Below are 57,272 nucleotides of genomic sequence, written 5' to 3' on the forward strand. Positions count from 1 at the left end.
ATCGTACTTAAATGGACAGCACTAAGTTGTTGGGGGAGTTCCTGCGCGCGCGGAGAGAGGTCATGACTCCCGCGCAGGCGGGGCTCCTCGACGTGGGCCCGCGCCGGACCCCGGGGTTGCGGCGCGAGGAGGTGGCGATGCTGGCCCACGTCAGCACGGATTACTACATCCGCCTCGAACAGGGCAGGGAGCGCCACCCGTCCGAACGCGTGCTCGGAGCCCTTGCCCAGGTGTTCGGGCTGACTCCCGAGGCCACGGCCCACATGCACGCGCTGGCCCATCCCATGCTCCAGCCCCGGCGGTCGCCGGCCCGGCGGGTCAGCCCCGCGCTGCGCACGCTGATCGACGGCTGGCCCGTCACGCCCGCGCTGATCTGCGACGACCTCATGAACATCCTCGCCGCGAACTCCCTCGCCGACGCCCTGTACGGCGGGTTCGAGAACCGCGACAACCTGCTCCGCATGATCTTCCTGGATCCCGCGGCCCGCGAGTTCTATCCCGAGTGGGAGAAGTCGGCCCGTTCCAAGGTCGCCCACCTGCGCCTCGTCGCCGGGTCGCAGCTCGACGACCCCCGCCTGACCGAGCTCGTGGGGGAACTGTCCCTCAAGAGCCCCGACTTCCGGAGGCTGTGGGCCCGCCACGACGTCTCTCCCAAGGTGACCGAGGTCAAGCGCATGTGCCACCGGGAGGTCGGGGAGCTGGAGCTGACCTGCGAGGTCTTCTCGGTGAACGGCTCCGACGGCCTGCAGCTCATCACTTTGCTGGCCCGGCCGGGCAGCCCTTCGGAGCAGGCGCTGAAACTGCTGGGCAGCCTCGCCGCGCCCGTGCGCGGCTGAGGTCGCTCTTCAACGGCTGTCGAAGCCGCGCTGCGGCGCGTGCTCGGCCGTGACCGCCTCCTGTGGCTAGTCGGCGTTCCTGGCCCGGCTCGGCTGGACGCGCATGGGCTCCCCCGGCATCTTCGGGTAGTTGGGCGGGTACGGCATGTCGCCCCGGTCGTCCTTGGCGTAGAGCTCCAGCAGCGGCTCGATCGAGTACGCCACGTCGTCGATGGCCGCGTGCACGTCGCCCACCTCGGCGAACCGGGCCGGCACCGTGCGGATGTCGAAGTCACGCGGGTCGGCGTCGACCAGCTCGTCCCAGGTCAGCGGGGCCGAGACGGGGGCGTGCGGCTGGGCCCTGACGGAGTAGGCGCTGGCGATCGTACGATCCCGGGCGTTCTGGTTGAAGTCGATGAACACCCGCTCCCCGCGCTCCTCCTTCCACCACGCCGTGGTCACCAGCCCCGGGTCCCGGTCCTCGACGGCCCTGGCCAGGGCGATGCCGGCGTGGCGTACCTGGATGAAGTCCCAGTGCGGCTCGATGCGTACGGCGATGTGCACGCCACGGTTGCCCGACGTCTTCACGAACCCGGTCATCCCCAGCTCTCCCAGCACCTCCCTGGTGAGCAGCGCGGCCTTGCGGGCGGCGTCGAAGTCCAGGCCCGGCTGCGGGTCCAGGTCGACGCGCAGCTCGTCGGGGTGCTCGACGTCGGAGGCCCGCACCTGCCAGGGGTGGAAGTCGATGGTGCCGAGGTTCGCGCCGTAGGCGATGGCCGCCACCTCGGTGACCCGCAGCGACTGCGCCGTACGGCCGCTCGGGAACCGCACCGTCACCGACTGGAGCCAGTCGGGGTGCTTGGGCGGCATCCGCTTCTGATAGATCGCCTCGGTCTGTACGCCGTCGGGGTGGCGCTTGAGGTTGGTGGGCCGGTCCTTGAGCGCGCGCAGGGCGCCCTCGCCGACGCTCACGTAGTACTCGACCAGCTCCCGCTTGGTGGCGCCGATCTCAGGGAAGTAGACCTTGTCGGGGTTGGTGACCTTGACGGTCCGCTCCCCCACCTGCAGCTCGATGTACGGCGATGCCATGCCACCGAACCTATCTCCTGCTCATGCCCTCCGCTTCAGCCGCTCCCACCGCTTCGCTCCGTCACGGACGAGGTGGGCCCGTCCCGGAGCCGCCTCGGTGGCGGGACCGAGGGCTCGACGGGACGGGCCGCTAGATCATCCGCCGCCGTTCCGGGCGCTGGCGCGCCACCCGGCCGGCCGTGGCGATCCCCAGCGGCTCCAGCACGGGCGTGGGCTGTGCCGCCTGGCGGGATCTGCGGACGATCTCACCCCTGACAGGAGGCGATGACACCCCCTTGCCTACAAAGACGCGAATTCACCCCAGAACAGATGCTTCAGCCTGCGAAGATCTCTTTTTGCCTGATCTCGCATCGCCTCCGATCTCGTACGCTGGACGCATGGAGAAGGTGGTCAAGAGCGAGGCGGAGTGGCGGGTCGAGCTCTCGCCTGAGGAGTTCCACGTCCTCAGGGAGGCCGGGACCGAGCGCCCGTTCACGGGCGAATACGTCGACACCAAGACGGAGGGCGTCTACTCGTGCCGCGCCTGCGGGGCGGAGCTGTTCCGGTCGGACACGAAGTTCGAGTCGCACTGCGGGTGGCCGAGCTTCTTCGCGCCGGGCGACTCCGACGCGGTCCGGCTGATCGAGGATCACAGCCACGGAATGGTGCGTACGGAGGTGCGGTGCGCGCGGTGTGACTCGCATCTGGGGCACGTGTTCCACGGCGAGGGATATCCCACTCCGACCGACGACCGCTACTGCATCAACTCGATCTCCCTGAAGCTGCTCCCGTCGGAATAGCCAATCGTAGTGATGCTGTGGCATAGTGTCACGAACACGCTCGGCGCCCAGGCGACGTCGAGCACCCTCCCCGGTCAGGCGACATATGCCTGGCCGGTCAGCGTCCGGAGGGACGTGTCACATGGGCTGCGGCTTCGGCCACCGGCACCAGGACACGAGGACGATCGGCCGCGTCGGGCACACCGTTGTGCCCCGATCGTGTCCGACGCACACGATCGCAAGGCCGATCAGAGACGCTTGAACCCAAGGGGTGATTAACTGGCGACAGGGCGTACCGATCGCCTGCCTCGGGTAGGAGTTTTGCGTGCGCTTTGTCCATCTGCGCCATCGCTGGGTGACGATTGAGACCATCGGGCGGGTCATGACGCAACGGTGTGAGGTGTGCGCCAAGACCCGCGTCCGGGTCCGTTAGTCAGGGGCGGGGTGGGTGACGCGACAGGTGGTGTCGGACGGGCCGAGGATGTTGGCGAGCACGGGATTGCCGTTCTCGCCGAACTCCGCCTGTACGAACACGACCGGATGGGCCACTCCCCGCGCGCGCAGGTACGCCAGACCGCGCTCGCACAGTGTGATCGCCGAGGACGAGTTCCCCGCCGTCTCCGGTAAATCCGTATAAATGCGCAAATATCCGCCGACCGTGCGGATGTCCTTGAGGCGTTTCAGCGCCTTGTCGTCCGGTCCCCAGTGCGTACGGAAATACTCGGCCGCCTGCTGATCGGTGTGCCGCGACGGGCCGTTCGCCTTGTACCCCTCCGCCTCGCCCGGGTCGGGACCGCCCGCCAGCAGGTCCTGCGCGTCGGTGGTGCCCGGCACCAGCCCCTGCTCGACCCCGCTGGGGGAAACCGCCCTGGGAGAAACCGCCGCGGGAGAAACCGGAGCGGCCCGGGACGGCGGCTCGGACTTCGGCAGCTCACGCGTCTTGGCCTCCGCGCTCGCCCTCACGCCGGTGGTGCCGACGCCCTTTCCGGGCAGCGCCGCGGAGCCGTTCTCCGGCTCGGACCGAGCCGGCGGCGCCGGTCGCGCCTGCTGCGCCGAGGCGGCGGTCAGCGCCCCGCCGAAGGACCCGTTCGCGCCGAAGGTCCCGTTCGCGCCGAGCACCGCGGCCACGCCGCCGGCCAGCGCCACGGCCCCGACCGCCCCGGCGGCCCACCGCCGGCCCAGACCGCGCCGCCATGAGCGCGTCGCCGCATGACGGCCCGCCGCGCGCCGCCGGCTCCCCCGTTTTCCCGATCCACCCATCACCCCGCCCTCCCCGCCACCGTGGGACGCCGACACCGAGCGTCCCGGAGCGCCCTGGAACGTGCCACCGCAAGCCGCCCGTACGAACAGAGGATTTCCCTGATTGTGACAAAGCGGATAGATCAATTCCCCTGGATCGCCAACTTCGGCCTCGCTCTTTCTGCCGTTATCCGGACAGCCCCCGGGGCAGCAGGAGAGAGCAGGGACTGATGCCGGAGGCGTACGGGGGCGGGGAACGGGCTCGGGCGGTCATTCCGACGGCCCGCGAAGATGAGCAGGGGGTGGGCCCGTGGCTGAGGCGACCGGCAGGGTGGCGTTGGTGACGGGGGCCAGCAGCGGAATCGGTACGGCCACCGCCCGCCTTCTGGCCGCGCGAGGGATGCGCGTGGTGGTCAACTACCTCCGCAGCGCCGGGGCGGCCGAGGAGGTCGTGGCCGGCATCGAGGCCGCGGGCGGCCGGGCCATGGCCGCGCAGGCCGACGTACGCGAGGCGACGGCGGTCGAGCGCATGGTCCGGCAGGTCGAGGGGGCATGGGGCGGCATCGACGTGCTCGTGCACAACGCGCTCACCCCATATGTGATCAAGCCATTTCAGGACATGACGTGGGAGGAACTGGGCGGCAAGCTCCATGACGAGATGCGTGCGGCGTTCACGGTCACCAAGGCCGTCCTGCCCGCCATGACCGAACGGGGCTGGGGACGCATCATCTACCTCGGCACCGGCCTCAGCCGCCGGCCCCGGGCGGGCATGATCGCGCTGGGCACGGCCAAGGCGGCGCTGGCGCAGTTCGCCCGGTATCTCGCCCAGGAGCTGGGCCCGCGGGGCATCACGGTCAACGTCGTCGAGCCCGGTCCGGTCGCGGAGACCCGGATGGCGAACGTGCTCGACGAGGAGCTCGTACAGCGGCAGGTGGCCGCCACCCCGCTGGGCCGCCTGGCTCACCCGGACGACGTCGCCCAAGCGGTCGCCTTCTACGCCTGCGAGGACAACGCCTTCATGACCGGCACCACGGCCGCGGTCAACGGCGGGATGGCCATGTACTGACGCCCGCCCGTCGAGCCGGGCCGCATCCGGCACCCCGGCACCATGGCCCGGCGGCGCGTGGTGGTGGCCCGATCAAGGAAAACCGTTCCTGCACACGATCGATCTCGCCTACGTCGGGCGTGGCCCGCACGAGGAACTGGTCGCCTACATCGCCGACCAGCAGGGCTACCACGCCGACGAGGGCGTCCACGTCGCGCTGCGCGACGGCTGCTCCTGGGACGAGGAGCGGCTGCGCCGCGTCGCCACCATCGGGCTCGGCCGGGCGCTGCCGGCCCGGCCGGCCGACGGCGTGCCCCGGGTCGCGCTCAACGTCAACACTCACCGCCCGCTGTTCTGGTTCCTCTCCCGCGCCGGTCTGACCTCCCTGGCCGATCTGGCCGGTCGGCGGCTCGCGGTGCACGCCCCGCGCACCGCGCCCGGGTGCTTCGCCCGGATCGTGCTGCGCCGGGCCGGCCTCGACCCGGACCTCGACCTCCGCGCCGTCGTCCGCCGGCCCGGCGACTACGGCATGGACCTGCGCCGGCCGCACGAGGGCAGGATCGACGCCGCCCTGGTCGGCAGCACCATGGCGCCGGAGGCGCCGGCCGCCGAACACGGCCGGCGGGTGCTGGCCTGGGTCGGCGACCACTTCCAGATCCCCGCCGTGGGGGTGGCCGTCGACCCCACCCGCATCCCGCCGGACGATCCCGCGGTCCAGGCCGTCGTACGGGGCCCCGTCGGCGCCACCGCGATCACCGCGGTGGCCGCCGAACTCGGCGTCCCCGTCACCGTCACCGCGGCCGAGTTTTTACCGCACCCTGGAAGGGCCCGCTAGGGCAGGGCCGTGATCAGCTCGCGCACCGGCTTGCGGGCGCCCGTGTAGAACGGGATCTCCACGCGCGTGTGGCGGCGGGCCTGGGCGCCCCGCAGCGTACGCATGAGGTCGACGATCCGGTGCAGCTCGTCGGCCTCGAACGCCAGCATCCACTCGTAGTCGTTGAGCGAGAAGCACGCCACCGTGTTGGCCCGCACGTCGGGATAGTCGCGCGCCATCCTGCCGTGCTCGGCCAGCATGGCCCGGCGCTCGGAGTCCTCGAGCAGATACCACTCGTACGACCGCACGAACGGGTAGACGCTCACGTAGGCCCGCGGCTCCTCCTCCGCGAGGAAGGCCGGGATGTGCGACTTGTTGAACTCGGCCGGCCGGTGCAGCGCCATGGCCGACCAGACGGGCCTGCTGTGGCGGCCCAGCTCGGTGCGCCGGAACCTGGAGTAGACGTCCTGCAGGTCCTCGGGGGTGGGCGCGTGCCACCAGAACATGAAGTCGGCGTCGGCCCGCAGCCCGGCCACGTCGTAGACCCCCCTGGTCACGACGCCCTTGCCGGCGGCCTGGTCCAGCAGCTCCTCGACCTCACCGGCCAGGCCGTCGCGGTCGACGGGACACGGCTCGGTCACCTGGAAGACCGACCACATCGTGTAACGGATCACCTGGTTGAGATCGCGGGCCTTGGGCCGCGGGGCTGCCTCTGTCATGGCCTCTATTGTCCTCTCAGGGACAGGTGGTCCAGAATCCGGGCCGCGGCCGTACGCGCCGTGCCGATGCAGGCCGGAATGCCGACGCCGTCGTACGCGGCGCCGCAGACGGCCAGCCCGGGCTCCACGGCCACCGCCGCATGCACCCTGGCCACCCGGTCGAGGTGACCCACGTTGTACTGCGGCAGCGCGCCGCCCCAGCGCGTGACCCGGGTGTCCAGCGGCAGCCCGCTGGCGCCCATCACGTCGGCCATCTCGGCGGCGGCCAGCGACACCAGCTCGGTGTCGTCCCGCTGGAGCAGGTGCTCCTCGCCGACCCTGCCGATCGAGCAGCGCAGGATCACCATGTCCTTGGCCAGGTGTGGCCACTTGACCGAGCTGAACGTGACCGCCTTGACCGCCCGCCCCTCCACGGGCGGCACCAGGTAGCCGCTGGAGGAAGGCGGCTCGGGGAAGGCGCCGATCGGGTACGCGAGCGTGACGATGGCCATGCTGGCGTACTCGATCCTGGCCAGCTCGCTCGCCGCCTTGGGCACCTCGGCCTTGAGCAGCCGGGAGGCGGCGGGCCCTGGCGTGGCCACGATCACCGCGTCCGCCTCGACGATCTCGGGCCTCGGGACCGGGCCGGTGACGAGCTGCCAGCCATCGCCGGTCCTGCGCAGCTCGCGTACGGTGACGCCGGTCCTGATGTCCGCGCCCGACGCCTTGGCGACCGCCTCCGCGAGGCTGCCAGCGCCGTTCCTGAGGGTCGTGAAGACGGGCCCCGCGTCCTTCGGCGCCTCCTCGACGAGCTGCCTGGCCCCGGTCAGCAGCGAGCGCTCGGAGCGTGCCACCGCCGCCACGCGCGGCATCGTGGCTTCCAGCGACAACATGTCGGAACGGCCCGCGTAGACACCACCGAGCAGTGGCTCGACCAGCCGTTCGACGACCTCGGCGCCCATCCTGGCGCGGATGTAGGCGGCCACGGACACGTCGGTGCGGACGAGCGTCGCGGGCAGGATCTGGTCGAGCGGCACGCGCAGCAGGCCGCCGGGCGAGACGATGCCGGACTTGGCCAGCTCCGTCAGGTCGGCGGGCACGCCCATGACCTGGCCCTTCGGCATCGGCCGCAGCGTGCCCCTGCTGTAGATGGCCGAGCCGGCCGTGCCGGGGAAGACCAGCTCGTCGCCGAGCCCCACCGCACCGGCCAGCTCCTTGCCCTCGGGCCGCCTGGCCAGCATGGCCTCCGCGCCCGCGTCCACGCTCACCCCGGCGACCTCCGAGGCGTACAGCTTGCCGCCGATGCGCGAGGCGCCCTCCAGCACGGTCACCCTGACCCGCTTGCCCCCGCTCTGGCGGAGATACCACGCGGCGGCGAGACCGGAGATCCCTCCGCCGATGACGACCACGTGGGCCCGATTCCCTTCCACGCCTCCAGACGCTACCGCCTCGACGCCCTGCCTCCATAAACACGGTGACCTTAACGTGATTCATCCCGTCAAACCGGGGCTATCCGGCGCCCGTCTTATGGGCATGAGGAGAATCCGGTACGGAATCGCACTCGCGACCGCCTGCTCAGCCCTGCTCCTGGCCGGCTGCGGCGGCGGCAGCCGCTCAGATGTCCTCACCAGCGACGCGGGCAGCGGGGTGGCCGCACCGGCCGTGGCCTCCGCGGCGCCGGCTGAGGCACAGGAGCAGGGCATCAGCAAGCAGCCGAGACCCCAGCGCCAGGACAACGGCGGGCTGGTCTCGAACGTCAAGCTCACCCAGCAGGACCGCCAGGTCATCTACACCGGCAGCATGACCGTGCGGGCCAAGCAGGTCACCGCCGCCGTGCAGCAGGCCAAGCAGATGGTGACGTCGGCGGGCGGCTACCTGTCCAAGGAGGAGACCAGCTCGGCCAGCGACAGCGAGGACTCGGCCACGCTGGAGTTCAAGGTCCCGCCGGACAAGTACGCCGATTTGCTCGCCCGGCTCGGCAAGGACCTGGGCAAGCAGCTGTCCATGAACCAGGGCACCCAGGACGTCACCATGCGGGTGGCCGACGTCAACAGCCGGCTCAAGTCCGCGCAGGAGTCGCTGGACTCGCTGCGCACGCTGCTGAAGAAGGCCGACACGATCGGCCAGGTGCTGCAGGTGGAGCGGGAGATCTCCACGCGGGAGGCGGACCTGGAGTCGCTGCAGGCGCAGCAGAAGGAGCTGGCCACGCAGGTCGCCATGGCCACGCTGACGCTCCGGCTGGTCGGGCCGGTCACCGAGGTCCAGGATCCCGAGGACGAGCCCGCGGGCTTCCTGGGCGGGCTGAAGGCGGGCTGGAAGGCGCTGGTGTCGTTCGTGAAGGTCGCGCTGACGGTGCTCGGCGCGCTGCTGCCGTGGCTGATCGCGTCGCTGCCCCTGATCGCGCTGGTGATCTACCTGGCGCGGCGCAATCGCGTCAGGCGTCCCGCCGTCCCCACTCCCCCGCCGGGCCCCGGCCCCGAGGCGGCCTGACCGCCCAGAGGCCGGTACTGAGGCCGGTACTGAGGCCGGGTACGCCGTCCGGGCCGGCCCGGCGTGGGCCGACCCGGACGTCGATCATCAGACCAGGTCGAACCGGTCGAGGTTCATGACCTTGTCCCACGCCGCGACGAAGTCCGTCACGAACTTCTCCTTCGCGTCGTCGCTCGCGTAGACCTCCGCGAGGGCGCGCAGCTCGGAGTTGGACCCGAAGACGAGGTCGGCCCGGCTGCCGGTCCACTTGACCTCGCCGGTGACGTCGTCCCTGCCCTCGAACGTGTTGGCGTCCTCGGACGTCGGCGTCCACGTCGTGCCCAGGTCGAGCAGGTTGACGAAGAAGTCGTTGGTCAGCGCCCCGGGGGTCGCGGTGAGGACGCCGAGCTGCGACTGCTTGTAGTTGGCGCCCAGGACGCGCAGGCCGCCGACCAGGACCGTCATCTCGGGAGCGCTCAGGGTCAGCAGGTTGGCCCGGTCGATGAGCAGGTACTCGGCCGGCAGCCGGTTGCCCTTCCCGACATAGTTGCGGAACCCGTCGGCGACCGGCTCGAGCGCGGCGAACGACTCGACGTCGGTCTGGTCCTGCGCGGCGTCCACGCGGCCCGGCGTGAAGGGCACCTGGACGTCGAAGCCGGCGTCCTTGGCGGCCTTCTCCACGGCGGCGGCGCCGGCCAGCACGATCACGTCGGCCAGCGAGACCTGCTTGCCGCCGGTCTGGGCGCCGTTGAACGCCTTCTGGATCCCCTCAAGGGTGCCCAGCACGATCGCGAGCTGGTCGGGGTCGTTGACCTCCCACCCGCTCTGCGGCTGCAGCCGGATGCGCGCGCCGTTGGCGCCGCCGCGCTTGTCGCTGCCGCGGAAGGAGGAGGCCGACGCCCACGCGGTGGAGACGAGCTGCGACACCGACAGGCCCGAGGCCAGGACCTGGGCCTTGAGGGTGGCGATGTCGCCGGCGTCGATGAGCTCGTGCGTCACCGCGGGCAGCGGGTCCTGCCACAGCAGCGTCTCGGACGGGACCTCCGGGCCGAGGTAGCGCGCGACCGGGCCCATGTCGCGGTGGGTCAGCTTGAACCACGCGCGGGCGAAGGCGTCCGCGAACTCGGCGGGGTTCTCCAGGAAGCGCCGCGAGATCTGCTCGTAGACCGGGTCGAACCGGAGCGCGAGGTCCGTGGTCAGCATCGTCGGGGCGTGGCTCTTCGACGCGTCGTGGGCGTCGGGGACGGTGCCCGCGCCCGCGCCGTCCTTCGGCCGCCACTGGTTGGCGCCGGCGGGGCTCTGGAACAGCTCCCACTCGTAGCCGAACAGGATCTCGAAGAAGCTGTTGTCCCAGGTGGTCGGGGTGTTCGTCCAGATGCCCTCGAGACCGCTGGTGATCGTGTCGCCGCCCTTGCCGATGCCGAAGCTGTTCTTCCAGCCCAGGCCCTGCGCCTCGATCGGGGCGGCCTCGGGGTCGGCGCCGACGTTGTCGGCCGGGCCCGCGCCGTGGGTCTTGCCGAAGGTGTGACCGCCGGCGATCAGGGCGACCGTCTCCTCGTCGTTCATCGCCATCCGGCGGAACGTCTCACGGATGTCGCGGGCCGCGGCCAGCGGGTCGGGGTTGCCGTTCGGGCCCTCGGGGTTGACGTAGATGAGGCCCATCTGCACCGCGCCCAGCGGGCTCTCCAGCTCGCGGTCGCCGGTGTAGCGCTCGTCGCCGAGCCACGTGGTCTCGGGGCCCCAGTAGACGTCCTCGTCGGGCTCCCACACGTCCGCGCGGCCGCCGGCGAAGCCGAAGGTCTCGAAGCCCATCGACTCCAGGGCGACGTTGCCGGCGAGGATCATGAGGTCGGCCCACGAGAGCTTCTGGCCGTACTTCTTCTTGACCGGCCAGAGCAGGCGGCGGGCCTTGTCGAGGTTGCCGTTGTCGGGCCAGCTGTTGAGCGGGGCGAAGCGCTGCTGCCCGGCCCCGGCGCCGCCGCGGCCGTCACTGATCCGGTACGTGCCCGCGCTGTGCCAGGCCATCCGGATGATGAACGGGCCGTAGTGGCCGAAGTCGGCCGGCCACCAGTCCTGCGAGGTCGTCAGCACCTCGGCGATGTCACGCTTGACGGCCGGCAGGTCCAGGCTCTTGAACGCCTCGGCGTAGTCGAAGTCCTGGCCGAGAGGGTTGGTCTCGGCGGGGTTCTTGGCGAGGATCCTCAGGTTGAGCCGCTCCGGCCACCACTGGCGGTTTCCGCCGCCCTGAGTCGGATGCGGGGCACGCTGGTGCGCGACCGGACAGCCTGCGCCTTCCGCCTTCGCATCGGTGACGATTGCATCATGGTTCTCAGACATGGGAATCCTTCCGGACTAGATCACGGTGCTCAGGAACCGCTGGCGGTGGAACAGTCGGGGCACAGGCCCCAGTAGATGACCTCGGCCTCGTCGATCGTGAAGCCGTGGGCGTCGGACGCGGTCAGGCAGGGCACCTCGCCCACCGCGCAGTCGACGTCGGCGACGACACCGCACGAGCGGCACACGACGTGGTGGTGGTTGTCGCCGATGCGCCCCTCGAAGCGGGCCGGGCTGCCGGCCGGTTCGAGGCGACGGACGAGCCCCGCCGCGGTGAGCGCGTGCAGGGCTTCGTACACGGCTTGGAGGGAGACGTGGCCGACGCGGTCGCGCACCCCGGAGGCGATCGCCTCGACGTCGAGGTGGTCGCCCTCCCGGACGGTCTCGAGCAGCGCGACGCGGGCGGCCGTCACTCTCAGGCCTACACCGCGCAGCTCCTCGGCGGTGGTCTTCATAAACACGAACTATACAAGATAACGAACCATCCAAGTCTAGTGACGTGCCGGGAAACATTCCGTGGACATGCGAAAAAGCCCGCCCCGCGCGCTGCGGGACGGGCCTCGGGCCGGCGGCCGGGTCTCAGCCGGCGACGCTCGCCTCGTGGACCAGGTCGGTGAGGCGCTTGAGCTGGTCGGGGTCGGTCGAGGGCAGCACGCCGTGTCCCAGGTTGAACACGTGCCCCTCGGCGGCCCGGCCCTGGCGCAGCACCTCGCGCGCCTTGCGCTCGACGACCTCCCACGGCGCCAGGAGCACGGCCGGGTCGAGGTTGCCCTGCAACGCCCTGCCGGGGCCGACCCGGCGGGCCGCCTCGTCGAGCGGCACCCGCCAGTCCACGCCCACCACGTCGGCCCCGGCCTCGCCGAGCACGCCGAGCAGCTCGCCCGTGCCGACGCCGAAGTGGATGCGCGGCACGTCCGTCACGCCCTCGAAGATCCGCCGGGTGTACGGCAGGACGAACTCCCGGTAGTCGGCCGGCGCCACCGCCCCCACCCAGGAGTCGAAGAGCTGCACGGCCGAGGCCCCGGCCGCGACCTGGAGGCGCAGGTGCTCCAGGACGATCGTGGTCAGCCGCTCCATGAGCGCGTGCCACAGTCGCGGCTCGCCGTACATCATGGCCTTGGTGCGGTCGTGGTTCTTGGACGGGCCGCCCTCGACGAGGTAGGAGCCGAGCGTGAACGGCGCCCCGGCGAAGCCGATCAGCGGCGTGCCGCCCAGCTCGCCGGTGAGCGCGCGGATGGCCTCGGTGACGTACGGCACGTCGTCCGGCTCCAGCGGGCGCAGCGCCTCGACGCCCTTGGCGTCGCGGATCGGGTCGGCCACGACGGGGCCCACGCCCGGCTTGATGTCGAGATCGACGCCGATGGCCTTGAGCGGGACGACGATGTCGCTGAAGAAGACGGCCGCGTCCACGCCGTAGCGGCGCACGGGCTGCATGGTGATCTCGACGATCAGGTCGGGCGTCGCGCAGGCGGTGAGCATCGGCACGCCCCCGCGGACCTTGTGGTATTCCGGCAGCGCCCGACCGGCCTGGCGCATGTACCAGACCGGGGTGTGCGGGACGGGCTGGCGGCGGCAGGCACGCAGGAACGCTGAGTCGGCGAGGTTCACCCCACAAGGGTGCCATGGCGGGGCGGCGGTCCCGACACTGGTGCGAGGTGTCGGAAAAACATCGATCGAACACCCCAAGTCATGATCAGATAGCCAGATGAAGGTTTACCGGTCTGCTCGGCATCGGCGTCGCACGAGGGTCGAACACACCCCATGCCCGGCCAGAGTGCCGGTCTCGACTGGGCCAAATGTTCGCCAACCCCCCGCGCGGCATCGATTCAGAGACCACTTTCGGGACACGCCGAGCGCGTTGCGGGGAAATGTCAGCGGCTCGTGCCAACGTCGGAGCCACGACCCGAAGAAAGGCCCCGGTTCGATGACTCGTGCGACTACCGCGTTGTGGACTTCCCCAGAGCGCCGCAATGAGCGCTGCCTGTCCTGTGCCGGTGAGCGGCTGTTCGAGCAACCGCCGTGCCTCGACGGGCACGAGCCCGGCCACTGCCCGGAGTGGGCCTGCGTCGAGTGCGGTCACGCGATCGTCATCGGCACCGCCGAGTCCGTCCGACAGGTTCGCCAGCTGGTTACGGCAGCGGCTTGATCACGAAGGATGAGCACCCCTGTGGTCCCCTTCCGTCCGACTTCGACCTACGCTTCCGCTATGACACTCAGTGACCCGCCTCCTCCCCCCGCGGCGTTCACGCGCGCGGCGGAGAGCATGCGGTCGACCGAGGTCAGGCCGGAGATCGAGCTGGAGGACCTGCCCGCGCCGCAGCGGCTGGCCCCCTTCTCCTCGGCCATCGGCGCGTCGGTCTACCGCGACGACGACGAGCTCGCGGTGGGCAGGCTGATCCTGCTCTACGACCCCGACGGCCAGCGCGGGTGGGAGGGCCCGTTCCGGCTGGTGGCCTACGTCAGGGCCGACATGGAGCCGGAGATCACCTCCGACCCGCTGCTCGGGCCGGTCGTCTGGAGCTGGCTGACCGAGGCTCTGGAGGCCCACCAAGCCGACTACTCCGCCGCTGGCGGTACCGTGACAAGAGCTGTGTCAGAGGGGTTCGGCAACAAAGCCGAAGACCCGGTCACGACCGAGCTCGAGCTGCGGGCGTCCTGGTCACCGGCGCAGGAGGATCTCTCCGGCCACGTCGCCGCCTGGTGCGACCTCATGTGCCTGGCGGCGGGGATCCCGCCGCTCCCGCCCGACGTGGCCGCCCTTCCCCGCCGCCGTGATGATCCGGAGAGTGACCGTACGAAGTGAGGGCACCAGTCAAGACAGCACCAGCGTCATGAGGTCGGTGAACTCGTGACAGAAGAACGTACCGTCGTGCCGCTCCTGGAGCCGCGCGAGGGCATTCCACCGGTCATCGCGGACGCCGACGCGCTGACTGGAATCGTTTCGCGTTTCGCCGCGGGCAAGGGTCCCGTGGCGGTCGACGCCGAACGCGCCTCGGGCTATCGCTACGGCAACCGCGCCTACCTCGTACAGCTGCGCCGGGCCGGGGCCGGGACCGCGTTGATCGACCCGATCGCCTGCCCCGACCTGTCCGCGCTCGACGCGGCCGTGGCCGAGGCGGAGATCGTGCTGCACGCCGCCTCCCAGGACCTGCCGTGCCTGCTCGAGGTGGGGTTCAGGCCGCGGGAGATGTTCGACACCGAGCTGGCGGGGCGGCTGCTCGGCTACGAGCGGGTCGGGCTCGGCACGATGGTCGAGACCGTGCTCGGGCTCCGGCTGGAGAAGGGCCACTCGGCCGCCGACTGGTCCACCCGGCCGCTGCCGGAAGACTGGCTGCGCTACGCGGCCCTCGACGTGGAAGTGCTGGTCGAGCTCCGCGACGTGCTCCACCAGGAGCTGGCCGACAGCGGGAAGCTGGAGTGGGCGCGCGAGGAGTTCGCCGCCGTGCTCAACACGCCGCCGCCCGTGCCGCGCTCCGATCCGTGGCGGCGCACGTCGGGCATCCACAAGGTCCGCAACGTACGCGCGCTGGCGATCGTGCGGGAGTTGTGGACCATGCGCGACCGGATCGCCCGGGAGGCCGACCTGGCGCCGGGGCGGGTGTTGCCCGACGCGGCCATCGTGACGGCGGCGCTCGAGGGACCCCGCACCAAGAAGGCCTTGACCGAAATATCAGCATTCACCGGGCGCAGCGCACGCCGCCACATGAGCGACTGGCTCGCCGCCGTCACCCGTGCCCGCGGCCTGCCGGACAATCAGCTCCCGCAGCCCAGCACCCCGGGCGACGGACCGCCACCGCCCAACCGCTGGGCCGACCGCGACCCGGCCGCCGCCAAACGCCTCGCCGCCGCGCGAGCGGTGGTGGCGGCGCTGGCCGAGCAGCACCACATGCCGACCGAGAACCTGCTCCAGCCGGACGCGGTACGGCGGCTCACCTGGGAGCCGCCGGAGGAGGTCACCGAGGAGACGGTGACGGAGCGGCTGCGCGAGCTGGGGGCCCGGGAGTGGCAGCTCTCCCTGACGGCCCATCCCATCACCAAGGCCCTGGCCCGCCTGGAAAACCGCGGAGACCTCTAACACCCGCCCCTTCACCCACAACGCGCCCCCACCCACCCGAACCCGGGAGGGTGGGGGCGCGTCGCACACCCGCAGGACGACCCGCGCCCGCTCTCGCCGACGCGCCACAGCTGCCAACGCCGCCGCCCCACGACCGAACGCCGGGCCGGGCGCCGTGCGCGTTGCGCCGGCCACCACCGCACACCATCCCGCCGACGCGGCGCCATAGGGCAGCCCAGCGAACGCGCCGCTGACGTACCAGCGCGCCAAGACGCCAACGGCCCACGACGCCGACCCACGCCCCGCATCCGAACGCCCACCCGGAGCGCCGCACCGAACGCCGGGCCGGGCGCCGTGCGCGTTGCGCCGGCCACCACCGCACACCGTCCCGCCGACGCGGCGCCATAGGGCAGCCCAGCGAACGCGCCGCTGACGTACCAGCGCGCCAAGACGCCAACGGCCCACGACGCCGACCCACGCCCCGCGCCCGAGCGCCCGACCTGGACATCGCGCCCGCGCACCGCACCGCGCCCGAGCAACGCGCCCGAGTGCCCTTGTGCCCGAGGGGGTGCTGGGCTCGGAGGGTGGGTTTTCGGGGGTGTGGGGGTTGGGGCTACTTGACGGGGTTGGTGGGGCGGCCGTACGGTTCGGGAAAGCGCTTTCCCCATGTTTGTCCTGAAGGGATCCTCAATGAGCGTGCGCACCATCGGCGTCGTGATGAACGGCGTCACCGGGCGGATGGGCTACCGTCAGCACCTGGTCCGTTCCGTCCTGGCCATCAACGAGCAGGGCGGGGTCACGCTCTCGGACGGCGGCAGGGTGAAGATCAAGCCAGTACTTGTCGGCAGAAATGCCGATAAATTGGCAGATATCGCGGCGAAGCATGGGATTTCGGATTTCACTACGGAGCTCGACTCCGCCCTCGCCGACGACGACAACCTGATCTACTTCGACGCCCAGGTCACCAGCGCCCGCGTCAAGGCCGTCTTGAAGGCCATCGAGGCGGGTAAGCACATCTACGCCGAGAAGCCCACCGCCGAGTCGACGCAGGAGGCGATGGCGCTGGCCGAGGCCGCCACGGCCAAGGGCGTCAAGAACGGCGTCGTGCAGGACAAGCTCTTCCTGCCCGGCCTGCTCAAGCTGAAGCGGCTGATCGACGGCGGCTTCTTCGGCCGGATCCTGTCGGTGCGCGGGGAGTTCGGCTACTGGGTGTTCGAGGGCGACTGGCAGGAGGCGCAGCGCCCGTCGTGGAACTACCGGGCCGAGGACGGCGGCGGCATCGTGCTCGACATGTTCCCGCACTGGCACTACGTGATGGAGAACCTGTTCGGCCGCGTCCAGTCCGTCTACGCCCGCGCCGTGACGCACGTCCCCGCCCGGGTGGACGAGCAGGGCAACACCTACCAGGCCACCGCGGACGACGCCGCGTACGGGATCTTCGAGCTCGAAGGCGGCATCGTCGCCCAGATCAACTCCTCCTGGACCGTGCGCGTGAACCGCGACGAGCTGGTCGAGTTCCAGGTGGACGGCACGCACGGCAGCGCCGTGGCCGGCCTGCGCAACTGCCGCGTGCAGCACCGCTCCGCCACCCCCAAGCCGGTCTGGAACCCCGACCTGCCCGCCACCGCCCGCTTCCGCGACGGGTGGCAGGAGGTGCCGGACAACGCCGAGTTCGACAACGGGTTCAAGGTGCAGTGGGAGGCGTTCATCAAGCACGTGCTGGAGGACGCGCCCTTCCCGAACGACTTCGCCTCCGGCGCCCGCGGCGTGCAGCTCGCCGAGCTGGGGCTGCGTTCGTCCGCCGAGGGCCGCAGGATCGAGGTGCCGCAGCTGTGACGACGATCGACCTGCCCGGGATCGGCGCCTACACCCTGCGCGAGCCCGTCACGTGGGAGGTGCCCGGCGGGCCGCCCGCCGGCCGCGTCGTGTACGCGGCCGCGCACGTGGTGGCCGACCCGCTCGGCGACAACACCCCCGGCTCCCCCGCCGCCGTCGACTGGGACGCGACCCTGCGCTTCCGCCGCCACCTGTGGTCGCACGGCCTGCGGGTCGCGGACGCCATGGACACCGCCCAGCGCAACATGGGCCTGGACTGGGCGGCGACCAAGGAGCTCATCCGGCGCAGCGCCGCCGAGGCCCGCTCGTACGGCGACCCGGCGACGCTGGTCGCCTGCGGCGCGGGCACCGACCACGCGCCCCAGGCCGCCGACCTCAACACCATCACCGCCGCGTACGCCGAGCAGATCGAGACCGTCCAGTCGGCCGGCGCCGGTGTGATCGTCATGGCCTCCCGCCAGCTCGCCAGGGTGGCGGCGGGCCCGCAGGACTACCACCAGGTGTACGGCAAGCTGTTCGGCCTGGCGGACCGCCCGGTGATCCTGCACTGGCTGGGCGAGATGTTCGACCCGCAGCTGGCCGGCTACTGGGGTTCGGGCGACGTGGCGGCGGCCACCGAGTCGTTCCTGGAGCTGATCCACGCGCACGCCGCGATGGTGGACGGCGTCAAGGTGTCGCTGCTGGACGAGGAGCACGAGGTACGGCTGCGCGCCGCGCTCCCCGAGGGCGTCAGGCTGTACACGGGCGACGACTTCAACTACCCGTCGCTGATCAAGTCGGGCTCGCACGCGCTGCTGGGCATCTTCGACGCCATCGCCCCGGCGGCCACGGCGGCGCTCCAGGCCCTGGACGCGGCCGAGGCGGCGCAGGACGAGAACGAGGCCGCCCGGCAGCTCGCCCGCTACGACGAGATCTTCGCCCCGACCGTCCCCCTGTCCAGGAAGATCTTCGAGACGCCGACGTACAACTACAAGACCGGCATCGTCTTCCTGGCCTGGCTGAACGGCCACCAGGACGCGTTCGCCATGGTGAACGGCGCCCAGTCGGCCCGCTCGCTGCGGCACCTGGCGGAGGTGTTCCGCCTCGCCGACCAGGCCGGGCTCCTGTCCGACCAGGAGCTGGCCGTGGGCCGGATGAGGGCGCTGCTGGCGGTGAACGGCCTGTGAGTCTCTCCCTCAACCAGTGGACGACCCGGCGGTGGTCCGTGGCCGAGGCCGTGGACGGGTGTGTGCGGCACGGCCTGGAGGCCGTCGGGCTGTGGCGGGAGAAGGTCGCCGAGCAGGGCCTCGCGGAGAGCGTGAAGCTGGTGCGCGAGGCCGGCCTGCGGGTGTCGTCGCTGTGCCGGGGCGGCTTCCTCACGGCGGGCGGCCTGCCCGGCGAGGAGGGCCGGCGGGCCTTCGCGCAGGCGCTGGAGGACAACCGGCGGGCCATCGACGAGGCGGCCGAGCTGTCGGCGGCCTGCCTGGTGATGGTGGTCGGCGGCCTGCCCGGGGTGAAGCCGGGCGAGGCCCTGCCTCCGAGCGGGTTCTCGCGGGACGTGGCGGGGGCGCGCGAGCGCGTGGCGGAGGCGCTGGCCGAGCTGGCGCCGTACGCCGGGGAGCGCGGGGTCAAGCTGGCCCTGGAGCCGCTGCACCCGATCTACTGCCCGGACCGCGCCGTCCTGTCCACCCTGGGCCAGGCGCTGGACCTGAGCCTGGACCACCCGGAGGAGCAGGTCGGCGTGGTGGTCGACACGTTCCACGTGTGGTGGGACCCGAAAGTGTTCGAGGACATCGCGCGGGCTGGCCGCAGGATCGCCTCCTACCAGGTGTGCGACTACCTGCACCCGCTGCCGCAGGACATCCTGCTCGGGCGGGGCATGATGGGCGACGGCGTGATCGACTTCCGGCCGATCACGCAGGCCGTCCTGGACGCCGGTTACGCGGGCGACGTCGAGGTGGAGATCTTCAACGCCGACGTCTGGGCCGCCGACCCCGACGAGGTGGTGGCCACGATGAAGGCCCGTTACGAGGACGTGGTGCTCCCCGTACGGTGACGTCCGGCGCTACCTCGGCTTGTCCCAGACCAGCAGGTAGCGCCGCAGGAGGAGGCGGCGGAAGCGGCAGCCGGGCAGCAGCCGGCCGGCCGCCCGCCCCACCTCGCCCCACGACATGACGGGGTCCATGACCGGCACGCCGGGACCGCGCTTGCCGCCGTGGAGCAGCTTGAGCACGTGCGAGACCGCCTGCCCCGAGAGCCGGACGACCCCGTCCAGGAGCGTGCGATCCCTGGCGTTGCCGACGATCACCAGCCGGCCGCCCGGCGCCAGCAGCCGCACCAGCGCGTCCACGGCCTCGCCGAAGTCCGCGTGGTGGACGACCGCGACGGCGGTGACGAGGTCGTACTTGCCCTCGGGGAGCTGGCCGTCGAGGTAGTCGCCGGCCACGAAGGACACGTTGCCGGGGCGGCGCTCGCGGGCCATGGCGATCGCCTCGGCGCAGCGGTCGACGCCGGTCACGTAGGGGACGCGGGCCGCGAGCTTGCCCGCCAGCAGTCCGTCACCGCATCCGACGTCGAGCGCGTGCGCGCAGTCCTCGGGAACGAGCTTCAGGACGAGCCTCTGGTAGTGAACGTTGTGATTCCAGTAGGTCTCGGGCATTTGATCACGATAGCGTCACGGTCCCCGCGGCGCCGTTCACTTCGATCTCCTGCCCCGTCGTGATGCGGTGGGTGGCGTCGGGCACGCCGACGACGGCCGGGATGCCGTACTCCCTGGCCACCACGGCGCCGTGCGACATCGCGCCGCCCATCTCCATCACCAGCCCGCCCGCCGTCAGGAACAGCGGCGTCCAGCCGGGATCGGTCGAGGGGCAGACCAGGATCTCGCCCGGCTCCAGGTGCGCGCCGACGGGGTCGAGCACCACTCTGGCCACGCCCTTGACGGTGCCGGCCGAGGCGGCCGTGCCCGTGAGCGCGCCGTCCACGGCACCGGTCGCGAGCGCCTCGGGCTCGGTGCCGTCGGACAGCAGGATCCTCGGGACGTGCCTGCGGCGCGACTCCCGCTCGTACGCCTCCCGCCGCTCCGCCACGACCGCGCGCAGGTCGCCCCCGTCCAGGGCGGCCCTGGCCTCGTCGAAGCCGAGGAAGTACACGTCCCGCGCCGAGTCCAGGACATCGAGGTTCACCAGGTGCTCCCCCACCGCGAGCATGCTCCGCCGCACCCCGGCGAGGGTCTTGACCAGATAGAACTTGGGCAGCTCGCGCAGCCCCGCGAACTCCCTGGTCCGCCGGAGCCCGAACCGCACGACCGCGGCCCGCCAGCGGCCCTTGCGGCGGGCCTCGGACGCCACGTGGGCGATGGCGGAGCGCGCCGCCCCTGCCCCCTTGGCGAACAGCGCGGAGGGCGCGAGGTCGTCGCCGCCGTTCATGCGCAGGTAGTTGGCCAGCACGCCGAGGATGTGCGCGGGCTCCTCCGACCAGCGGGGCACGCCCAGGTCGATCTCGGCGACGCCGCGGTGGCCGTACTCGTCCAGGAACGCGGTGATCTCGCGCTGGGCGACCGGCGGGAGCTCACCGGCGCGGTAGAGGCGGACCAGCTCGGCCACCGGCTCCTTCCTGAACGGCTCCGGCTCGATGCGGGTGGCCAGGTGCCACAGCTCCAGGTCCATCTCCGTGGTCGGGTTGTGCGGGACGCTGCGCAGGACGTCCTGCATGTCGGCGATCGGCACGCCGGAGAGCCTGGAGGCCAGCGCGTACAGGCCGTAGCCGGTGAGCACCATGGGCATGATCGACAGGATGGCCGGGAAGGTGGCGGCGAGCAGGCGTTCGGCGTGGTCCAGGCGCTGGGCGGGGGTGACCTGGTCGGGGAGCCGCAGGCGCCGGTCCAGCTGCTCGCCGACGCGGGCGGCGTACGCGAGGCCCTGCTTGGGCCGCGTCAGGGCGAGCAGGACCCGGGACGGCGCGTGGATGCGGCGGGCGAACCTGCTCAGGCCGCGCAGGACCGGGCGGGGGGACGTGTGCACCACCGAGAGTCTCGGGTCCTCCGCCAGCCGCTCGAAGACGGGGACGGTGCGCGCCTCGCCCAGCGCGAGCGCGCGCGGCAGGATCGCGCGGCCGAAGCGGCTGCGTACGGCCGTGGTCAGGTCCAGCCACATGCGCTGGCCCGACACGGCCATGAACGGCGCGCCGTCGCGCGGGTCGGCCGGCCCGTAGCCGGGCACGCCCGCCGCACCGGAGGAGATCAGCCGGAACGCCGACAGGCCCATCGGGGTGAGCGGCCCCATGACGCCCTGGACGACGTTGACCGAGAAGTACACCCGCAGGCCCGGCCGGGTCTGCTCGGGCAGCGGGTAGAGCGTGGTGATCGGTCTCGCCTGGGTGAGCCAGAGCCGGCCGTCGCCGTCGATGGCCCACTCGGTGTCCTGGGGCGCGCCGTAGTGGTCCTCCACGCGGGCGCCCAGCTCGGCCAGCGCGCGCACCTGGTCGTCGGTCAGGCAGAGCCCGTCGTGCGCGGTCTCGACGCGTTCCGTGCCGCCGCCGGGCACGGAGCGGATGGTCAGGCGCTTGTCGCCGGCCTGGCGTTCGAGGATCTCGCCGCCGTGCACGACGAACCGGTCGGGGTTCACGGCGCCGGAGACGACGGCCTCGCCGAGCCCGGGGTTGGCGTCGATGACGGCCTCGTGCCGCCGTCCGGTGACCGGGTTGGCGGTGAACATCACGCCCGCCACCCGCGCGTCCACCATCTCCTGCACGACCACCGCCAGCCGGACGGCGGCGTGGTCGATGCCGTTGGACTCGCGGTAGGCGACCGCGCGATCGGTCCAGAGCGAGGCCCAGCAGCGGCGCACGGCCTCCACCACCGCCTCGGCGCCGACGACGTTGAGGTAGGTGTCCTGCTGCCCGGCGAAGCTGGCGAACGGCAGGTCCTCGGCCGTGGCGGACGAGCGCACCGCCACGGCCACGTCGTCACCGAGCGCGGCGTAGGACGTCACGATCGTCTCGCGCACGTCTTCCGGCACCGGCGCCTCCAGCAGGTGCCGCCTGGCCCGCTCGGCGAGCCCGTCGCCGCTCGTCTCCAGGCCCTCCGCGACCCGCCGGTACGCCTCCGTGGTCAGCACCCATCCCGGCGGGACGGGAAGGCCGGCCCTGGCCAGCTCGCCGAGGTTCGCGGCCTTGCCGCCCACCTCGGCGAGCATTCCGGCGTCGATCTCGGAGAAGGCCAGTGCCGTCTTCATCGTCTGCTCCCCTGCGCTTCAGCTTCCTGTCACTCAGTCTGGCTCTTCCGGGGAAGAAATTCAACGGGTGATGAAAAGATCCGCGCCGTCCAGGTCCCAGGCGGGGTCGACCTCGACGCCCAGGGCGCCCAGCGCCGTCGGCCCCACGTCGACCAGGCGCGGCTCGCCGAGCGAGCGGCCGCCCAGGTCCTCCTCCAGCCGGTTCGCGATCACGAACACCGTGCGCTCCTCGTCCGACGTCCCGCCGTGGCCACCCTCGTCCACGTGCCCGTGGTCGGTCGTGATCAGCACCGTCCAGCGCTCCCCCGGGTACGAGGACCGTCCCCGCACCGTGTCGAGCAGCCGCCCCAGGTAGGCGTCCTGGGTCTGGAGCGCCTCGAAGTACTCGGGGCAATGAGGGCCGAGGTCGTGGGCCACCTCATCGGTGTCGCCGAGATACACGAAGACGGCGTCGGGGTCGGCCGCCGCCAGGTGCCACTCGGCGGCCTCGGCGACCCGCCTGTCGGCCTCGGCCCAGGAGCCGAACTCGTAGCCCTCCAGGACGAACCGGTGGTCGATGGCCCGGCTGAACGCCCCGTGCTCCTCCAGCGCCCTCCAGGAGAAGAACGCGGCGGTGCTGAGCTCCGGCCGCGCATGCTTCGCACGAGTCAAGAAGTCCGGATATTTCGTGAAACGGGGGTTTGCGAAGCCGTTGTCCACTACGCCGTGTTTGTCCGGCCAGACTCCGGTGGCGATCGACGACCAGCCGGGGCCCGAGTCCGTCCGCGAGGCGATGACGCGCCCGCCCGGCTCGGGGGCCTTGGGGACGACCTGGCCGGGCGACTCCGTGCGCGGCGTCCCGGCCTCGCCGTAGGGGAGCTTGCTGGTGCCGTACGCGCCGGAGGACATGAGCGAGCCCAGCACGGGCGCGCCCAGAGCCTGGAGGCGGTCGAACCGCAGGCCGTCCATCCCGACGACCAGCACCTTGTTCCGCTTAGATAGGGGCATCCCCCTATCTAAGCGGCGAAAGGTATCTAAAGGGCGAAACGCCGCACCCAGTCAGCCGCCCCCGGGAGGATCTCCTCGACCGGGGCGACCTGCGGATACCAGGTGCGCTCCCACTCCAGCGACACCCATCCGTCGTAACCGGCCGCGCGCAGCAGCTCGCCCGACTCCTCCAGCGGCACCGACCCCGTCCACATGGGCACCGGCGTGGTGTCCTCGGCCGAGACCGCGTCCTTGACCTGGACGTAGGAGAGGTACGGGCCCAGCGCGGCCAGCGTGTCGGCCGGGGGCTCGCCGTGGCGCCACGGGTGCAGCAGGTCCCAGATCGCGCCGGTGGTCTCGGGGCAGCCCGCCTCGGCCAGCAGCCCGGCCACGGCGGCGCCGGTGGCCAGGTGGTCGTGCGTCTCGACGAGGACGCGGACGCCGAGCGCGGCGGCCGTACCGGAGACCGCCTTGAGCCGGCGGGCGCCGACCGCGGGATCGTCGCCGCCCGGGAACACCCGCACCGCGGGGGCGCCCAGGTCGGCGGCGAGCCGGAGGTCGGTGAGGAGCTCCTCGATGACCGGTTCGTCCGGTCCAGGCGCACAGACCTTGGCATAACCGGCGAGCGCGGCGATCTCCAGGCCCGCCCGCTCGACCCGTTCGCGCACCGAGCGCCGCTGCGCGGCGTCGAGGCCGCCGTGAACCCCGGTGTCCGGGTGCAGGCGCAGCTCCAGGCCCTGGCAGCCGCCGCCGGCCGCGATCTCGATCGCCCTGTCCAGCCCTTCACCGGGCATCCCCAGGGTGCTGACGGCCAGCTTCACGCCATCCTCCGTACGCTCTCTCGCAGCACGACCTCGCCCGCGACCTGCTCGACCACGATCTCGTCCGTCTCCGCCAGCGCGAGCTCCAGAGCCCGCGCGCCCATGTCCGTCAGGGGCAGCCGCACGGTCGTCAGCGCGGGCACGTGGTCCCGCAACGTCACGATGTCGTCGAACCCGGCCACCGAGACGTCCTCCGGCACCCGGACCCCGCGCTCCCTGTAGGCCGCGAGCGCCCCGACCGCCATCACGTCGTTGACCGCGAACACGCAGGTCGCGTCCTTGACCTGCTGGGCCGCCGCGTAGCCGCCGTCGCGGTCGAACGGCCCGTGGATGACGTGCGGCGCGGGCAGCCCCAGCTCCTCCAGCGCCCCGGCGAACCCGGCGCAGCGGTCGGCCGCCGTCACCAGGTGCGGCGGCCCGGCCAGCACCGCGAACCGCGTGTGCCCGAGCCCGGCCAGCGCGCGGGCCAGCTCGGCCGCGCCCGCCCTGTTGGCGGGCGCGACGGTGTCGACGCCGAGCAGGTCCTGGCCCACGCAGGCGGCCCGGCCGCCGCCCGACTGGTAGCGGGCGAGCTCGTCGCGCAGGCGGCCGGTGACGGCGTGGTCGGCGACGCGCGAGCCGACCAGCAGCACCGCCCGCACGCGCTGGGCGTTCAGCGTGGCCACGTAGGCGATCTCCTGCTCGGGGTCGCGGTGCGTGGTGCCCACCATGACGAGCAGGCCCTCGGTGGCGGCAGCCCGCATCGCCCCGTCGGCCAGGGCCGCGAAGTAGGGGTCGGTCAGGTCGTGGACGACGATGCCGATGACGTTGCTGGCCCCTCGGGCGAGCGTCTGGGCGGCGATGTTGGCGCGGTAGCCCAGCTCGTCCGCGGCCTGCTCGACCCGCGCCCGCAGGGTGGCGCCCACCTGGCGGGTGCTGCCGTTGAGCACCCGCGAGGCTGTCGCGAGCGAGACGCCCGCCTGCTTGGCGACGTCCTCAAGCGTGACCACGAGACCTCCCCGGAAAGCGGTTTCCAAGTCTGCCAGATCAGCACCTGGATCCGCATCCTCGCATGTCTCAGGCCCAGGGGAACAGGATGTCCAGAATTCCCTTGCTCTCCTTGGTGGGCGTGGGCGCGGGCGCCTGGGTCTGCGGCGGCGCCTGCGTGGAGGGAGCCTGGGTGGACCTCGACTCCGGCGCCTTGGTCGACACCGTGTCGTCCCGGCTGTCCTGGTTGTCCCGGTTGTTCCTGTCGTCCGTGTCGCTCGTCGTGTTCGGGCTGTCGTCGTTGCCGTTGGTCTGGTTCTGCGGGGCGCGGGTGGGCCTGGTGCTCGCCTTCTCCGTCGGCTCGCCGGTGCGCGTGTTCGTCGGACGGGTCGAGGGCTCGCGCGTGGGCCGGGCCGCCCGCGTGGGCGCGGTCGTATCCGGGGTATCGGACTCGGACTCGGTCGGCTCCGGGGTGTCCGTATCCTCGGTCTCGGGAGTCTCCTCCTCCGAGGTCGTGTCCTCGGGGGCCGCGCTCTCCGAGGGGCTCGTCACCTCGCCCGCGCTGGCGCACTGACCGCCCTTGCAGGGGTCGTCGGAGGAGTTGCCCGTGAGCATGAAGCCGGCGCCGACGCCGACCAGCACCACCGCGGCCGCGACCACCAGCAGCTTCCTGGTGCGCCGGCGCACCTCGCCGCCGTCGTCGCCGTTGCCGCCGCCGGAACGCCCGCCCGAGCGCCTGTCCTCCGGACGCTTGCCGTCCGAGTCCTCCGTCCAGCCCGAGCCGAGGAAGCCGCGCTTGGGCCGGTCGTCGTCGTGGTCGTCGTCGAGCCCACCGTCGTAGCCGCGGTCGAGCGGGAGGTACGGGTTGTCGTCCTCGAGGCGATGGGAGCCGCTGTGCCCGCCGAGGTCGTCGGCGTCCAGGACCTCGTGGGGACCGCTGGCCCCGCCGTAGACGTCGCGGTGGCTGCCGTCGAGCGGGTCGCCGGCCACGTAGACGTCGCGGTGGCTGCCGTCCAGGGGGTCGCCGGCCACGTACGTGTCACGCCGGCCTTCCACGTCGAGCGGGTCGCCGTACACGTCGCGCCGGCCCGCGTCGAGCGGGTCGTTCTGACCGCCGAGGACGTCGTGCGGGCCGTCGTCGAGCAGGTCGCGGCCCCCGATGAGCTGGGGCTCGCTCTTGTCGAGCGGGAGGATGTAGGTCTCGTTGCCGACGACCTGGATGGCGGGCTGCTCGTCGGTGTCATCGGTGCTCCACCGTGGGGAAAGCACGTCGCCCGTCAGATCCGGGTTTAACGACCTCCCCTGCCCATCCTCATAAGGCCTGTCGTTCTCGTCGCGCGCCACGATGAACCTCTCTAGTACGAATTCGGACCGCGCCCTTCTTAACAGACCCGACCATCACTTGTCCGGAAATTTCACATGTTTCCCTAAAAACACTCTCTGTAACATTCGTCACTCTGGGAGATCGAGAGCGCGCTGTTGGTGAGCCGATCGGCCCTCCGGAACCCCCTTTGACCACGGAGTTCACCCGCCCGGGCACGCTCCGGGGTCGCGGGGCACGGCGGACGGGACGGGCCGCCTGGACGTGGTCCGGGCGGCCTGTCAAGCCGCAAAGTCAGGAAATTAAAGGCAGGGGTTGGTGTTGGAGTCGACGACCTTGTCCTTGAGGGAGTCGGGGATCGCCGACACGACCCGCACGCCGGGCCAGTCCGCCCCGATGACGAGCTGGACGATCGGCCCGCCGGGGACCTGGACACCGGCCTTGGACCTGTACGGCTGCGTGGTGATCGGCTTGACCTTGCCGGCCACGGGCGTCCTCTTCTCCTTCGACAGCCGCGCCGCCACCGCGTCCCCGTAGGCGGGCCCGTCGGTGGCGTCCTTCTTGGCGTACCGCAGGGCGGTCTTCGGGGTGGCGGCGACGTTGCCGACCTCCGTGATGACGAACCCCTGGGCGGCCAGCTCGTCGGCCACCTTCAGCGCCTTGCCCTGCTCCCCCGTGCCGTTGAGCACCTGGACGCGCACCTGCTTGTTCTCGATCTTGGGCGCGGCGGACTTGCCGGGCGCGGGGGCGGCGGTGACCTCGACGTCCTGGCGCACGCTCTCGAAGAAGTCGCGCGCGGCCGGCTGGCTGAACTGGACCCGGTTCTTGTCCGCCGGGTAGGGCTCGGTGGGCACCGTGATGCCCTTGAGCTCTTTGGCCGTCAGACCCCTGACGCTCAAGGCGATGTCCACCATGCGGTCGAGCGTGAGCTGGTCGTCCAGGGTGACGGCCTTGGTGGCGGCCAGCAGGAACGAGTTCAGCTTGGCCGGGTCGGTGAGCAGGCCGCCGTCGGTGACCGCCTGCAGCACCTTGGTGAGGAAGACCTGCTGGCGCTGGATCCTGCTCAGGTCGCTGCCGTCGCCCAGCGCGTAGCGGGTGCGCACGTACCCCAGTGCCTGCTCGCCGTTGACCACGTGCCGGCCCTCGCTGAGCACCAGCTTGGCCTTGGGGTCGTTGACGGCCTTGGGCAGGCAGATCTCGATGCCGCCGATGGCGTCGATGATGCCCTTGAAGCCGGTGAAGTCGACCTTCACGAAGTGGTCGATCCTGATGTTGGTGAGCGACTCGAGGGTCTTGATCGTGCAGTTGATGCCGCCCTCGTTGAAGGCGGCGTTGATCTGGCGCAGGCCACCGGGGATCACGGCGCCGGTACGGCTCCTGCACTCCGGGATCGTGACCATGGAGTCGCGCGGGAAGCTGATCATGGTGGCCTTGTCCCGGTTCGGGGAGATGTGCAGCAACATGATCGTGTCGGTGCGCTCGCCGATCTCCTTGAGGTGGGGGCCGTACCTCTTGTTGTCGCCCTCACGGGAGTCGGAGCCGACGAGCAGGACGTTGAGCGCCCCGGTGTCCGGCGGGCGGCTCGCGCCGACGGCGATGGGCTCACGAGAGATCTCGCTCTCGATGTGCCGGTAGTACGCGTACGCCCCGACCGACACGACCACCAGCACCAGCGTCATCCCGATGCCGACCCACCCCAGCGTGGAGACCCGCCTTCGCGGGCCACGCGCACGCCGCCTCCTGCGCCGCGGCGAGGCATCCACCACGTGTTCCGGACCCTGACTCACGCGCCCCCCTTCACCCACCCCACAAGAGAAACGCGTTCCGCCAGGTGGCGGCGCGTAGCTCACCGAGTTACCGATGATTCCAGGACTGTCGCGCCTTGCAGATAAAAGTGGCAATCCTCGGGGCTGCCACTGTTGCGTGCCCGGCGAGGAGCTCCATCCAAAGCACGAGAATCCAGGGCGTCACCACGCAGAGTGACGCCATGATGACATTCATGCTGTTGACCGAGATGGCGCCCCCTCCAGGCGCCCAGGAACTGGCCGGGCTGCGGGCCAGGGCCAGGACCGCCCGCCGCCGGGCCTTCGTCGCGCTCTCCGCCTCGATCGCGCTGCTGGCCACCGCCCAGCTGCTCGCCGACCGGGCGCAGACGAGGGAGCAGACGCTGCCGCTGGCCGTGCTGTCGCTGGTGGTCTTCGCGGCCGCGGTGCCCGCGCAGGCGATCACGCAGTACGTCTGGGGCACCCACGCCCGGCACGTCCACCGTAAGGAGCGCGAACTGTACGCCGCCCCCCGCACCGGCCGCGTGCGCCCCCTCAGCCGGCTGGCCGTGGCCTGCTGCTGGGCGGTGACGCTGCTGCTCGGCTGGACCGCGCCACGCCTGTTCCGGGAGGCCGCCCTGTACGGCTTCGCCGACTCCCTGGGCCGGGCCACCGAGGCGCTGGCGCTGATGAGTCTCGCGGCCGGGGTGTTGTTCGTCCTGTGGTGGGCAGGTGACGCGCTGGGGACACTGGCGCGCGCCCTGCGGTCGGGCGGGTCACCTGGCGATCCGTGGGACCCCGGCCGAGGCGTGCGCCGGAGAGAGGGCGCGGCGCTCTGGACGGGCGCGGCCGTGGCGGTCGCGGCCCTGGTCGGGGCCCGCGCCCATCTCTGGGAGCCGGCCACGGCGCTCGTTTACACATTGCTGACCGCCGCCCTCGTCTGCGGAGTAGTTACTGACGAGTAGCATAGGCACGGAACCCTAACAACGAGGAGCGAATCCGTGCCTTCCTCTCGTGACGTCGTGTTCGTCGACGGCGTGCGCACGCCCTTCGGCAGGTCAGGACCGAAAGGGCTGTACGCGGAGACCCGCGCCGACGACCTGGTCGTCCGCGTCATCCGCGAGCTCGTCCGGCGCAATCCCAACCTGCCCCCGGAGCGAGTGGACGAGGTCGCCATCGCCGCGACCACGCAGATCGGCGACCAGGGCCTGACCATCGGCCGGGCGGCGGCGGTGCTGGCCGGGCTGCCCAAGAGCGTGCCCGGCTACGCGATCGACCGCATGTGCGCGGGCGCGATGACCGCGGTCACCACGGTGGCGGGCGGCATCGCGTTCGGCGCGTACGACGTGGCCATCGCCGGCGGCGTCGAGCACATGGGCCGCCACCCGATGGGCGAGGGCGTCGATCCCAACCCGCGCTTCCTGTCGGAGAAGCTGGTCGACCCGAGCGCGCTGGTCATGGGCATGACGGCGGAGAACCTGCACGACCGCTACCCGCACATCACCAAGGACCGCGCGGACGCGTACGCGGTGCTGTCGCAGGAGCGGGCGGCCAAGGCCTACGCCGACGGCAAGATCCAGCCCGACCTGGTGCCGACCGCGATCAGGACGGCCGAGAAGGGCTGGGGCCTGGCGGTCGAGGACGAGGCGCCGCGGCCCGGCACCACCGTGGAAGGGCTGAGCGCGCTCAAGACGCCGTTCCGCCCGCACGGCAACGTCACGGCGGGCAACTCCTCCGGCATCAACGACGGCGCCACCGGGTGCGTCGTGGCCGCCAAGGAGGTCGCGGACGAGCTGGGGCTGGGCGCGAAGATGCGGCTCGTCTCCTACGCGTTCGCGGGCGTGGACCCCGAGGTCATGGGCGTCGGGCCGATCCCGTCCACGGAGCGGGCGCTCCGGCTGGCCGGACTGGACCTCTCCGACATCGGGCTGTTCGAGATCAACGAGGCGTTCGCCGTGCAGGTGCTGGCCTTCCTCGACCACTTCGGGATCGCCGACGACGATCCCCGCGTGAACCAGTACGGCGGCGCGATCGCCTACGGGCACCCGCTCGCCTCCTCGGGCGTGCGGCTGATGACGCAGCTCGCGCGGCAGTTCGGCGAGCGTCCCGACGTGCGGTACGGCATCACCACCATGTGCGTCGGCATGGGCATGGGCGGCACTGTGATCTGGGAGAACCTCGCATGAGCAACGTCGACAACTGGCGCGCGCTGCTGGGCGGGCGCAACACCGACGAAGTCGTCACCAAGGCGCTCGTGCGCGACGTCCAGCTCCCCTACGGCGCCGGCACGATGGCGCTGATCACGCTGGACAACGGCTTCGACCACACCAAGCCCAACACGTTCGGCCCCAACGGCCTGTTCGCGCTCAACGGCGCGCTGTCGGAGATCGCCGAGCGCACCGACCTGGCCGCGGTGGGCGTGACGGGCAAGCCGTTCATCTTCGCCGTCGGCGCCGACCTCAAGGGCGCGTCCGCGCTGTCCACGCGCGAGGAGGCCCTGGCCATCGGCGCGCTGGGCCACCACGTGTTCCGCAGGCTGGGCGAGCTGGGGATCCCGTCGTTCGCGTTCGTGAACGGCGCCGCGATGGGCGGCGGGCTGGAGGTGGCGCTGCACTGCACGTACCGGACCATCTCCTCGGGCGTGCCCGCGGTGGCGCTGCCGGAGTGCTTCCTCGGCCTGGTGCCGGGCTGGGGCGGCACGCAGCTCCTGCCCCGCCTGATCGGCCCGGCGAAGGCGATCAAGCTCGTCATCGAGAACCCGCTCTCGCAGAACCGCATGATCAAGGGCAAGGAGGCGTACGAGCTGGGCGTCGCGGACGCGATGTTCGAGCCCGCCGACTTCCTGGAGGAGTCGCTGCGCTGGGCCGCCCGCGTGGTCACGGGCGAGCTGGCCGTGGAGCGGCCATCTCCCGAGGAGGACTGGGACAAGACGGTCGCCGACGCGCGCTTCCTGGTGGACATGAAGCTGCGCGGCGCCTCGCCCGCCCCCTACCGCGCGCTCGACCTGATCGCCCAGGCCCGCACGGCCTCCCGCGACGAGGGCTTCGCCGCCGAGGACGAGGCGCTGGCCGACCTGCTGATGGGTGACGAGCTGCGGGCCGGGCTCTACTCGTTCGACCTGGTGCAGCGCCGCGCCAAGCGGCCCGCCGGCGCGCCCGACCGGTCGCTGGCCCGCAAGGTCACCAAGGTCGGCGTGGTGGGCGCGGGGCTGATGGCCTCGCAGATGGCGCTGCTGTTCGCGCGCCGCCTGGAGGTGCCGGTCGTGCTGACCGACCTCGACCAGGCCCGGCTCGACAAGGGCGTCGGCTACGTGCACGCCGAGGTCGACAAGCTCCTCGGCAAGGGCCGCGTCTCGGCCGACCAGGCCAACCGGCTCAAGGCCCTGGTGACCGGGTCGCTGACGAAGGACGCCTTCGCCGACGCCGACTTCGTGATCGAGGCCGTGTTCGAGGACATGGCGGTCAAGAAGCAGGTGTTCGCCGAGGTGGAGGCCGTGGTCTCGGCCGAGTGCGTGCTGGCCACGAACACCTCCTCGCTCTCCCTGACCGAGATGGGCGCCGGGCTGGCGCACCCCGAGCGGCTGGTCGGGTTCCACTTCTTCAACCCGGTCGCCGTCATGCCGCTGCTGGAGATCATCCGCGGCGCCGCGACGGACGACGCCACGCTGGCCACGGCGTTCGCGGTGGGCAAGTCGCTGAAGAAGTCGTCGGTGCTGGTCAAGGACGCCCCGGCGTTCGTGGTCAACCGGCTGCTGACCTGCTTCATGGGCGAGGTCGTGAAGGCCGTGGACGAGGGCACGCCGCTGGAGGTGGCCGAGCACGCGCTGGACGGGCTCGGGCTGCCGATGTCGCCGTTCGCGCTGCTGCAGCTCGTCGGCCCGGCCGTCGGCCTGCACGTCGCCGAGACGCTGCACGAGGCCTTCCCCGACCGCTTCGGCGTCTCGGAGAACATGGCCAAGCTGGTCGCCGCGGGCAAGCCGGGCGTCTACCGGCCCGACTTCACGCTCGACCCGGAGGCGGTCGCCCTCTTCTCGGGCGGCACGTCCCCGTCCACCGCCGAGCAGGTGCGCGAGCGCGTCCTGGCGGCGCTGGCCAGGGAGGTCCGCATCATGCTGGACGAGGGCGTGGTCGCCGCGCCGCAGGACATCGACCTGTGCATGATCCTCGGGGCCGGCTGGCCGTTCCACCTGGGCGGGATCACTCCGTACCTGGACAGGACGGGCATCGCCCGGCCGCGGTTCCTGCCGGCCGGCGTGGCCTCGCTGCCTGCCTGAATCCTCCGAAGGAGGCCCGCCCCCGGCGGGCCTCCTTTATCCCGCACCAGCCTCCGTCGTAGCGTTGAGTACCGTTCTACGAACGGAGAGTATTCATGATGAGAGCACTCGGCGCCATCGCCCTCTGCGGAGCCTTCACGCTGGGCGGGTCGTCGCCCGCCGTGGCCGCGCCGCCCCCGAAGGCACAGCTCAAGATCGTCGACGCCGTCAAGGACGGCGTGACCAAGACGGCCTGGCTCAACTGCGGGCCCGCGGGAGGCACCCACCCCAACGCGCGCGCGGCCTGCCGGCTGCTGGAGAAGGTGGACGGGCACCCCGAGCGGCTCAACGTCACCCCGGACGCCGTCTGCACGAAGGAGCTGCAGCCGCACGCCGTCGTGGTGGCCGGCCTGTGGCAGGGCAGGGCGGTGCAGTGGGCCAAGGTCTTCGGCAACGGCTGCACGATGAAGGCCGCGGTGGGAGCCGTCGCCTCGCTCTGACCTGACTCGAGAGGCGGGGCGCGCGCCATCCGGCGCGCGCCCGCCCCCTCAGCCGCCGCTCTTGACGCCGGCCTTCACCGTCCTGCTGTGGCGGTAGCCGTAGACGAAGTAGATGACGACGCCGATGATCATCCAGATCAGGAACCTCAGCCACGTCTGCACCGGCAGGTTGAGCATGAGGTAGAGGCAGGCCAGCACCGACAGGACCGGCAGCACCGGGACGAGCGGCGCGCGGAACGCCCTCGGCAGGTCGGGCCGGGTGCGCCGGAGGATGACCACCCCGATCGAGACCACCACGAACGCGAAGAGCGTGCCGATGTTGACCAGCTCGGCCAGCTCGCCGAACGACACGAACCCGGCCAGCGCCATCGTGACCACGCCGATGATGATCGTGAGCCGGGCCGGGGTGCCGAAGCGGGGGTGGACCTTGCCCAGCGGGCGTGGCAGCAGCCCGTCGCGGCACATCGCGAAGAGCACCCGGGTCTGGCCGAGCAGCAGCACGAGCACCACGGTGGTCAGGCCGGCGATGGCGCCGACGCTGATGATCGTGGCCAGCCAGCCGTAGCCGACCGAGGTGAACGCGTCGGACAGCGGCGCCGAGGTGCTGAGCCGGTCGTAGCGCTGCATGCCGACCACGACGAGCGAGACGGCCACGTACAGGGCCGTGCAGATGGCCAGCGAGCCGAGGATGCCGCGCGGCACGTCGCGCTGCGGGTGGATGGTCTCCTCGGCGGCGGTGGCCACGATGTCGAAGCCGATGAACGCGAAGAACACGATCGCCGCGGCGGAGAAGATGCCCATCACGCCGAAGGCGACCGGCGTGACGCCGAACAGCACCTGGATCAGCGGCGCCTTCAGCCCTTCCACCCGCGGCGTGGAGACCGCCTCGGGGATGAACGGCGTGTAGTTGGCCCCCTTGACGAAGAACAGCCCGGCCACGATGACCAGCAGCACGACCGTGATCTTCGTGATCACCAGGATGAGGTTGACCCGCGAGGAGACCTTGATCCCGATCACCAGGATCACGGTGAGGAGGAGGACGATGAGGATGGCGGGCACGTTGACCACAGGGTTCTCGCCCGCGAGGGAGGCGGGCAGGTGGATGCCGATGGAGGCCAGCATCGAGGCGAAGTAGCCCGACCAGCCGACCGCCACCACGGCCGCGGCCAGCGCCAGCTCCAGGGTCAGGTCCCAGCCGATCACCCAGGCGGGGAACTCGCCCAGGGTGGCGAAGGCGAAGGTGTAGGCCGAGCCGGCGACCGGGATCGTGGAGGCGAACTCGGCGTAGCACAGGGCCGCCAGCCCGCAGACGATGCCCGCGACGACGAACGAGAGCGCCACCGCCGGACCCGCCACCTCCTTGGCGACCTGCCCCGTGAGCACGAAGATCCCGGTGCCGACGATCACCCCGATGCCAAAGACCGTCAGGTCGGTGGCCGTCAGGCGTTTGCGCAGCTGGTGCTCCGGATCCTCGGTGTCACGGATCGACTGCTCGACACTCTTCGTGCGAAAGATGTCCACGGCCGGTGATCCTTCCCACGCCCTGAGTGATCATGCGTGGCCGGGATCCACTCTCACCGTCGGGATAGGGCGCGACGCGGCGGCGATCGCCCTGCCGGAGATCACCGCCGCGGGACGCCGGGCGCTCAGTGGCGGGCGGGCACCTCGTGGGAGGTCCGCTTCGCGACCGCCTCGGTGATCTGCCGGGCGAGGTCCTGCCCGGTCAGGCCGACCTTGGCGAGGATCGCGGCCCGCTTGGCGTGGTCGAGGAACTCCTGCGGGATGCCGTACGTGCGTACGGGCACGTCGACGTCGGCGTCGCGCAGCAGGCGGGCCACGGCGTCGCCCACGGCGCCCACGCGGCCGTTGTCCTCGACGACGGCCACCAGCTTGTGGGCGCTCGCGGCCAGCACGAGCGCCTCGTCGAGCGGCTTGACCCAGCGCGGGTCGACCACGGTGGCCCCGATCCCCTGGGCGTCGAGCAGGACCGCGGCGTCCATGCAGAGCTGCGCCATCGGGCCCACGCCGACCAGCAGCACGTCGGGGTCGCCCTTGGGGGTGCGCAGCAGGTCCATCTCGCCCAGCTTGCCCACGGGCTCGACCGGCTCGGCGACCGGGCCCTTGGGGAAGCGCAGCACGGTCGGGCCGTCGGTGACCTGCACGGCCTCGCGCAGCAGCTCGGTCAGCCGGTCGCCGTCGCGCGGCACCGCGACCCGCAGCCCGGGGACGACCTGGAGGATCGACAGGTCCCACATGCCGTTGTGGCTGGCGCCGTCGTCGCCCGTGACGCCGGCCCGGTCGAGCACCACCGTGACGGGCAGCCGGTGCAGCGCGACGTCCATGAGGAGCTGGTCGAAGGCCCGGTTGAGGAACGTGGCGTAGACGGCCACGACCGGGTGCATGCCGCCGAGGGCGAGACCGGCGGCGCTGGTCAGCGCGTGCTGCTCGGCGATGCCGACGTCGTAGATGCGCTCGGGGTAGGCCTCGGCGAAGGCGTTGAGGCCCGTCGGGTGGAGCATGGCCGCGGTGATCGCGACGAGGTCCTCGCGCTCCTTGCCGAGCCGGACGAGCTCCTCGCTGAAGACGTTGGTCCAGATGCGCGGCTTGGGCTTCTCCGCGCCGGTGACCCGGTCGAAGGCGCCGGGCGAGTGGAACTGGTCCTCGTCGTGATTCTCCGCCGGCGTGTAGCCGCGGCCCTTCTGGGTGAGGGCGTGGACGATGACGGGGCCGCGGAAGTCGCGGGCCTTGCGCAGCGCCGCCTCCATGGCCTGCTCGTCATGGCCGTCGATGGGGCCGACGTATTTGAGCCCGAGGTCCTCGAACATCACCTGCGGGGCCAGGACGTCCTTGACGCCCTTCTTGAAGCCGTGCAGGGCGTCGTAGAGCACGGGAACGTTCCCCAGCTTGTCCTTGACGTAGTCGAGGAAGTCCTCATACCTGCGGTTGACCCGCAGGGAGGACAGGTGGGAGGCCAGGCCGCCGATCGTGGGCGAGTAGGAGCGGCCGTTGTCGTTGACCACGATCACGAGCCGCAGGTCCTTGGCGGCGGCGATGTTGTTGAGCGCCTCCCAGGCCATGCCGCCGGTCAGCGCGCCGTCGCCGATCACCGCCACGACCGTGCGGTCCTGCTCGCCGCGCAGCTTGAACGCCTTGGCCAGGCCGTCGGCGTAGGACAGTGCGGTCGAGGCGTGGGAGTTCTCCACGAAGTCGTGCTCCGACTCGGCCTGGCTCGGGTAGCCCGACAGGCCGCCCTCCTGCTTGAGCGCCTCGAAGCCGGCGGCCCGTCCGGTGAGGACCTTGTGCACGTAGGACTGGTGGCCGGTGTCCCAGACGACGGGGTCGTCAGGGGAGTCGAAGACCCGGTGGATGGCGATGGTGAGCTCGACCACCCCCAGGTTGGGGCCCAGATGGCCGCCGAACCTGGCGCACGAGTCGACCAGCAGGTCGCGGATCTCCCCCGCAAGCCGCGGCAACTCCTCGACAGTGAGCCGTTTGACGTCGTGCGGTCCCTCTATCGAGCCCAGCAACCCGCTCACGGATCCGACTCCCCTCTGCTCTTGTGCGCCGTTGACCCGAGTCTAGTTCGCTCCCGCCTCACTGACTCCATCGAGTCAAATCCACCCACATATGTCTGATCTTGGGATAGTTTTTCGGAACATATGAACTCTGCCCCCAAAAGCAAAATCGTGGCGCTGGTGGTCGCCATGCTGGCGCTTGCCCTGGCAGCGGCCGGTTTGGTGGTCGTGCTGGCCGGCGTGGCCACTCCCTCGTCGGAGTCGCGGAACGGGGCGGCCCAGCAACTCTCCTCCCCTCCGGCCAAGGGTTCCAGCGAGTCGAAGAAGGCGCCCTCGATCGGCCGGGCACTGGCGACGGCCAACCCGCTGTACCGGACCGGGCGCCTGACCGACGTCAACTGTGCGCCCGGCGACCTGCCGGCGGGGAGCATGACCGCGTACCGGCGCTTCCTGACGCGCGTGACCAACTGCCTCAACAAGGCGTGGGGCGCCCAGTTCCGCAAGGCCGGGCTGCCCTTCACCAAGCCGCGGCTGCGCATCATCACCACCAAGGTCAGGACGCCCTGCGGCACGTGGAACACCGGCGCCGACGGCGTCTACTGCTCCACGGACCGCACGATGTACCTGATGATCAGCAGGGACCAGCTGCGCAACCCTTTCCCGCTGGGCATCACCCGCCTGATCGCCCACGAGTACGGCCACCACGTCCAGCAGATCTCCGGCATCTGGAACTACTACTGGACCGCCAGGAATGTCGCGGGCAAGGCCAAGCGGCTGCAGCTCTCGCGCAATTCAGAACTGCAGGCGGAGTGCTTCTCCTCGGTGTTCATGAGCACGATGAAGGGAACGGCACTGGTCACCGACGCCGACTGGGCGTACACGGTCGACTGGTTCAGGAAGAACGGCGCCAAGGGCTGGCCCCAGAACGACCACGGCAGGGGGCCGACGCAGGCGGCCTGGATGACGCGGGGCTTCAACCGCGGCGGTCCGGGCGCGTGCAACACCTGGTCCGCCCTGGCCAGAAACACGCTTTAATCTTCCTTTACCTGGAACTCCACATTCAATAGGGTGCCTTCTCATGCGTATCCCCCGATTGGCGCTTATGGCAGGCGCTATGGCGAGCCTGCTCTTCGCCGGAACGGCCCACGCGGCCACCGCCGCGCCGGCATACAAGCCCGTGCTGGCGAAAAGCCCGATCTACAAGACGGGCAAGCTCGGCTTCGACTCGTGTCCGGAGCCGAAGGTGCAGTCCGGCACCCTGGACGAGGTCAAGGGCTACCTGAACGTCGTGCTCGACTGCCTCAACGCCGCCTGGGAGCCCAAGGTCAAGAAGGCCGGCTTCAAATTCACCAAGCCCACCATGCAGGTGATCGCCAAGCCCGGCGCACAGACCGGGTGCGGCAAGTTCCCCGAGGGCGGCGTGCAGGCCCTGTACTGCTCGACCAACAACAAGATCACCTATTTCGCCAGCTCCAACCTCGTCGAGGAACAGAACGACCTGATGCTGATGCTGGTCCTGGCCCACGAGTACGGCCACCACATCCAGCAGCTCACGGGCATGTTCAAGGTCATGACGCCCTACAACCGCAAGAACGAGGCCCGGGTGCTCGACGAGAGCCGGCGGCTCGAACTGCAGGCGGAGTGCCTGTCCGGCGTGTTCACCGGCAGCGTCTGGCACTCGCTGGGCCGCCAGCAGTCCGAGTTCGACTACTGGGTCAGGAACGGCGGCACCGGCCTCGACCTGTCCGCCATCGGCGTGAAGGTCGACAACTGGGGCGAGAAGACGCACGGCAACGCCAAGAACACCGGCGTCTGGCTCAAGCGCGGCTTCGACACCGAGTCGGCCGGCGGCTGCAACACCTGGAACGCCCCGAAGTCCCAAGTGTCGTAGAAGTCCTCTAAGATCCGCGATCGTGCGCATATCCCTCTTAGCGGGCATGGTCGCGGGTTTGCTGCTGTTCTCCGGGCATTTTTCCGGGCCGGCCTGGGCGGCGTCGCGTATCGCGCAGGCCGGCCTCCTGGGGGACATGGGCGGGGACGTGGTCGCGCAGACCTGCGAGGTCCCGGAGATCCGTCCGGGCAGCGTCGCCTCGCTCAAGGCGTTCTACCGGGCGATGGCCGCGTGCGCCGACCGCTTCTGGGCCGAACGGTTCGCGCAGGCCCGGCTGCCGTACGCGCCGCCCGAGGTCACGATCACGACGGGGAGCGACTCCGTCTGCGGGGAGATCACCAGCAACGGCGCGCAGTACTGCCCCGAGCAGCGCACGATCGCCATCCGGATCATGAGGCACGACCTGCGCGACCCCTTCAGGATGAACATCGCGCACTCCGTCGCCCACGAGTGGGGACATCACGTGCAGCAGCTCATCGGGGTGCTGGACGCGCAGAACGCGCTGTTCTCGCAGGCGTCCGACAGCGCGCGGGCCCTGCTGAGCCACCGGCTGGAGATGCAGGCCGAGTGCTTCGCCGGCGTCCTGTACAGCGCCACGCTGGAGTCGATCAAGCCGGGGATCGAATGGGACGACTGGATCGACGCGGTGCGCAGGGCCGACGAGAGCGAGATCCACGGCAAGCCCCGCAACCTCGCCTTCTGGCAGGAGCGCGGCTACCGCGGCGGGGCCACGGGCTTCTGCAACACCTGGACGGCCGCCAGGTCGAAGGTCGGCTGACGGGGGTCTAGGCGGTGGCCCGGGCGAGGACCTCCAGGGGGTCGGCCAGGACGTTGGCGAAGGCCAGCTCGGCCGCGCCCACCAGCGGGGCGGCGTCCCCGAGCGAGGCCGTGCGCAGCCTCAGCCGCTCCCGCTGCGGCGCCATCGCGTGCAGGGCGAGCTGGCTGCGCACCCGCGCGGCGGACCCCAGGTAGATCTCGCGGAGGATGCCCCCGAAGATGACCATTTCGGGGTTGAAGATGTTGACCAGGTTCGCGACGCCGAGGCCGAGCCAGTCGCCGACCTTCTTGAGCGCGTCCTGCGCCCCGATGTCCCCCCGGTCGGCGGCCTCCACCACGGCGCGCACCGCGTCGCGCCCGTGCTGCCCGGGGCCGATGCGGCCCGCGGCCTCCAGCAGCGCCCGCTCCCCCACCTCCGCCTCCAGGCACCCGTGGGACCCGCAGCCGCAGGCGCGCCCGCCGGGGTTGACGACCATGTGGCCGACCTCGCCGCCGTAGCCGTCGTGGCCGCCGAGCAGATGGCCGCCCGCGATGATGCCGCCGCCGATGCCGACGTCGCCGTGCAGGTAGATGAGGTCCCTGACGACGGCGCCGACGCCCCGGCTGTGCTCGGCGAGGGCGGCCAGGTTGGCGTCGTTGCCCACGCTGACCGGCAACCCGAGGCCGAGCCGGCGGCCCAGCTCCTCGCCGAACGGGATCTCCTCGGCCAGCAGGTTGGGCGAGAACCGCACCACGCCGTCGGCCTTGCGCACGCCGCCGGACACGGCCGCCGCCGCGCCCACGCAGACGGTGTCGTCCCTGGTCTTGCGCCGCATCTGCCTGGCGAAGCCGGCCAGCACCCCGGTCAGCTCGTCCAGCTCGAACTTCCCGCGCTCGCGGGCCGTCTCACGGCGGTCGAGGATCACCCCGCCCAGCCCCACGCGCGCCACCGCCAGCCGGTCGGGGCCCACGTCGAACGCGAACACGTAGACCCGGGCCGACTCCGGCCGCACCACGAGCGAGGGCCGCCCCGCGCGGCCGGTCTCGCGGGGCAACTCCTCGCGCACCAGCCCGGCCGCGGTGAGGTCCGAGGTCAGCGCCATGATCGTGCTGCGGTTGAGCCCCATCCTCGAGGTCAGCTCGGCGCGCGAGATCGGCCCGCCCAGATGGACATGGCGAAGCAGCGCGCCGAGATTGTGGCGCCTGATGTCCTCTTGGGAGGGGCCGGCACGCATCGTCTGGTTTTCCTTCGGGGGCTGAGAGTCGCTGATCACCTTAGACCAGCGGCCGACGCCCGTTTGCGGGCCAGGGCGTCCACGCCCGCGGCGAGCAGCAGGACGGACCCCGTGACCAGGTACTTCACACTGGCCCCATACCCCATCAGACCCATGCCGTTCTCGATGACGGCCACCACGGCGCCGCCGAGCACGGCGTCCAGCACCCTGCCCTTGCCGCCGAACAGGCTCGTGCCGCCGATGACCGCCGCGCCGACCGCGTACAGCAGGACGGAGCTTCCGCCCGTGTTCGGGTCGACCGAGCTGGCCCTGGACGCGGCCACGATCCCGCCGATCGCGGCCATCGAGGAGCAGATCACGAACGCGCTGATCTTGATCCGGTCGACCGGGATGCCGGCCCGGCGGGCGGCCTCGGTGTTGCCGCCGACCGCGTAGAGGTGGCGTCCGAACGCGGTACGGCGCAGCACCAGGGTCCACGCGACCAGCAGCGCCAGGATGATCGGCACCACGATCGGCACGCCGGTGAGCGAGACCAGCGCCGGGTTGCGGCTGCGCTCCAGGTTGAGCACGTAGACGGCGAGCCCGGCCAGCACCGCCAGCGCGCCCACGCGGGCGGCGATCAGCGACATCGGGTCGGCGACCAGCCCGCGCTTGGTGCGCTTCCTGGCCCGCAGGAGCTGGACGGCGGCGAAGACCACCACGCAGGCCGCGTAGAGCGCCCAGCCCAGCCAGGGCGGCAGGTTCTTGTTGGCGATGGCGACGATCACGTCGTCCCGGATCGAGATGTTCGTGCCCTCCTGGACCAGCACCAGGACCAGGCCCTGGAAGGCCAGGAAGGCGGCCAGCGTGACCACGAACGACGGGATCCCGACCTTGGCGACGAGCGTGCCGAGCACCACGCCGATGATCACGCCGGTGACGACGGCGGCCAGCGCGCACACGTACCAGGGCAGGCCCAGGCTGGTGAGCGAGACGGCGAGCACCGCCGCGCACACGCCGCTGGCGAAGCCGGCGGACAGGTCGATCTCGCCGAGCAGCAGCACGAACACCAGGCCCATCGCGATCAGCGTGATCGCGGCGCCCTGGGTGAACAGGTTGGCGAAGTTGATCGAGGTGACGAAGGCGGGGCGGGCGACGGCGAAGACCGTGCAGAGCACCACGAGTCCCAGCACGGCGGGCAGCGCGCCCATGTCCCCGCCGCGCACGCGCTCGACGTAGGCGAGGAAGCTGTTGCCGATCGACGGCGACTGCGTCGCGGCGGCGATGGCCTCGCCGGGGAGTTCTTTGACCTTGCTCATGGGGTGACCCCGTTCTTGAGGCCGAGTTCCCCGCTGCGGCCTGAGGTGATCAGTTCGACGACCTGGGCGTGGGTCACGTCGGCGGTCTTGACCTGGGCGGCCATCCTGCCGAGGTAGAGCGCCGCGATCCGGTCGGAGACGGCGAAGACGTCGTTCATGTTGTGCGAGATGAGCACGACGGCCAGGCCGGTGTCGGCCAGCCTGCGCACCAGCTCCAGCACCTGCGCGGTCTGGGCCACGCCCAGCGCCGCGGTCGGCTCGTCGAGGATGACGACCTTGCTGTTCCACAGCACGGCCTTGGCGATGGCCACGGTCTGCCGCTGCCCGCCGGACAGGCTGGAGACCTGCTGCCTGATGGACTTCACCGTGCGTACGGACAGGCCGCTGAGGGTCTTCTCGGCCAGCTCCTCCATGCTGTCCTCGTCGAGCAGGAACCCGTTCTTGCGCTCCCTGCCGAGGAACATGTTCTGGACGATGTCGAGGTTGTCGCACAGGGCCAGGTCCTGGTACACGATCTCGATCCCGAGCTCGCCCGCGTCGCGGGGGCTGTGGACGTGCACCTGCCTGCCGTCGAACAGGATGTCGCCGGCGTCGATCGGGTAGATGCCGCCGATGCACTTGACCAGCGTCGACTTGCCCGCGCCGTTGTCTCCGACCAGGGCCGTCACCTCGCCGGCGTACGCCTCGAACTCGACCTTGTGCAGCACCTTCACCGGGCCGAAGCTCTTGTCGATCCCGCGCACTTCAAGGAGGGGGGTCATGGGGCTCCCTAAGAGGGGGCGCGACCGGTCCGGCCGCGCCCCCTTTGGTCCTATTGAATGCCTGCGTCGGTGCACTTCTTGGCGAAGTCACCCGTGCACAGTTCCTCCTTGGTCACGTAACCGTCGGCCACCACGTCCTTGACGTTGTCGAGGTAGATGGCCTGCGGCTCGAGCAGCTCGGAGGGGACGTCCTGACCGCTCTCGGGGTCCTTGACGCTGCCGCTCGCCGTGGGCTTCTCGCCCTTGGCCAGCGCCACCGCGAGCTTGGCCCCGGCGTCGGCCTCCTTCTTGACGGCCTTGTAGACGGTCATGCACTGGTCGCCGGCGAGGATGTTCTGCAGGCCCTGGACGGTGGCGTCCTGGCCGGTGACCGGCACCTTGCCGTTGAGGTTCTGCTTCTTCAGCACGGTGATGGCGGCGTTGCCGAGGCCGTCGTTGGCGGCCAGCACGCCGGCGATCTTCGGCTGCTGGGTGAGCATCTGCTCGAAGATCGTGCCTGCCTGGGTGTTGTCCCAGTCGGGCACGGCCTGGTCGGGCCCCTTGACGTACTCGCCGGAGTCGAACTTGGGCTTGAGCACGCCGTCGTACCCCTGCTTGAACAGGGTGGCGTTGTTGTCCGTCGGCGAGCCGTTCAGGTAGGCCACGATGGGCTTGCTGGCCTTCTTGTCGGTCAGGCACTTGCTCAGGCCCTCGCCCTGCAGGGTGCCGACCTTGGTGTTGTCGAAGCTGACGTAGTAGGCGGCGCCGCCGCCGAGCGTCAGCCGGTCGTAGTCGATCGTGGCCACGCCCTGGGACTTGGCCTTTTCGATGACCGCCTTGCCGCTGCCGCTGTCCAGGTTCACGATCATCAGGACGGTGGCGCCGTTGGTGATCATCTGGTCGGCGATGGTCTGGAAGGCCGTCTTGTCGTTCTGGGCGTTCTGGATGTCGTACTGAACGCCGGCGGCCTTGAACGCCTCTTCGAGGTACTTGCGGTCCGCCGTCTCCCACCGGGCCGAGGACTTGCTGTCCGGCAGGATGACGCCGATCTTCCCGGCCTTCGCCGCCGCTGGGGCTGAGGCCGACGAGGTCGCCGTCGTGGTCTGTCCGCCGTCGCCCCCGCAGGCGGTGAGACCGAGGGCGAGCGTGGCTGCCGCGGCGGTCAGGCTGAGGATCCCCTTGCGCATGGTGCAGGGTCCTTTCTTCCGGAGGGGCCCGGATGAATGTTGTTTGCGGCAACGTATTCCGGGATGGCCTGCTTTGGAAGCCCCTTTGGGCCGGGAGTTTGTTGTTTCGGGTAACAATCCAGAAACGTCAGCCGAATCTTCCTGTCTTCGGTCTCACGTGAGCTGTGCGATCACGTTCTGCGCGAGCAGCGCCACGGCGGAGGCGGCGGCCACCACGAGCACGGCCACCCGCACCTTGCCGCCGTCCAGATAGCGCCGCAGCGGCCCCGAGACCAGGAACCCGAGCACCATCGGCACGATCAGCACCGCCCCCGTCGTCAGCGCCCGGGCCGGGAGCTCGTCCACGACCGCGAGGATGACCAGCGACTGGGCGGCGCTCAGGAAGAAGAACATCGCCAGGGTCGCCCTGATCTGCGGCCCCTTGGCGTGCTGGTACACCAGGCCCATGGGCGGGCCGCCGATGCCGGTCGCCGTTCCGGTGATGCCGGAGACGAACCCGGCGGAGGCGAGCGTCACCCCGTTGCGCGGCACGCTCAGCGCCCTGGCCGTCAGCGCCACCGCGACGAGCACCATGACGGCGACGAAGACACCTCTGGCGTATGGCGAAACATAGACAACGATGACCGCGCCGATGACGCCCCCGGGCACCCTCCCCAGCACCGCGAACCCGAGCCCGCGCCAGTCCACCGTCCGCCATTCGGCGGCCAGCGTGAACAGCGGGAGCGTCACGTTGACGACCTGGATGGCGCCCGGCATGAGGTGGGGGTCGAGCATGGTGAGCACGGGAGCGGCGACCAGCCCGAGGCCGAACCCCACCCCGCCTTGGACGATCGCCCCGACAAAGACCGCCAAACCGCCAACAATTAGCACCAATGCCGCATCAGTCATGGGCGAGAGTCAATCACCTTTACTCTCCGTGGCCGTCGCCACTGCGGGAGTGGGCCCGCTGATCGTTAAGCTGCCCTCTGTGCAGTTCCTCCCGTTCAAGCGCGCTCTCGCCCTCGTCTCGATCCTCGCGGCCGTCTGCGTGCCCGCCCAGGTGGCCCACGCCGCCCCCGTCACGAACCCGTTCACGAAGAAGGCCGGGAAGCTGCGTGACACCGCCTGCCCCGAGACGGCGATCACGTACGGGGGGATTCCGCGGACCCGGCAGTACCTCGCAGCAGTCGTGAAATGTCTGGACAAGTCGTGGGCTGCGTACTTCGGGCGGGCCGGATGGGCGTTCGGCAAGCCCGTCGTGCGGTACTACGAGGACCCCGAGAGCACCGTGTGCGGCGTGCCCTGGCCCGAGCAGGCGGCGGCCTTCTACTGCATGGAGCGCGGGACCCTGGTGTTCCCCCTCACCGGCCGGTGGATCGAGAACAGGACCGATCTCTACCCGTTCAAGGTGGCCGCCCACGAGTACGGGCACCACCTGCAGAGCCGGCTCGGCGTCTGGCGGCAGTACAAGGCGAAGATCGGGACCGACCGCCAGGGCGAGCTGAAGCGGCGCTTCGAGCTGCAGGCCGACTGCCTGTCCGGGGTGTTCCTCGGCAGCGTGTGGGGGTCCCTGCGGCGCGGCGCGGACGACTGGGCGGCGCTGCTCGACGCCACCCGGGCCAGCGGCGACGAGGACGGCTACCGCAGCCACGGCAAGGGCGCCACCCGCGTCTACTGGCTCCAGCGCGGCTACCGCGCCGTCTCCCCCTCCGCCTGCGACACCTGGTCCGCGCCCGCCGCCAAGGTGTCCTGAGCCTCCAGGCGCAGCCCCATCCCGTCGAGGATCAGCCGCAGGCCGCCCTCGAACGACAGGTCGCCCTGCGGGTCGCCGACCTCCGCCAGGCCCGCCATCAGCCGCGGATAGGCCGCCTGGAACTCCTCCATGTCCGGCATGCCGCGCTCCTCGTCCGTACGCGTCCGGTCGGCCTGCTCCTCCAGCACGAAACCGGCCACGTACCCGCTCACCGTGAACAGCCCCCGCGCCGCGTCCCCGGCGCTGAACCCCGCCGCCTCCAGCCCCTCGATCGCCCGCTCCACGACGGCGAACAGCTCGGACGACGGCCGCGTGCCCGCCACCAGCCTGGCCCCGTCGCGATAGGAGTTGAGCAGCGCGCGGTCGGCGCGCGCGTAGCCGGCGATCCACTCCCGCCAGTTGGCCGGCTCGCTCAGCGCGGGGCGGGAGGTGTGCGCGGACATCATCGCCGCCGCCATCGCGTCCAGCAGTTCCTGCTTGTTCTTGAAGTGCCAGTAGAGGGCCGGGGCCTGCACGCCCAGCTCGCCGGCGAGCCGGCGCAGCGTCAGCCCGTCGAGCCCGGCCTCGTCGAGGAGCCGTAGCGCGGTCGCGACGATGGTGCCTTTTTCGAGTGCCACGGTTGACAGCTTAACAACGTTCAATGCATCCTTAACGCTGTTAGATTTAACAGCGTTAAGGAGGATCTTCATGATCCACGCGGAAGGCTTACGGAAGCGGTACGCGGCCACCGAGGCGCTCAAGGGCATCGACCTGGACGTCCCGGCCGGCACCGTCTGCGGCCTGCTGGGGCCCAACGGCGCGGGCAAGACCACGGCCGTACGCATCCTCGCCACGCTCCTGCGCCCCGACGCGGGCCGCGCCGAGGTCGCCGGGCTGGACGTCGTGCGCGACGCGGCCCGGCTGCGCTTCCGCATCGGCCTGGCCGGGCAGCACGCGGCGGTCGACGAGCTGCTGACCGGGCGGCGCAACCTGGAGCTGTTCGGGCGGCTCTACCACCTGAGCAGGGCCGAGGCGCGGCGCAGGGCGGTCGAGCTGCTGGAGCGGTTCGAGCTGGCCGAGGCGGCCCAGCGGCCGGTCAAGGAGTATTCGGGGGGCATGCGGCGCCGGCTCGACCTGGCGGCGAGCCTGATCGTGTCGCCGCCGGTGCTGTTCATGGACGAGCCGACCACCGGGCTCGACCCGCGCAGCCGGATGCAGCTCTGGGAGCTGCTGCTCGACCTGGTGAAGGAGGGCACGACGCTGCTGCTGACCACCCAGTACCTGGACGAGGCCGACCGGCTCGCGGACCAGATCGTGGTGCTGAGGGAGGGCGTGGTGGCCGCGGCGGGGTCACCCGCCGAGCTGAAGAGGCAGGTCGGCGGCGACCGGGTCCAGGTCGTCTTCCGGGAGCCGGGGGACGTGGCCGCGGGGCTGCGGCTGCTGCGCGGCGCCGGATCCCCCGAGATCGAGAGCGCCGAGGGGCGGCAGGTGACCGTTCCCGCGGCCGACGGAGCGCAGTCGCTCGTCCGCATCGCCGGCGCGCTGGACGCGGCCGGCATCCCCGTGGAGGACCTGGCGCTGCGGCGGCCGACCCTCGACGAGGTCTTCCTCCACCTGACGGCCTGAGAAGGAGCCGGAGCGATGTACGAGACGCTGCGCTGGACCCTGAACGACTCCCTCACCATCGCGGGCCGCACCTATTCGCGGCTGAAGGCCCAGCCGGGCGAGATCGCGGGATTCCTGGTGTTCCCCGTGATCATGACCGTGCTGTTCGGCTACGTCTTCGGCAGCGCGATCACCCTGCCGGGCGGCGGCGACTACCGCGACTACCTCATGCCCGGCATCTTCATGCAGGTCATGGCCATGACGGCCACCTCTGCCGCCACCACCGTGGCCGAGGACATGGCCCGCGGGATCACCGACAGGTTCCGCGCCCAGCCCATCGCCCGCAGCGCCGTGCTGGTCGGGCGGAGCGTGGCCGCCCTGTCGCTGCACCTGCTGTCGCTGTCCGCCATGGTGCTGACCGGAGTGCTGCTGGCCGGGTGGCGGGCGCACGGGAGCCTGGGGGCGACGGCGGGGGCGTTCGGGCTGCTGGCGCTGTTCGGGTTCGCGATGATCTGGATGGGCACGTACATCGGCCTGTGGGCCAAGAGCGGCGGGCAGGCGGACGCGGCCACGTTCGGCTGGCTGATGCCGATGACGTTCCTGGCCAACACGTTCGTCCCCACCGAGGGGCTGCCGGCCTGGCTCAAGCCCGTCACCGACTGGAACCCCATGAGCGCCGTCGCGGCCGCCACCCGCGGCCTGTTCGGCAACCCCACGTCGGTCTCCTCGGCCTGGCCGCTCCAGCACCCGGTGGCCGCGAGCCTGATCTGGTCGCTGGCGATCCTCGCGGTCTTCCTGCCGCTGTCCGTCCACCGCTACCGGACGATGTCCCGATGACGAAGAGCCGCCCGGCGGGGGTTGTCCCGCCGGGCGGCTCTTCTTTGTGTCGGGTGGTTCCCCCGATACGGGCGCGTGAGGATCACGCCCCACCCCCGGCTTCAACGAGCGGCCAAGGGATCCCGGCCCCCGCGCGGCTCATGACCGCGCGCGAGCCCGGGAAGTCACTTCGCGAGCAACGAGCGAAGAACGTACTGCATGATCCCGCCGTGCCGGTAGTAGTCGGCCTCGCCCGGCGTGTCGATGCGCACCACCGCGTCGAACTCCACCTCGCCGGCCCTGACGTGCACGGTGCTCGGGATGCCGCCGGAGTTGAGCTCCTCGACACCCGTGATGTCGAAGGTCTCCTCGCCGGTCAGCCCGAGCGACTGCGCCGAGGCACCCTCGGGGAACTGCAGCGGGAGCACGCCCATGCCGATCAGGTTGGAGCGGTGGATGCGCTCGTACGACTCGGCGATGACCGCGCGCACGCCCAGCAGCGCCGTGCCCTTGGCCGCCCAGTCGCGCGAGGAGCCGGAGCCATATTCCTTGCCCGCCAGCACCACCAGCGGCGTCTCGGCCGCGGCGTAGTTGACCGAGGCGTCGTAGATGAACGACACCGGCCCGTCGGGCTGGGTGAAGTCGCGGGTGTAGCCGCCCTCGGTGCCCGGCGCGATCTGGTTGCGCAGGCGGATGTTGGCGAACGTGCCCCGGATCATCACCTCGTGGTTGCCGCGCCGCGAGCCGTAGGAGTTGAAGTCCTTCACCTCGACCCCGTTGGCCTGCAGGTATTGCGCGGCCGGGGTGCCGGCCTTGATGGAGCCGGCCGGCGAGATGTGGTCGGTGGTGACCGAGTCGCCGACCTTGACCAGCACGCGGGCGCCGGCGATGTCGGTGACGGGCTCCGGCTTGGACGGCATGCCGTCGAAGTAGGGGGCCTTGCGGACGTAGGTCGAGGACGGGTCCCACTCGAACGTGTCGCCGGTCGGGATCGGCAGCGAGCGCCAGTGGTCGTCGCCCTTGAACACGTCGGCGTAGTCGCGCTCGAACATGTCGCGGCCGATGGAGGAGTTGACCACCGCGGAGATCTCCTCCGGCGACGGCCAGATGTCCCTCAGGTAGACCGGCTCGCCGTCGTTGCCGAGGCCCAGCGGCTCGGTGTCGAGGTCGACGTCCATGGTCCCGGCCAGCGCGTACGCCACCACGAGCGGCGGCGAGGCCAGGTAGTTCATCTTGACGTCGGGGTTGATGCGGCCCTCGAAGTTGCGGTTGCCCGACAGCACGGCCGTGACCGCGAGGTCGTTGGCCTGCACGGCCTCGGAGATCTCCGGCGGCAGCGGGCCCGAGTTGCCGATGCAGGTGGTGCAGCCGTAGCCGACGAGGTTGAAGCCGATCTTGTCGAGGTACGGCTGGAGCCCCGAGCGCTCGAAGTAGCCGGTGACGACCTGCGAGCCAGGGGCCAGCGAGGTCTTGACCCACGGCTTGCGGGTCAGGCCCTTCTCGACGGCGTTGCGGGCCAGCAGCGCCGCGCCGAGCATGACGTACGGGTTGGAGGTGTTGGTGCACGAGGTGATCGCGGCGATCGAGACGATGCCGTGGTCGATCTCGAACGAGGTGCCGTCGGCCAGCGTGACCGCCACCGGCTTGTGCGGCCGGCCGCCGTTGGCGCGGGCGTTGGAGGCGGGCGCGTCGGAGGCCGGGAAGGTCTCCTCACCCTCCTCGTCGAGGTCGTCGCTCACGTAGTTCTGGACGTCGTGGCGCCAGGTGGCCTTGGCGGCCGACAGCGCGATGCGGTCCTGCGGGCGCTTGGGGCCGGCGATGGACGGCACGACGGTGCCGAGGTCGAGCTCGATGTACTCGGAGAAGACCGGCTCGGGCGCGGACGGGTCGAGCCAGAGGCCCTGGGTCTTGGCGTACGCCTCGACGAGCGCGATCTGCTCCTCGGAGCGGCCGGTCAGGCGCAGGTAGTCGACGGTCTGGCCGTCGATCGGGAAGATCGCGCAGGTGGAGCCGAACTCGGGGCTCATGTTGCCGATCGTGGCCCGGTCGGCCAGCGGCACGGAGGAGACGCCCTCGCCGTAGAACTCCACGAACTTGCCGACGACGCCGTGCTTGCGCAGGATCTCGGTGATCGTGAGCACCAGGTCGGTGGCGGTGGCCCCGGCGGGCAGCTTGCCGTTGAGCTTGAAGCCGACCACGCGCGGGATGAGCATGGAGATCGGCTGGCCGAGCATCGCGGCCTCGGCCTCGATGCCGCCGACGCCCCAGCCCAGGACGCCGATGCCGTTCTCCATGGTGGTGTGGGAGTCGGTGCCGACGCAGGTGTCGGGGTAGGCCTTGCCGTCGCGGATCATCACCACGCGGGCCAGGTGCTCGATGTTGACCTGGTGGACGATGCCGGTGCCGGGCGGGACGACCTTGAACTCGTCGAAGGCGGTCTGGCCCCAGCGCAGGAACTGGTAGCGCTCGCGGTTGCGCTCGTACTCGCGCTCGACGTTGCGCTGGAAGGCGTCGGGGTGGCCGAAGTAGTCGACGATGACCGAGTGGTCGATGACCATCTCGGCCGGCGCGAGCGGGTTGATGCGGGCCGGGTCGCCACCGAGGTCACGCACGGCCTCGCGCATGGTGGCCAGGTCGACCACGCAGGGGACGCCGGTGAAGTCCTGCATGATGACGCGCGCGGGCGTGAACTGGATCTCCACGCTCGGCGCCGCCTTCGGGTCCCAGCCGCCCAGCGCCCGAATGTGGTCGGCGGTGATGTTCGCGCCGTCCTCGGTGCGGAGGAGGTTTTCCAGCAGGATCTTCAGGCTGTACGGGAGGCGTGCGGCGCCCTCGACGGCATCCAGCCGGAAAATCTCGTATGACGCGTCGCCGACGCGTAGCGTGTCACGGCTGCCGAAGCTGTTCGCGGACACGGTGATTCGCCTCCTCCATCAGACATTTTCTCAGACCAAATCCTGCCGCACTCTGCGCACGACCAGCACGTTAGGTGACCCTAACTGGCGAGCTCCGCGGCGGATGTCTCGACGTCAAGATATCCCGAATTTTATCTCGACATCAAGTTAAGTGGGTGCCAGCCGCCAGAACAGCAGGCCGACGATGGCCACCGACAGGATCGGCGCGAGGATCTTCTGCTCGAACTTCTTGCCGGTCTTGATGCCGATCTTCCACGGGAGCACGAACTTGACCCCCAGCGGCCACAGCACTGGACAGCCCCGTTCGGTCATGCAGTCGCCGACCACATGGATGAGGCACCCGATCGCCACCGCGAGCCCCAGCCAGGCGTATCCCACCCCGAGCGAGAGGAAGACCGCGTACAGTCCGGCGGTCAGCCCGATGTTGATCATCGCGGAACCCGCCTTGTTACCCGGGATCCCGACGCCGATCGCCCGCAGGGCCAGTCCGATGAGCAGCACGACCATGATGTCGCGCCCGATGGGATAGGTGTTGGCCAGCCAGTGGGCCCCGAATCCGAGCGCCACCGCGAAGGCCAGCGAGTGGGTCGCCCCGCGATGGCCGCCGCTGACCCAGCACACGGCCTTGCTGATCGCCCACGTGATCGGACCGAACGTCTGCGCGATCGTCGCGCTCGGATGGTCGAGGTCGGGCAGCATCGCGGCGCCCGCGCAGATGAGGGCGCCGGCGATCAGCTCCGCCGGACTGAGGGCGGTGGCCATGATTCCCGTCTCGACGAACCGGGACGACTCGTTCAGCAACGGAAGTGCGGCGAGGGGCGGCGCCAGCCCCAGCCAGGCGATGGCCCCGGTCATCGCATGCGTGTGCCCCATCATGATCCGGACTGTACGGCAAAGAGTCCCTTTACGCGCCAGGACCCGCCCTGGCAGGCATTCACGATGGTCCGCGACGGGCGACTTGGCGAAAACATTGCCTACGCCGCCCCGGATCTTCCGGGAAAAAGCCCCGCAAACGCAGACGAGGCCGTCTCCGCGGCGACAGCACCCCCCAGCCCTGCCGACGCGGAACGACCTCGTCTGCTCTAGATAACGAGGCTTTCCTCAATCCTGTTCCCGGATTCCGCAACTTTTTCGTGATCTGGCTCACTCCCGCAGCCGCCTTGCGAACGACATACTATCGATATATCGTTGACGCATCGAGAACAGATCACGATATAGGGGGAGAAATGGATTCAGCACAGGCAGCAGGCGGACACTGGCCCGGCGCGCACGAGTACCGGCAGGCGGCCCGCGAGGCCAAGCAGGCCGCCCGCGAGGCGTTCAGGGCCGTCTCCGAGGCCTTCGACGAGATGGGCGGTCGCCGCCACCATCACGAGCACCGCCAGCGCGGCAGGCGCGGCGGTCCCGGGCCGTTCCCGTTCGACTGGGGGCGCGGCCCCTGGGGCGGGCCCGGCGGGCCGTGGGGCGGCCAGCGGGGCTGGGGCGGCCGGGGCCGCAAGGCCAAGCGGGGCGACGTACGCGCCGCGATCCTGGCCCTGCTCTTGGAGGAGCCGCGCAACGGCTACCAGATCATCCAGGAGATCGCCGAGCGCAGCGAGGGCGGCTGGAAGCCCAGCCCGGGCGCCGTCTACCCGGCGTTGCAGCAACTCACCGACGAGGGCCTGGTGATCTCGGAGGAGAGCGAGGGCCGCAAGACCTTCCGCCTCACCGAGGCGGGGCGCAACTACATCGAGTCGCACGCGGACGAGGTCCGGGCCCCGTGGGACGAGATGCGCCCCGACATCGACGACAACACCGCCGATCTCTGGCACATCGCCCGGCAGTCGGCCTTCGCCATGATGCAGGTTTTGCAGACCGGGAGTGACGCACAAATCCGAGAAGCGCGTAAGACTCTTATAGAGACCCGGCGCAAGCTCTACCAGATCCTGGCGGACGACGAACCGGGCGAGGAGTGAGCGCGAGCTTCCGGAAGGATTCGGGATCAGGTATGGACTCGCACGACCTTCGCATCGGCGACGCCGAGCGTGAGCAGACGATGGCCGTCCTGCGCGAGCACTTCGCGCAGGGCCGCCTGACCCACGAGGAGCTCGACGAGCGACTCGACCAGACGCTGGCCTCGAAGACGGCCCGTGACCTGGCCAAGGTAACGGCCGACCTGCCGGGGCCGCAGCCCGCGCCCGGCTACCGCGAGCCCGCACCCCACTACGACGCTCCCCCTTACGGCCCCCACTACGGCATGGACGGCTGGCGGGAGGCCATGTCGGCGCACCGCCGGCAGATGCAGTCCATGCACCAGGCCCACCATGACATGCGCCACTCCATGCACCAGGCCCGCCGGGAGATGCGCCGTCAGTGGCGCGAGCAGGGCAAGCACCCCTGGCGGCACCATCGCGGGCCGCACCCGTTCGTGGGCGTGCTGTTCGTGTTCCTGCTGCTGGGGCTGATCTTCGGCGGGTTCGGGATCTTCAAGGTGCTCTTCGTGGTGTGGCTGGGAGCCATGGTGTTCAGCCTCATCCACCGGCGTTTCCACCACCGGCGCTGACGGTCCGCCCAGATCGTTTTGGGCCTTGACCCTGTCAGGGGCTCATTTCATGATCAGGGCGGATCTTCAGAGTCGAAGGGACGCCGCATGACCCAGCAGGGCGCTCCGGCCCGCCGCACGAACCCGTTCGCCGCCGTCGCCCGAGCCGACGGCCCCGCCCTGGACGTGCCGGAGTACCAAGCCGGTTTCGACCGCGACCACGCGATCTGCCCCGAGCCGATGTGGAAGCTGGAGCGGGCCCAGCACTTCTACGAGCCCGACGTGGCGAGCTGGCGGGCCATGATGGACGGCGACTGGGAGCGCTCGCTGGCCCTGACCGAGCGCATGGCGGCGACCGTGGCCGACTATTTCCGGCACCGCGTCCCGGTCAGGCGGGTGCGGGTCGTCGAGTTCCCGATCACCCCGTACCTGCAGTGGGAGATGCACGTGCTGGCCCTGCGCGCCAGGGCCGGCTCCCCGTGCCGGGTGGTGCCGGCCGAGCGGGTGGCGGGCCTCGACCCGATGCCGGAGCTGGTGATCTTCTCTCCGTCCCTGATGTACGAGGTGCTGTACGACCGGTACGGCGGGGGCATGGGCGGGCGGCGGATCACCGATCCCGCGATCGTGGGGCCGTGCCTGCGGACGGTCCAGCAGCTGTTCGCCGAAGGGGAGAACGTGCTCGACTTCCACGAGCGGGAGATCGTGCCCCTGCCTCCGCCGCAGGTCACCGACGAGATGCGGGCCGCGCTGCCGGCCTACGCGCACCGCACCGAGGAGTTCCGGGTCTGACCGCCCCCTTCTCTCCGCTCAGCAGGACGGGAGCCGGGCGCACGCCACGAGATGGCCGGGCTCGGCCTCCAGCAGCGCTCCCGTGCCGCCGCGCTCGTGGTACAGGCAGGTTTCCACGGGCGTGGCGTCATCCCAGGCCTGGTGCAGGCGCGGCACGGCCGACAGCAGCTCGCGGGTGTACGGGTGCAGCGGATCCCCGAAGACCTTGTCCGTCGGCCCCGTCTCGACCACGCTCCCCCGGCGCAGCACCACCGTGCGCTCGGCCAGGTAGTTGCCGAGCGAGAGGTCGTGCGTGATGTAGAGCACGCCGAGGCCCCGGGTCTTCAGCTCGGCGAGCAGGTTGAGCACGTCGATGCGGGTGGAGGCGTCCAGCATGCTGGTGATCTCGTCGGCCACCAGCAGCTTGATGTCCAGCAGCAGCGCGCGGGCGATGAGCAGGCGCTGGAGCTGGCCGCCACTGAGCTGGTGCGGATACTTGCCGAGCACCTGGTCGGGGTTGAGCCGCACGTCGCGCAGGCACGCCGCGACCCGTCCTGCCCACTCGGCCGCCGGGACGGACGGGTAGTACGCCTCCTTGACCAGGTCGAACACCCGGTCGGCCTTGAACACCGGGTTGAACGAGCTGAACGGGTCCTGGAAGATGCCCTGGATGTGGCGGTAGTACTCCTTGCCGCCGCGCACGGGCCGCCCGTCGAAGGTGATCGTGCCGCTGGTGACCGGGTTCAGGCCGAGGATCATCCGGCCGATCGTGCTCTTGCCGCTGCCGCTCTCCCCGATCAGGGAGACGACCTCGCCGGGCACGACCTCGAAGCTCACGTTCCGCACGGCCGCGACGCTCTTGCCGCCGAACGCGCCGATCCTGAATTCCTTGGTGACGTCGTCGAGTTTCAGCATCAGGCCTTCCAGCAGGCGACGTGGTGGCCGGGGGCGAGCTCGGCCACGGGCGGTTCCTCGGCGCACTCGTCCCCCGCGATCGGGCAGCGGTCGCGGAAGCGGCAGCCGGCGGGCGGGTCCAGCAGCGACGGCGGGCTGCCGGCGATGCCCTCCAGCCGGCGCTCGGCGTAGCGGACGCCGACCTCGGGCAGGGCGTCGAGGAGCAGTTTCGTGTACGGGTGGCGGGGCGCCTTGACGATCACGTCGGCGGGCGCCTTCTCGGCGAGCCTGCCCGCGTACATGACCATGATCGTGTCGGCGATGTGGTGGGTGAGCGCGAGGTCGTGGGTGACGAAGATCATGCTCTTGACGTAGCCGCTCTCGCGGAAGCCGAGCAGCGCGCGGGCGACGGCCTTCTGGGTGGAGACGTCGAGCGCGGAGGTGACCTCGTCGGCGATCAGCAGGGACGGGTCGAGCAGCGTGGAGATGACCATCACCATGCGCTGCTTCATGCCGCCGGACAGCTCGATCGGGTAGCGGTCGAGCACCTCGCGGGGCAGGCCGACCTGGTCCATCCGGCGTTCCAGCTCGGCGGCGTCCAGGTCCGCGCCCCTCGACCTGAGCAGCTCGCCGACCATCTTGCGGATCTTGCGGGTGGGGTTGAGCGCGCTCATGGCGTACTGCGGGATGAGGGAGACCTCCTTGAAGCGGAAGTCGTTCATCCGGCGGTCGTCGGCGATGGGCAGCTCCCGGCCGTCGAGCACGACCCGGCCGCCGGCGTGGCGCATGCGGCCGTCCATGCGGATGAGGCTCTTGCCCAGCGTGCTCTTGCCGCAGCCGGACTCGCCGACCAGGCCGAGGATCTCGCCGTCCGACAGCACGAAGGACATGCCGTCGAGGGCGCGCACCTCGCCCCTGAGCGTGCGGTAGTACACCCTCAGCTCGCTGACCTGCAGGCTCATGTCTCCCTCAGTTTCGGGTTGAAGACCTCGTCGAGGCCGACGTTGGCCACGTACAGGGCGCCCACGATGGCGGTGATGGCCGCGCCCGGCGGCACGAACCACCACCACATGCCGAGCTGGAGCGCGCTCCACTGGTTGGCGTTCTGCAGCATCAGGCCGAGCGAGACCCCCTCGGTCGGGCCGAGGCCGATGAAGTCGAGCGAGGAGGCGATGAGGATCGAGCCGCCGAACAGCAGGATGAACGTCATGAACAGATAGGAGCTCATGTTCGGCGCGATCTCCCTGGTGATGATCTTCCAGGTGCTCGCGCCGCTCATCCTGGCCAGGTCCACGAACTCCCTCGTACGCAGCGAGAACGTCTGCGCCCTGATCGCCCGCGCCGCCCACGGCCACTGCGTCAGGCCGATGAACAGGCCCTGCACGGCCACGCTCCTGATCCCCAGGTAGGCGTTGATGATCAGCAGGACGGCCAGGGTCGGGATGACGAGGATGACGTTGGTCAGCATGTTGAGCACCTCGTCGACGATGCCGCCGCGGTAGCCGGCCACGAATCCGACGAGCATGCCGATGGCCGCGGCGATGCCGCCGCCGACCACGCCCACGGCGAAGGTGCTGCGCAGGCCGTGCACGAACTGGAGGAAGATGTCCTGGCCGAACGTCGTAGTGCCGAGCCAGTGCCCGGCCGAGGGCGGGCTCATGGGCTGGGGGCCGTACTCGTTGGGCGTGCCGCTGGTGAGCACCGGCCCGATCAGGCCGAGCAGGAGCAGCACCAGCACGAGGCCGAAGCCGAACATCAGCTTGCCGTTGCGCACCGCGAAGTAGAGCGCCTCGCGCCGGACCCCGGCCCGCTCGTGCGGGGCGACTTCCTGGAGTGCCGTCATGCCTGCGCACCCGCCATTCCCGCCCTGGTACGCGGATCGACCACGACGTAGACGATGTCGATGATGAAATTGGCGATCAGCACGCCGAGCACGATGAACAGGAACGTGCCCTGGAGCAGGAAGAAGTCCTTGTTCTTGATGGCGTTGAGAATCAGGCTGCCCAGGCCCGGGTAGGCGAAGACGATCTCGGTGACCAGGGCTCCGGCCACGATCACGCCGAGTTGCAGGGCCAGGCCGGTGATCTGGGGCAGGACGGCGTTGCGGAAGGCGTACCTCCGGATGAGCCTGGCCGGGGCGCCGAGCGCGGCCAGGTAGTTGGAGTAGTCGGACTCCAGCTCATAGATGATCATGTTGCGCATGCCGATGGCCCAGCCGCCCAGCGCCACCAGGAACAGCGACAGGAACGGCAGCGTCCAGTGGTGCAGCAGGTCGAGCAGGAACGCCCACGACCAGTTGGGCCGCATCGAGAAGCTGTAGCCGCCGGCCACCGGGAACAGGCCGGCGATCACGCCGAACGCCCAGGCCAGGAGCACGGCCAGCCACATGTACGGCATCGCGGTCAGGACGTACCCGACCGGGAGCACGGTGTTGTCGAGCAGCTTGCGCCGGGCCGCGTACGCGCCG

Annotated in this window: 52 protein-coding genes (1 of these 52 cut by a window edge); 23 read left to right on the forward strand and 29 right to left on the reverse strand. The window is 70.8% G+C overall.

Translation table 11 applies throughout. From position 1 onward, the window contains the following. Positions 1-11: 11 nt before the first annotated feature. On the forward strand, positions 12-836 hold the full coding sequence (locus H4W80_RS20060) for a helix-turn-helix transcriptional regulator (RefSeq protein ID WP_192786490.1): 825 nt from the start codon (positions 12-14) through the stop codon (positions 834-836). A 66-nt stretch (positions 837-902) separates the two neighbouring features. On the opposite strand, the gene ligD is transcribed toward H4W80_RS20060, so the two are convergent. Together ligD and H4W80_RS20070 are read right to left on the reverse strand one after the other, a co-directional pair. After that, positions 903-1,904, reverse strand: a complete 1,002-nt coding sequence (gene ligD / locus H4W80_RS20065; protein ID WP_192786491.1) for a non-homologous end-joining DNA ligase — start codon at positions 1,902-1,904, stop codon at positions 903-905. A gap of 130 nt (positions 1,905-2,034) precedes the next feature. Beyond that, positions 2,035-2,175 carry a hypothetical protein gene (locus H4W80_RS20070; protein WP_192786492.1) on the reverse strand — a complete coding sequence of 47 codons (141 nt, stop codon included), beginning with the start codon at positions 2,173-2,175 and terminating at the stop codon, positions 2,035-2,037. Positions 2,176-2,281: 106 nt separating this feature from the next. Here H4W80_RS20070 and msrB point away from each other — a divergent pair, with 106 nt between their 5' ends. Next, a complete protein-coding gene (gene msrB / locus H4W80_RS20075) occupies positions 2,282-2,683 on the forward strand; it encodes a peptide-methionine (R)-S-oxide reductase MsrB (protein WP_192786493.1) in 402 nt (133 codons plus the stop codon). Between the two features lie 408 nt (positions 2,684-3,091). Here the strand turns inward: msrB and H4W80_RS20080 are convergent, their stop codons facing one another. Further along, entirely contained in the window at positions 3,092-3,922 is an 831-nt protein-coding gene (locus tag H4W80_RS20080; protein WP_192786494.1) for a hypothetical protein, read from the reverse strand. A gap of 289 nt (positions 3,923-4,211) precedes the next feature. Here H4W80_RS20080 and H4W80_RS20085 point away from each other — a divergent pair, with 289 nt between their 5' ends. After that, the gene (locus H4W80_RS20085; RefSeq protein WP_192786495.1) at positions 4,212-4,967 is read left to right on the forward strand and encodes an SDR family NAD(P)-dependent oxidoreductase; all 756 of its coding nucleotides are present in this window, start codon (positions 4,212-4,214) and stop codon (positions 4,965-4,967) included. A gap of 289 nt (positions 4,968-5,256) precedes the next feature. Beyond that, positions 5,257-5,781, forward strand: a complete 525-nt coding sequence (locus H4W80_RS20090) for a substrate-binding domain-containing protein (RefSeq protein ID WP_225963561.1) — start codon at positions 5,257-5,259, stop codon at positions 5,779-5,781. Here the strand turns inward: H4W80_RS20090 and hemQ are convergent. Together hemQ and hemG are read right to left on the reverse strand one after the other, a co-directional pair. Next, positions 5,778-6,479, reverse strand: a complete 702-nt coding sequence (hemQ, locus tag H4W80_RS20095) for a hydrogen peroxide-dependent heme synthase (RefSeq protein ID WP_192786496.1) — start codon at positions 6,477-6,479, stop codon at positions 5,778-5,780. The genes H4W80_RS20090 and hemQ overlap by 4 nt on opposite strands. A 5-nt stretch (positions 6,480-6,484) precedes the next feature. Next, entirely contained in the window at positions 6,485-7,888 is a 1,404-nt protein-coding gene (gene hemG / locus H4W80_RS20100) for a protoporphyrinogen oxidase (protein WP_192786497.1), read from the reverse strand. A gap of 103 nt (positions 7,889-7,991) precedes the next feature. Between hemG and H4W80_RS20105 the strand changes: the two genes are divergently transcribed. Then, entirely contained in the window at positions 7,992-8,948 is a 957-nt protein-coding gene (locus H4W80_RS20105) for a DUF4349 domain-containing protein (protein WP_192786498.1), read from the forward strand. 87 nt (positions 8,949-9,035) lie between these two features. On the opposite strand, the gene katG is transcribed toward H4W80_RS20105, so the two are convergent. From katG to hemE, 3 genes are all read right to left on the reverse strand, one after another. Beyond that, positions 9,036-11,264: a catalase/peroxidase HPI gene (gene katG / locus H4W80_RS20110; RefSeq protein ID WP_192786499.1), complete on the reverse strand. Its 2,229-nt coding sequence runs from the start codon at positions 11,262-11,264 to the stop codon at positions 9,036-9,038. Between the two features lie 29 nt (positions 11,265-11,293). After that, a complete protein-coding gene (locus tag H4W80_RS20115; protein WP_192786500.1) occupies positions 11,294-11,716 on the reverse strand; it encodes a Fur family transcriptional regulator in 423 nt (140 codons plus the stop codon). Positions 11,717-11,840: 124 nt separating this feature from the next. After that, a complete protein-coding gene (gene hemE / locus H4W80_RS20120; RefSeq protein WP_225965055.1) occupies positions 11,841-12,845 on the reverse strand; it encodes a uroporphyrinogen decarboxylase in 1,005 nt (334 codons plus the stop codon). A 622-nt stretch (positions 12,846-13,467) separates the two neighbouring features. Here hemE and H4W80_RS20125 point away from each other — a divergent pair. From H4W80_RS20125 to H4W80_RS20145, 5 genes are all read left to right on the forward strand, one after another. After that, entirely contained in the window at positions 13,468-14,064 is a 597-nt protein-coding gene (locus H4W80_RS20125) for a DUF3000 domain-containing protein (RefSeq protein WP_192786502.1), read from the forward strand. Between the two features lie 45 nt (positions 14,065-14,109). Continuing rightward, positions 14,110-15,336 (forward strand): HRDC domain-containing protein, encoded by a 1,227-nt coding sequence (locus H4W80_RS20130; RefSeq protein ID WP_192786503.1) that lies wholly within the window; start codon positions 14,110-14,112, stop codon positions 15,334-15,336. A 669-nt stretch (positions 15,337-16,005) separates the two neighbouring features. Further along, positions 16,006-17,151, forward strand: coding sequence for a Gfo/Idh/MocA family protein (locus H4W80_RS20135; RefSeq protein ID WP_192786504.1), 1,146 nt, complete (start codon positions 16,006-16,008; stop codon positions 17,149-17,151). Continuing rightward, positions 17,148-18,317 (forward strand): dihydrodipicolinate synthase family protein, encoded by a 1,170-nt coding sequence (locus H4W80_RS20140; protein WP_192786505.1) that lies wholly within the window; start codon positions 17,148-17,150, stop codon positions 18,315-18,317. Before H4W80_RS20135 ends, H4W80_RS20140 begins: the two co-directional genes overlap by 4 nt. Next, a complete protein-coding gene (locus tag H4W80_RS20145) occupies positions 18,314-19,186 on the forward strand; it encodes a sugar phosphate isomerase/epimerase family protein (protein ID WP_192786506.1) in 873 nt (290 codons plus the stop codon). The genes H4W80_RS20140 and H4W80_RS20145 overlap by 4 nt, the downstream gene beginning before the upstream one ends. A gap of 9 nt (positions 19,187-19,195) precedes the next feature. Here the strand turns inward: H4W80_RS20145 and H4W80_RS20150 are convergent, their stop codons facing one another. The 7 genes from H4W80_RS20150 to H4W80_RS20180 form a co-directional block, all read right to left on the reverse strand. Then, positions 19,196-19,789, reverse strand: coding sequence for a class I SAM-dependent methyltransferase (locus tag H4W80_RS20150; protein WP_192786507.1), 594 nt, complete (start codon positions 19,787-19,789; stop codon positions 19,196-19,198). Positions 19,790-19,793: 4 nt separating this feature from the next. Then, the gene (locus H4W80_RS20155) at positions 19,794-22,364 is read right to left on the reverse strand and encodes a PEP/pyruvate-binding domain-containing protein (protein WP_192786508.1); all 2,571 of its coding nucleotides are present in this window, start codon (positions 22,362-22,364) and stop codon (positions 19,794-19,796) included. A 60-nt stretch (positions 22,365-22,424) separates the two neighbouring features. Then, entirely contained in the window at positions 22,425-23,351 is a 927-nt protein-coding gene (locus tag H4W80_RS20160) for an alkaline phosphatase family protein (RefSeq protein WP_192786509.1), read from the reverse strand. 26 nt (positions 23,352-23,377) lie between these two features. Continuing rightward, positions 23,378-24,151: a sugar phosphate isomerase/epimerase family protein gene (locus H4W80_RS20165; RefSeq protein ID WP_192786510.1), complete on the reverse strand. Its 774-nt coding sequence runs from the start codon at positions 24,149-24,151 to the stop codon at positions 23,378-23,380. Continuing rightward, positions 24,148-25,140 carry a LacI family DNA-binding transcriptional regulator gene (locus H4W80_RS20170; RefSeq protein WP_192786511.1) on the reverse strand — a complete coding sequence of 331 codons (993 nt, stop codon included), beginning with the start codon at positions 25,138-25,140 and terminating at the stop codon, positions 24,148-24,150. The genes H4W80_RS20165 and H4W80_RS20170 overlap by 4 nt, the downstream gene beginning before the upstream one ends. A 67-nt stretch (positions 25,141-25,207) precedes the next feature. Continuing rightward, positions 25,208-26,386 carry a hypothetical protein gene (locus tag H4W80_RS20175; protein ID WP_192786512.1) on the reverse strand — a complete coding sequence of 393 codons (1,179 nt, stop codon included), beginning with the start codon at positions 26,384-26,386 and terminating at the stop codon, positions 25,208-25,210. Positions 26,387-26,740: 354 nt separating this feature from the next. Continuing rightward, positions 26,741-28,225 (reverse strand): LCP family protein, encoded by a 1,485-nt coding sequence (locus H4W80_RS20180; protein ID WP_318786960.1) that lies wholly within the window; start codon positions 28,223-28,225, stop codon positions 26,741-26,743. A 212-nt stretch (positions 28,226-28,437) separates the two neighbouring features. Between H4W80_RS20180 and H4W80_RS20185 the strand changes: the two genes are divergently transcribed. The 4 genes from H4W80_RS20185 to H4W80_RS20200 all read left to right on the forward strand — a co-directional run bounded on the left by H4W80_RS20185 (position 28,438) and on the right by H4W80_RS20200 (position 32,953). Beyond that, on the forward strand, positions 28,438-29,166 hold the full coding sequence (locus tag H4W80_RS20185; RefSeq protein WP_192786513.1) for a hypothetical protein: 729 nt from the start codon (positions 28,438-28,440) through the stop codon (positions 29,164-29,166). A 57-nt stretch (positions 29,167-29,223) separates the two neighbouring features. Beyond that, entirely contained in the window at positions 29,224-30,387 is a 1,164-nt protein-coding gene (locus tag H4W80_RS20190) for a thiolase family protein (RefSeq protein ID WP_378526618.1), read from the forward strand. Beyond that, a complete protein-coding gene (locus H4W80_RS20195) occupies positions 30,384-32,474 on the forward strand; it encodes a 3-hydroxyacyl-CoA dehydrogenase NAD-binding domain-containing protein (protein ID WP_192786515.1) in 2,091 nt (696 codons plus the stop codon). Before H4W80_RS20190 ends, H4W80_RS20195 begins: the two co-directional genes overlap by 4 nt. Positions 32,475-32,569: 95 nt before the next feature. Further along, the gene (locus H4W80_RS20200; protein WP_192786516.1) at positions 32,570-32,953 is read left to right on the forward strand and encodes an SSI family serine proteinase inhibitor; all 384 of its coding nucleotides are present in this window, start codon (positions 32,570-32,572) and stop codon (positions 32,951-32,953) included. Positions 32,954-33,001: 48 nt separating this feature from the next. Here the strand turns inward: H4W80_RS20200 and H4W80_RS20205 are convergent, their stop codons facing one another. After that, positions 33,002-34,474, reverse strand: a complete 1,473-nt coding sequence (locus H4W80_RS20205; protein WP_192786517.1) for an amino acid permease — start codon at positions 34,472-34,474, stop codon at positions 33,002-33,004. A gap of 125 nt (positions 34,475-34,599) precedes the next feature. Beyond that, complete coding sequence (gene dxs / locus H4W80_RS20210; protein WP_192793624.1) at positions 34,600-36,480, reverse strand: 1-deoxy-D-xylulose-5-phosphate synthase; 1,881 nt, start codon at positions 36,478-36,480, stop codon at positions 34,600-34,602. Between the two features lie 159 nt (positions 36,481-36,639). Between dxs and H4W80_RS20215 the strand changes: the two genes are divergently transcribed. The 3 genes from H4W80_RS20215 (at position 36,640) to H4W80_RS20225 (ending at position 39,137) form a co-directional block, all read left to right on the forward strand. Continuing rightward, positions 36,640-37,503 (forward strand): neutral zinc metallopeptidase, encoded by an 864-nt coding sequence (locus tag H4W80_RS20215; RefSeq protein WP_192786518.1) that lies wholly within the window; start codon positions 36,640-36,642, stop codon positions 37,501-37,503. Positions 37,504-37,582: 79 nt separating this feature from the next. Beyond that, positions 37,583-38,359: a neutral zinc metallopeptidase gene (locus H4W80_RS20220; RefSeq protein WP_192786519.1), complete on the forward strand. Its 777-nt coding sequence runs from the start codon at positions 37,583-37,585 to the stop codon at positions 38,357-38,359. A 22-nt stretch (positions 38,360-38,381) separates the two neighbouring features. Next, positions 38,382-39,137 (forward strand): neutral zinc metallopeptidase, encoded by a 756-nt coding sequence (locus H4W80_RS20225; RefSeq protein ID WP_192786520.1) that lies wholly within the window; start codon positions 38,382-38,384, stop codon positions 39,135-39,137. A gap of 7 nt (positions 39,138-39,144) precedes the next feature. On the opposite strand, the gene H4W80_RS20230 is transcribed toward H4W80_RS20225, so the two are convergent. The 5 genes from H4W80_RS20230 to H4W80_RS20250 all read right to left on the reverse strand — a co-directional run bounded on the left by H4W80_RS20230 (position 39,145) and on the right by H4W80_RS20250 (position 44,427). Then, positions 39,145-40,350, reverse strand: a complete 1,206-nt coding sequence (locus tag H4W80_RS20230; protein WP_192786521.1) for an ROK family transcriptional regulator — start codon at positions 40,348-40,350, stop codon at positions 39,145-39,147. Positions 40,351-40,385: 35 nt separating this feature from the next. Then, positions 40,386-41,648, reverse strand: a complete 1,263-nt coding sequence (locus H4W80_RS20235; RefSeq protein WP_192786522.1) for a sugar ABC transporter permease — start codon at positions 41,646-41,648, stop codon at positions 40,386-40,388. Then, complete coding sequence (locus H4W80_RS20240; protein WP_192786523.1) at positions 41,645-42,409, reverse strand: ATP-binding cassette domain-containing protein; 765 nt, start codon at positions 42,407-42,409, stop codon at positions 41,645-41,647. Before H4W80_RS20240 ends, H4W80_RS20235 begins: the two co-directional genes overlap by 4 nt. A gap of 50 nt (positions 42,410-42,459) precedes the next feature. Further along, positions 42,460-43,575: a sugar ABC transporter substrate-binding protein gene (locus H4W80_RS20245; protein WP_192786524.1), complete on the reverse strand. Its 1,116-nt coding sequence runs from the start codon at positions 43,573-43,575 to the stop codon at positions 42,460-42,462. A gap of 153 nt (positions 43,576-43,728) precedes the next feature. Continuing rightward, the gene (locus tag H4W80_RS20250) at positions 43,729-44,427 is read right to left on the reverse strand and encodes a sulfite exporter TauE/SafE family protein (RefSeq protein WP_225963562.1); all 699 of its coding nucleotides are present in this window, start codon (positions 44,425-44,427) and stop codon (positions 43,729-43,731) included. 115 nt (positions 44,428-44,542) lie between these two features. Between H4W80_RS20250 and H4W80_RS20255 the strand changes: the two genes are divergently transcribed. Then, a complete protein-coding gene (locus tag H4W80_RS20255; protein WP_192786526.1) occupies positions 44,543-45,307 on the forward strand; it encodes a neutral zinc metallopeptidase in 765 nt (254 codons plus the stop codon). On the opposite strand, the gene H4W80_RS20260 is transcribed toward H4W80_RS20255, so the two are convergent. Further along, the gene (locus tag H4W80_RS20260; RefSeq protein ID WP_192786527.1) at positions 45,244-45,924 is read right to left on the reverse strand and encodes a TetR/AcrR family transcriptional regulator C-terminal domain-containing protein; all 681 of its coding nucleotides are present in this window, start codon (positions 45,922-45,924) and stop codon (positions 45,244-45,246) included. The genes H4W80_RS20255 and H4W80_RS20260 overlap by 64 nt on opposite strands. A 70-nt stretch (positions 45,925-45,994) precedes the next feature. Here H4W80_RS20260 and H4W80_RS20265 point away from each other — a divergent pair, with 70 nt between their 5' ends. Next, entirely contained in the window at positions 45,995-46,912 is a 918-nt protein-coding gene (locus H4W80_RS20265; protein WP_192786528.1) for an ATP-binding cassette domain-containing protein, read from the forward strand. Between the two features lie 15 nt (positions 46,913-46,927). Next, the gene (locus H4W80_RS20270; protein ID WP_192786529.1) at positions 46,928-47,728 is read left to right on the forward strand and encodes an ABC transporter permease; all 801 of its coding nucleotides are present in this window, start codon (positions 46,928-46,930) and stop codon (positions 47,726-47,728) included. A gap of 164 nt (positions 47,729-47,892) precedes the next feature. Here H4W80_RS20270 and acnA read toward each other — a convergent pair whose 3' ends face one another. Both acnA and H4W80_RS20280 read right to left on the reverse strand, forming a co-directional pair. Next, positions 47,893-50,622 (reverse strand): aconitate hydratase AcnA, encoded by a 2,730-nt coding sequence (gene acnA / locus H4W80_RS20275; RefSeq protein ID WP_192786530.1) that lies wholly within the window; start codon positions 50,620-50,622, stop codon positions 47,893-47,895. 147 nt (positions 50,623-50,769) lie between these two features. Beyond that, the gene (locus H4W80_RS20280; RefSeq protein WP_192786531.1) at positions 50,770-51,498 is read right to left on the reverse strand and encodes a metal-dependent hydrolase; all 729 of its coding nucleotides are present in this window, start codon (positions 51,496-51,498) and stop codon (positions 50,770-50,772) included. A 350-nt stretch (positions 51,499-51,848) separates the two neighbouring features. Here H4W80_RS20280 and H4W80_RS20285 point away from each other — a divergent pair, with 350 nt between their 5' ends. The 3 genes from H4W80_RS20285 to H4W80_RS20295 all read left to right on the forward strand — a co-directional run bounded on the left by H4W80_RS20285 (position 51,849) and on the right by H4W80_RS20295 (position 53,932). Then, complete coding sequence (locus H4W80_RS20285; RefSeq protein ID WP_192786532.1) at positions 51,849-52,577, forward strand: PadR family transcriptional regulator; 729 nt, start codon at positions 51,849-51,851, stop codon at positions 52,575-52,577. Between the two features lie 32 nt (positions 52,578-52,609). Next, positions 52,610-53,164: a DUF1707 SHOCT-like domain-containing protein gene (locus tag H4W80_RS20290; RefSeq protein ID WP_192786533.1), complete on the forward strand. Its 555-nt coding sequence runs from the start codon at positions 52,610-52,612 to the stop codon at positions 53,162-53,164. Positions 53,165-53,251: 87 nt separating this feature from the next. Then, positions 53,252-53,932, forward strand: coding sequence for a DUF6879 family protein (locus H4W80_RS20295; protein ID WP_192786534.1), 681 nt, complete (start codon positions 53,252-53,254; stop codon positions 53,930-53,932). An 18-nt stretch (positions 53,933-53,950) separates the two neighbouring features. Here the strand turns inward: H4W80_RS20295 and H4W80_RS20300 are convergent, their stop codons facing one another. The 4 genes in view from H4W80_RS20300 to H4W80_RS20315 are tightly spaced (each overlapping or abutting the next) and all read right to left on the reverse strand, a layout consistent with a single transcriptional unit that may run on beyond the window. Then, on the reverse strand, positions 53,951-54,826 hold the full coding sequence (locus H4W80_RS20300; RefSeq protein ID WP_192786535.1) for an ABC transporter ATP-binding protein: 876 nt from the start codon (positions 54,824-54,826) through the stop codon (positions 53,951-53,953). Next, positions 54,826-55,767, reverse strand: coding sequence for an ABC transporter ATP-binding protein (locus H4W80_RS20305; protein ID WP_192786536.1), 942 nt, complete (start codon positions 55,765-55,767; stop codon positions 54,826-54,828). The genes H4W80_RS20300 and H4W80_RS20305 overlap by 1 nt, the downstream gene beginning before the upstream one ends. Next, positions 55,764-56,648 (reverse strand): ABC transporter permease, encoded by an 885-nt coding sequence (locus H4W80_RS20310; protein WP_192786537.1) that lies wholly within the window; start codon positions 56,646-56,648, stop codon positions 55,764-55,766. Before H4W80_RS20310 ends, H4W80_RS20305 begins: the two co-directional genes overlap by 4 nt. Further along, positions 56,645-57,272: the 3' portion of an ABC transporter permease gene (locus H4W80_RS20315; RefSeq protein WP_192786538.1), read on the reverse strand. It continues 368 nt past the right edge of the window; only the last 628 of its 996 coding nucleotides appear in the window; the start codon falls outside the window, past its right edge; it ends in the stop codon at positions 56,645-56,647. The genes H4W80_RS20310 and H4W80_RS20315 overlap by 4 nt, the downstream gene beginning before the upstream one ends.

Source organism: Nonomuraea angiospora (genome assembly GCF_014873145.1).
GTDB classification, from domain to species: domain Bacteria; phylum Actinomycetota; class Actinomycetes; order Streptosporangiales; family Streptosporangiaceae; genus Nonomuraea; species Nonomuraea angiospora.

Excerpts from the sequence above, each read along its gene's own strand:
- H4W80_RS20060 (WP_192786490.1), top strand. The coding sequence starts at position 12 with ATGGACAGCACTAAGTTGTTGGGGGAGTTCCTGCGCGCGCGGAGAGAG.
- ligD (WP_192786491.1), bottom strand. The coding sequence starts at position 1,904 with ATGGCATCGCCGTACATCGAGCTGCAGGTGGGGGAGCGGACCGTCAAG.
- msrB (WP_192786493.1), top strand. The coding sequence starts at position 2,282 with ATGGAGAAGGTGGTCAAGAGCGAGGCGGAGTGGCGGGTCGAGCTCTCG.
- H4W80_RS20080 (WP_192786494.1), bottom strand. The coding sequence starts at position 3,922 with ATGGGTGGATCGGGAAAACGGGGGAGCCGGCGGCGCGCGGCGGGCCGT.
- hemQ (WP_192786496.1), bottom strand. The coding sequence starts at position 6,479 with ATGACAGAGGCAGCCCCGCGGCCCAAGGCCCGCGATCTCAACCAGGTG.
- H4W80_RS20105 (WP_192786498.1), top strand. The coding sequence starts at position 7,992 with ATGAGGAGAATCCGGTACGGAATCGCACTCGCGACCGCCTGCTCAGCC.
- katG (WP_192786499.1), bottom strand. The coding sequence starts at position 11,264 with ATGTCTGAGAACCATGATGCAATCGTCACCGATGCGAAGGCGGAAGGC.
- H4W80_RS20115 (WP_192786500.1), bottom strand. The coding sequence starts at position 11,716 with ATGAAGACCACCGCCGAGGAGCTGCGCGGTGTAGGCCTGAGAGTGACG.
- H4W80_RS20125 (WP_192786502.1), top strand. The coding sequence starts at position 13,468 with ATGACACTCAGTGACCCGCCTCCTCCCCCCGCGGCGTTCACGCGCGCG.
- H4W80_RS20135 (WP_192786504.1), top strand. The coding sequence starts at position 16,006 with ATGAGCGTGCGCACCATCGGCGTCGTGATGAACGGCGTCACCGGGCGG.
- H4W80_RS20150 (WP_192786507.1), bottom strand. The coding sequence starts at position 19,789 with ATGCCCGAGACCTACTGGAATCACAACGTTCACTACCAGAGGCTCGTC.
- H4W80_RS20155 (WP_192786508.1), bottom strand. The coding sequence starts at position 22,364 with ATGAAGACGGCACTGGCCTTCTCCGAGATCGACGCCGGAATGCTCGCC.
- H4W80_RS20160 (WP_192786509.1), bottom strand. The coding sequence starts at position 23,351 with ATGCCCCTATCTAAGCGGAACAAGGTGCTGGTCGTCGGGATGGACGGC.
- H4W80_RS20185 (WP_192786513.1), top strand. The coding sequence starts at position 28,438 with ATGCTGTTGACCGAGATGGCGCCCCCTCCAGGCGCCCAGGAACTGGCC.
- H4W80_RS20195 (WP_192786515.1), top strand. The coding sequence starts at position 30,384 with ATGAGCAACGTCGACAACTGGCGCGCGCTGCTGGGCGGGCGCAACACC.
- H4W80_RS20200 (WP_192786516.1), top strand. The coding sequence starts at position 32,570 with ATGATGAGAGCACTCGGCGCCATCGCCCTCTGCGGAGCCTTCACGCTG.
- H4W80_RS20220 (WP_192786519.1), top strand. The coding sequence starts at position 37,583 with ATGGCGAGCCTGCTCTTCGCCGGAACGGCCCACGCGGCCACCGCCGCG.
- H4W80_RS20230 (WP_192786521.1), bottom strand. The coding sequence starts at position 40,350 with ATGCGTGCCGGCCCCTCCCAAGAGGACATCAGGCGCCACAATCTCGGC.
- H4W80_RS20235 (WP_192786522.1), bottom strand. The coding sequence starts at position 41,648 with ATGAGCAAGGTCAAAGAACTCCCCGGCGAGGCCATCGCCGCCGCGACG.
- H4W80_RS20240 (WP_192786523.1), bottom strand. The coding sequence starts at position 42,409 with ATGACCCCCCTCCTTGAAGTGCGCGGGATCGACAAGAGCTTCGGCCCG.
- H4W80_RS20245 (WP_192786524.1), bottom strand. The coding sequence starts at position 43,575 with ATGCGCAAGGGGATCCTCAGCCTGACCGCCGCGGCAGCCACGCTCGCC.
- H4W80_RS20265 (WP_192786528.1), top strand. The coding sequence starts at position 45,995 with ATGATCCACGCGGAAGGCTTACGGAAGCGGTACGCGGCCACCGAGGCG.
- H4W80_RS20270 (WP_192786529.1), top strand. The coding sequence starts at position 46,928 with ATGTACGAGACGCTGCGCTGGACCCTGAACGACTCCCTCACCATCGCG.
- H4W80_RS20280 (WP_192786531.1), bottom strand. The coding sequence starts at position 51,498 with ATGATGGGGCACACGCATGCGATGACCGGGGCCATCGCCTGGCTGGGG.
- H4W80_RS20285 (WP_192786532.1), top strand. The coding sequence starts at position 51,849 with ATGGATTCAGCACAGGCAGCAGGCGGACACTGGCCCGGCGCGCACGAG.
- H4W80_RS20290 (WP_192786533.1), top strand. The coding sequence starts at position 52,610 with ATGGACTCGCACGACCTTCGCATCGGCGACGCCGAGCGTGAGCAGACG.
- H4W80_RS20295 (WP_192786534.1), top strand. The coding sequence starts at position 53,252 with ATGACCCAGCAGGGCGCTCCGGCCCGCCGCACGAACCCGTTCGCCGCC.
- H4W80_RS20300 (WP_192786535.1), bottom strand. The coding sequence starts at position 54,826 with ATGCTGAAACTCGACGACGTCACCAAGGAATTCAGGATCGGCGCGTTC.
- H4W80_RS20305 (WP_192786536.1), bottom strand. The coding sequence starts at position 55,767 with ATGAGCCTGCAGGTCAGCGAGCTGAGGGTGTACTACCGCACGCTCAGG.
- H4W80_RS20310 (WP_192786537.1), bottom strand. The coding sequence starts at position 56,648 with ATGACGGCACTCCAGGAAGTCGCCCCGCACGAGCGGGCCGGGGTCCGG.